A 55439-nucleotide genomic window follows, 5' to 3' on the forward strand; every position below is an offset into this window, starting at 1 on the left:
ACCTCATCGGATGCCTGAGCAGCCTTTAGTGCGGTCTGCAGGTCCATTGCCTGAGACCAACTGGAACCATCAGCCCCAACAGTACCCTGTGGGCTAACGTAAAAACGCTCAGCCTGGCTGGTTGCCGAAACTGATAAGATGGTAATAAGAAGAAGAAAATATTTCACGATTCAATCCATTTGCTAGATCCCAAAAAATGACAATGCTATACTCGGTAGCAAGTCAGTCAAATGAAAGCAGCATGGAAAGACACACAGATATTATACTCCACCAGAGGGATGGAGTGAAGGCGGAAGATCTTACAGATCCGGCCAAAAGAGTTGTAATAGAGGGGGAGTGCTTATAAAATTGTCAAACTAAAAAACAACCTTGTCATCGATTGTGGCGCTAAAATAGGTCGTAAGTCTTTGATATTGTTTGTGCAGTGCGAAAAAGAGCGATTGAATTAGGAAGCGGTAGTGAAAATAAAAGAAGCGGTTTATTATGTGAATTTCTTTAAAGCGTTGTAGATTTGTCTTGGTATTCGGATTGTGACATGGGATGACGAGGTTCAATACTCGTCTAAATAAAAGTTTATTTTTTTCGGTCCAAAAAGTGACTAACACGCCTTGTAAATGTCCAATATGCGAATGTCTATTCTCAATATCGAAAAGCTGGTTATGTATTCCACCCGCCGACATCTGGTGGTAATGGCCCTTGTGCTGTTACCCATTCTTGCGTTTGCACAAGACTTCCATTACTCTCAATTTTATAATGCTCCCCTGCATTTGAATCCGGCTTTAACGGGTATTTTTCGGGGAGATGTCCGAGCGATGGGTAACTATAAGTCGCAGTGGACTGACGTTCCGGTAGACTACAAGACCGTAACACTTGCAGTAGACAAGAAATTTCTGAAGGTGTCTAATAGTAAAGGCTTCTTCTCTGGTGGCCTGGCCTTTAATTATGACCGTGCCGGTGACAGTAAACTGACTTGGGCAAACCTGGACCTTAACCTATCCTATACTAAGGTCTTTAGCCCGAAGGTTATTGTCAGCGTTGGCGGAAAAGGAGCACTGGTCCAACGTTCGTTTGATCAAGGTAACCTGCGCTACGATAATCAATTTGACGATGCAAGAGGCGTTTTTGATCCGGGGCTTGGCTCAGGAGAGAATTTTGACACAGATGGTCAGATTTTCCCCGATTTTGGCTTAGGTATCAACCTTCGCCTGCAGGCTAAGCAGACCGATGAGCTGGTTTACCGTAATAACCGCCGGACCAAGCTTGACCTGGGTGTTGCGCTCCATCACCTGTTTGCACCAGACCAAAACTTCTACGATAACGTAAGCGTACCAATTGAGCGTCGACTTAGCCCCTACGCTATTGCTACCTTACAGGTTTTACCCATTGTTGATGTCGTTGCTGGCCTCACTTACCAAAACCAAGGCTCTTTCTACGACGAACTCGTAGGAATGCTTGGTGGTCGTGTTTGGGTAAAGAACTCTTTAAGCAACCAAATCAGTGTTATGGCTGGAATGGGCTTAAGGAGAGATAAGATTCAGGATGCCTTCTGGCCCACCTTTGAAATCTCCTACAACAACTGGAAGGTTGGGTTGAACTACGACTTCAATACCAGCCAATTTGATATCGCTACCGAAAACCGTGGTGGCATGGAACTATCTGTTCGCTACATCCTCCGTAAAGTCCGGCCACTACCGGAATTTAAGGTTTGTCCACTCATTTAATCCACCACGGAATCCCAATTACTCATGCACAGATTTACGCACATTCTTGCAATTATTGTCCTGGCCTCTGTCGGGCTAATGGCGCAAGCTCAAACTTTTGAAGGCTATATTGAAGCTGCTGATCAATCCGTTGCCCGCGGAGACCAGTATAATGCTTTTCGCTTGTATGCTATTGCCGCCGAGGAATCCTGGGCCGAAGATAACGCTTATGACGAGCGGATTGCCGAGGTTTACTATAAGGCCGGTGTCGCTGCTTACCGGGCAACTGCCTACGCAGAAGCCGAAAAGTATATGGTTAAGCTTCAAAATCAACCTGAAGTAACCAAGTACACCTTACACAAATACTACATTGCCCAATCCGCCTTTCGGCAGGGAAGGTACGATCAGGCTGCTTCCAGCTTTCAGCAGTTCCTTGATGAACAGCCTGGAGCACCTGAAGAGTACCGGTCAACGGCTTTGGCCCAAATCAATGATGCTGACTGGGCTATTGATGCAATGGCCAATGCTGCAGATATTCAGTTCCGCCATATGCCTGAAGGCATCAATACACCGGACTCTGATGTGATGTACGTGCGTGGTCCAAAAGGAACGCGTTACTTCTCTTCCAACAACTTTGAGTATAAGGCGGATTCTCTTACCCCACAGCGGAGATTAAGCCGAATTATGAAGCAGACCGGAGAGAACACTGCGGAAGCACTCCCCGAAAGCATCAATATCCCAAATAAAAATGTAGCGTTTTCTGCTTTCAACAAAGCAATGAACAGGGTCTACTACAGCGTGTGTGATTTCCGCAATTACGATGAGTTGATCTGTGATCTCTTTGTTGCAGAAGTGGGAGCTGATGGCAACTGGACCAACCCACGGAAGCTTGATATTAATCAGGCAGGGTACACAACTACTCAGCCTAATGTTGGCTTTGACGCTACTTCTGGCTCGGAGTACCTCTTCTTCTCCTCTGATCGCCCGGGCGGCCAGGGAGGTATGGATATTTACCGGGTTAAGGTGTCTTCAGACGGCACACTTGGTACAGTAGAGAATGTAGAAAAGGTTAATACCTCTGAGAACGACGTAAGTCCTTTCTGGTACGGACCACGGCAAACCTTATACTTTGCCAGTGATGGCCGCTATACTTTTGGCGGGCTTGATATCTTCAAGTCTTACCTTATTGATGGTCGTTTCCGCAATCCTATTAATCTGGGCGCACCGGTTAACTCCGCTGCCGATGATGCTTACTATACCCGGTTCGATGATCCGGACATGGCTTATGTTTCTTCTCGTAAACCAGTAGAAGAAGCTACCTACTATAGTGACAACCGGGATGTGTGTTGTTATGACATTTACGAGTTTACTCCAGATCCCCGGATTGATCTTCAAGTCCTGACTTTCAATAAGCTTAACCAGAAAGAACTGGAAGGCGTTACTGTCGCTCTTTATCAGGAAACGCCAAGTGGGCCTGAACTAGTTCAGGAAATCACTAATCTGGAAGATAACGAATTCAACTTCCTGGTGGAGCCAGGAGGAGAATACAGCCTGAAGGCTACCCGTGACGGTTTTACGGAAGACCTTGACGAATTTGACCTGGCTAGCCCGGAACTCAAGGATCTGGCGTTCATTGAACGCAGAATGTACCTCAACCCGATCATCAAGCTCGATGTGTTTACGTTCAACAACGTAGATGAATCGGAGCTTCCCGGAGCGACGGTTCAGCTATTTGAAGTAGCTGATGATGGTTCGATGACCCTGGTGAAAGAGATTACTAACCCTACGGGTAATGACGCTCACTTTGACCTGGAAATTGGCAAGCGTTACCACGTAATTGGTGCTAAAGCCGAATTTGGTAAAGCAACTACGGATGTAGACCTACGTGAGGCAAGTGCAGATCAGGGCGGAACCATTCGTCGTGATCTTTACCTCGGTCAGGAGTTGGAGATCTACGTAATCGATGGCAGAACCGATGAACCCCTCGACAACGCATCCATCCGCCTTACCAAAATTGATGGTACTGTAGTTGGTGAAGACACCAACCCTGATGGGAATGACTTCTACTATACGGTTAACCTGGATCAGGACTTCATTCTTGAAACCAGCCGTGACGGTTACTTCCCTCGAAGAGATACGCTACGTTTCACTCGCCAGGATCTGATTGATGGTGGCGGTAAGCTCGTTTATACCGTGCCGCTGTTCAGTGATGATATTGATAAGTTCCTGCCATTTGAAGTGTACTTCGATAATGATCATCCCGATCCGGATGCTTATCGTTCCACCACGAAACTTCGTTACGATGAAACTTACTTCCCTTACATCGCTAAGGAAGGCGAGTTTAAGGAAGAAGCTGTCAGAGGTATGGAGAAGGAAGAAGCCTTCCTGATTGGAGGAGACATCTCTCAGTTCTTCACCCAAGAGGTGAAAGCAGGCTGGAAGCAGCTTACAAGATTCTCCGATGCCCTCATTCAGCACATGCAGAATGGTCGCTCCTATTCAATTGCTCTTCAAGGCACCGCAAGCCCAAGGGCTCCAACGGAGTACAACCGCAGGCTTAGTGCAAGAAGAAATATGTCTTTGGATTTATTCTTCCGCCATTACAAGGGAGGTGTACTCGCAAAATACCTGGATAGCGGAAAATTAGAGTTTGTGGAATCTGCTTTAGGAGAAACGACTGCTAATCTCGACAAGATTTACTCCCGTATTGATCGTCCGCGCGAATCTGTTTACAGCCCTCGTGCTTCCATTGAACGTCGGGTATCGCTTGTAAAAGCGACTCCAACTAAGAAAAAGTAACCTCTCACTGGCTTTGTGCTTTTAAAGAACGTAATCGTGAAACTATCTATCAAAATTCGCATGTCGCGCTTTGCCTGTGGTTGGTTGTTACCACTGCTAGCATTATTTACTGTATCCACGCTGCAGGCGGAGGGAATTAAGGACGTTGCTCCAAACGCAGCTTCTGCTCCGGTAATGCTTGAAACTGCTGGCGACTTTGCCGCCTATGACGGTGACCCTAATGCTCGCCTCATTGTTGAAATGACGGGGCCGGAAGAAACGCTGTTTCTTGGTCTGTCCGCAGAATTCAGCCGGCAGGGTGAGCCTTTCACTAACCTGAATTTCTCTCGCTACAACTTCAGAATTGTACAGGTGAATGACGATGGTACTACCAATGTGGTACACGGCCCTTTCACTGTAGGAAATGACAATGCTAACCTGGACGGCTTCGCAAATGCTGAGTTCCCCCTATACCCAACCACAGATCCTATGTTCGTCTTTCAGCCAACGGTTGGAGGTACTTACGCGATCGAATTTGAAGAATTTTCTAATGACAGAGATTCTAAAGTCAACATCGCTTATTGGGATTTCGCCGTTGTACGCGGTGGTGCAGAGCAGAATGGTCGACTTTACTCTAAATCCTGGGGCTTCCGTACGCCACAAGTAACGGGTGAAACGGACGAATGTGAATTCGACCGGCAATTCAACGGCTCATTCTTTAGCTATACTGCTGAAGGGTTTGTTTCCGAGGTTGACTTTGCTGATTCCGGCTTTCAGGGCCTTTCTTTCAGCGTAGCTTTCAACTCTCGTGGCCCCAGTAATGCTGGAAGCCTGGCTCTTGATCGTCGTTCTGTTGACGGTGCGGATTCTACTCTTACCGCTGCAGAACACCTTATTTTCTTGACCGAACCTGATGAGAGCTTATTCCCTAGTGATATTCAGAATTGTGGTGTTATCGCTCAGGTTGGTGAATCCTTCCGCTGTGATCAGGCTCAGGATTTTCCCTACTGCTTAACGGTAGAAGTAACCAAGCCAGGGCAGATTGATATCCTACTGGATTTTAACGAGAATGGTATCCTTGATACTGGTGCTCTTAGCCAGGACAGGGTTATTGTAGCAGATTTTAGCGACCCGGCTCAACTTACCCAATGCATTCCCTGGAATGGTTTGAGAGGTGACGGAACACGGGCTGATTACACGGATACCGTAGGTGTAATTATCACTTACACCCAGGGTGTTCAGCATTATTCCGCTTACGATGTCGAGTTTATGAAAAACGGTTTTACCGTTCAGACGGTACGCCCTAACTGTGGAAGTGTTGGTGTACCCGTTGAGCTCTACTGGGATGACCGTGACATTGCTCTTGACCCCGGTATTGACGGCATTCCCAAAGATAACCGGACGGGTAGTCTGCGCTCAGAAACTCCCCGCGCCTGGAACAACTTCAGTCTTGGTGATCAACCTGACGGCCGTGATTGTAGCAACTTCTTTGACAGTTTCACGGAAGGCTATGGCGATAAAAGCACCTTGAACACCTGGTGGTTTGCCAGTATGGAAACCTTTACGCCCATTAGAATTCCAGTGGTATCGGCTTTCATCTCCGGCCCGCAGGTAATTTGTATGGGGGACACCTCAATGCTTGTGGCAGATGATCCTTTTGCTGTAGGCGAATTGAGCTTCGTCTGGTCTGGTCCGGGTGTCGACGGGTTAACAACCGGCACCGTTCCGGCAACTATGACCGGAGAGTACTGCGTAGATGTAACGGACTCTGAAGGCTGCTCCGGAGAAACGTGCTACTCTATTGAAGTACTGGACTTTGATAATAACCAGTTCCCGGAAGAACTCTCCATTTGCTTTGGTGATGATGTTCAACTGCCGGTAGCAGGCCGTACGGACTACTCTTACGAGTGGAGCCCTAACATTGGTATCGATGACGTTAACTCGAGCCAACCAACCTTTAATCCTGAAGTTACAACGGTATATACCGCCACGATTACTAATGAAACCGTCGACGGTCTCTCCTGTCAGTCAACAGAAACGATCACCGTTACGGTTGCGCCTGACATCGGACTGGAAGTGTTGGGAGGTGGACCAATCTGTGACGCCACTACTACACTGACCGCGACTACGCAAATACCTGCAACGGTTGTTCTGTTTGATCCAACCGGTGTTCAAATTGGCACCGGAACATCGTTCGACGTACCCGTTAGCGGAGAATCCGATTACGTACTGGTGGCTACTGATGCTGCTGGTTGTACGGACACGATCACATTTACGGTATCAGGAGGCCCGGTAGATATTTCTTTACCTGACACCGTACTGAACTGTACGAGCGAAGGTGTAAATATCGCTGTGCAAAACCTGGACGCAAATGACGTACTTACCTATGTATGGTCTCCGGCGGAGCTTTTCGATCCTGAAACAATTAACAGCGCAACTCCTACTTTCATCGGAGGGCCTGGTGATTATCTGACAAGCGTAGAGGTTACCAACCAATATAACTGTACGACTACTGAGGAAGTCAGAGTAATTCTCATCAATGACGATGGTGCACTAAGCTTTACTCCAATGGTGGATTGTGACGGCAGGACCGTTAGCTTCACCAATACCAGTACAGTACCTTTCGGCTACGTCTATGATTTCGGAGATGGTAACACCAGTAATGAGACCAGTCCTACTCATGTGTATGGTAGCGTTGGAACCTTTACGGTTACTTTGGACCTGATCTATAATCAGGACTGTGTTGCCTCCTTCACTCAGGAGGTCACCACTTCAGAGACGCTCGTTGATGCAGCCGCAGGTGTTGCACTCGGAGACTGTGATAACGGTACGGCAACGATCAATTTCACGGATAACTCCATTAATGCTACTGGTACTCCATTAACTTATGCATGGACCTTTACGGGGGCTGACCAAACGGAAAGCATGGACGCAAATCCTTCCGTGACGGTTAGTCAGTCAGGTACCGTTACGGCGAGCCTTAGCGTAACTTCTTCTGACAATTGTACGTCTACCTTTGACACCACTTTCACGGTTGACCTTTCAATTGTAAACCTTCAGGATGAGGTTACCATTTGCCCGGGGGCCACTACTGAACTAAACCCCGGTGCTGTATCTGGTCAGACCTATACCTGGTCTCCATCGCCTGATTTTGATCCCAATGAACCAAATCCGGTAACGGGTGTGGCAGGAACCTACAGCGTAACGGTTACTTCTACTGCTGCAGACCTTAACTGCTCTAATGTAGATATGATTACAGTTGTCATTGCTGACAGCATCGGTCTTGTTGTCAACGGTCCTAACGGTCCCGTAAACGACGGAAATGCTAACGGAAACGGCGGTGCGGCCGGTGATGACGGAGACGGTGACGCCAGCGACGGTGACGCCGGTGGCAACGAAGTAGTACTTCCTTCGGTAAATACCTGTGGTGGCAGTATCGATCTTGATGTTGACCTGATGACTAATGACGACGTTACGGTTACCTACACAGACCTTGACGGAAACGTGATCGGTACCGGTGGAATGATTACGTTGAGCCCTGACGGCCGGGATACGGTTGTCGTTACGGCAGTTAACTCATTTGGTTGTATTGAAAGAGATACTATCATTCTGGTCAACAACCAGGTTGATGCAGGAGTAGACGTAGGCGCTGATGGCCTTAACTTCTGCTCTGCTACTGATACTTCGGTATTGGTAGTTAATAATGACCCCAATGATGTCCTTACCTATATGTGGGAAGCAAACGATATCATTTCCGGCCCACTGGATGGCGAATCGGTTGATATCACTTCACCTGCAGAAGGTTCCGTTGACCTGATGGTCACCGTCACCAATCAGTTTGGTTGTGATACCATGATCACCGTAACGGTGACGGCAACTCCGTTCACACCCAATGAATACCCTCCGGTTATTCTGCCTTGTTACGATGATGAATTCACCATTACGGGTGGAGATCGGGTGGACGGCTACGAATATGTTTGGGAGCCATCGGAGAATCTTGACCTGACGGATCCTGCTAACCCGGTTGGAACCTTTACAGAAGATGGTTCAGTAATGGTAACCATTACCGACCCCCTAACGGGCTGTTCTTCCTCACAAACGATTCAGGTGGATGTCGCTCCGGAGATTGATTTTATGGTGTCTCCTGCTGATACTGCCGTTTGTGAACCAACAATGGTTACCGTTGGTGGCTCTTCCGTTAACGACGATGTAAACATCACCTGGTACAGCGATGCTGAACTGATGAATGAAATTGGTACGGGTGGCACCTTTACTATTGATGCCGCTGAGCCCGGACAGACGTACACGATCTACGGACAGGCCGTTGACCCCAATACGGGATGTCAGCAGACTACGCCCGTAACGGTAACGGTTTCTGATATTACTTCGAATCTACCTCTGCCAAACATCGCGGCATGTGCTGGTGAAACACCAAGCATCTTCGGTGAGGTAGAGCCTTCCGGAGACCTGACTTACAGCTACGAGCCGGCTGGCTCCGTAGACGCTTCTGATCCCAGCAATCCGGTATTCACCGGAACGGATTCTGAGGTGATTACCGTAACCATCACCGACCCCGCTACGGGTTGTACAACGATGCGTGAAGTGGACGTAACCGTTACCGACCTGGGTAACCTTACGGGATCTGCTGACCCATCTGTTATCATCCTGGGCTCCGATACGGAACTGACCGTGCAGGGTTGTGATGACTGTGGCTATGACTGGATGCCTCCTAACGGTACTATTACCGGTAACGGTAGTACCGTAACGGCAACACCCGATGAAGCTGGCGACCTGATTTACGACGTTGAAGTAAGCCAGAACGGTTGTACGGAGATCGTGATGATCGAAGTTCGCGTAGAAGATCCCCTCTGTGATACGGATAACATCTACATCCCTAATGCCTTTACACCAAACGGTGACGGCATGAACGATGAGATGCGTGTACGCTCTAACTTTGCAGATCAGCTGACGGAGTTCCGCTTCATCATCTATGATCGCTGGGGACAGGAAGTCTACTCCAGCGACGATATCTTCGAAAGCTGGGATGGTACAACGGAAGGGGATGACCTTGAGCCTGACGTCTATGGCTACTGGCTGCGCGTTCGTTGTCCTGCCGGACAGGAACTCATCCAGCAAGGTAACATTACCATCCTTCGGTAAAACGCCTTTAGCTATCAGCTAAAAAGTATATCAGCGATCAACGATCAGTTGTAAGGGGTGAAACCCGGATACTGATGGTTGATCGCTTTTTTGTTTAAAGAAGAGGAAAAGAAATAATAGTGAGGTGCAACGTTGCTCGGGAGCCGGGAGAGTTGCTTGAAGTGCTAAGCCTAAGCACCTCTTTAAAGAAGCAATCATTGAACCTGCGGCCCCTCGCCCAAAAGGCTTTAAGCTAAAACATCCGCTTCCGCCGGAAATAGTAAATGACGGCAATGCTTAGCATTATGGAGAGCGCAATGATGCCCAAAAAGGCCCAAATACCCTGGTTAGCCTGGAACGGAACCTGAACGTTCATGCCAAAGAAAGAGGCAATTACCATAGGCACCGTCAGAATGATGGTGATAAGGGTAAGTCGCTGAATAGTAATGTTCAGATTGTTGGATATAATGGATCCATAAGCATCCATCGTACCGTTGAGGATATTCGTGTAAATGTTTGCCATCTCAAGGGCCTGACCGTTATCGATGATGATGTCCTCAAAAAGATCGGCCTGTTGCTCATCGTGGCGAATGCCCAGAAAGTCAGTTCGTTTCATCTTCATCTTCAGCAGTTCGTTACCGTTGAGTGCGTTGATAAAGTAAACCAGCGATTTTTCAATGCTGAGCAATTGCTTTAGCTCCCGGTTTCGGCTACTGTCATAGAGCTCCTGCTCAATCAGATTGCGTTTCACGTTGAGGCGCTTAAGGCAGGTGAGAAAGCGATAGACCGTATGCTCAAAGATGCGAAGTACGAAATCGGTTCTTCGGGCAGTGTTCACGTTCCGGATCTTGTTCTCCACGAAGAGCTTGAGCACGGGGTGCTGATCCCAGGAACAGATCGTAATCAGGTGGTCAGTGGTCAGGATAATCCCGATGGGGACGGTAATGTAAATACCCTCATTGTCGACTTCTGAACGAGATAGTACGGGGGTATTAACGACGATCAGCCGGGCATCCTCTTCGCGCTCATAGCGAGAGCGTTCGTCGGTGTCGAGTGGGTCCGTGAGGAAGTCAAGAGGCAAGCTATACTCTTCCGCAAAGGAAGATAGCTCGTCCGCCGCAAAGGGAGGAGAGAGCTTAATCCAGCAGCGTTCTTCCCGTTCGCCCACTTCTTCCAGACGACCATTGCGAGTGGCGTAGTAGCTGACCATGGAAAGATAATTTAGTGAACGGGGACAAAGATAGACGGGATGTTGGTTCACACCCGCTATCATAAGTTTAATCTTAGGATAAAAGTTCTCTGGAATGGATCTTTTGGCGTTTCATTTCTCTCGTGATCGATGATTTGAAGATTAAAGGGGCGCTACCGCAGGATGCAATGAATGGGTAAAGGCGCAATGAAACCCCGATAGGCAGCGACTCCGGAAGAAGTAACGGCCAAATATTCGCAGCCTTACAAGGCTCCGTCTAGGCGGTAAATTAGTTTCCGGATAATATTCAGCCCGTTTTCCGGATGCGAATAAGGATGGTATATTTAGGTATTCAGCTGATCTAAACTTAACTCATGACAGAATCTACAATTAACCCGGCCATGGCCACTCGCTGGATTGAGATCCCGGTGAGTGACTTTGATCGGGGGAAGCAATTTTACGAGCAAGTTTTCCAAACAGATATCGAAGTGATAGAGTTGGGGGATTTGCGCATGGGAACTTTCAAAGACAGTAGCGTTGCCATCTGCCATCATCCGCAATTTTACTTCCCGGCTAAGGAAGGCATGATCGTTTACTTCAAGGCAGCAGAAGACATGGAAGCCATGCAAAATCGAGTAGTCGCGGCCGGAGGAGAGATACTCATTCCCTGGAGAGTAATCAGCCCGGAGCAAGGCTCAATGGCATTGTTTCTGGATAGTGAAGGGAATCGGGTGGGGGTGAGGAGCTAAGAAGTCAAATAGTCAGGGGTATGCTAAATTTGTGGGGGAACCTCAGGGCGATTTGCAGCGGGTAGTTTTACCCTTTTCAGGTCAGGAATTAGCATCTTACACGATTATAATTTAACCCTTCCCGCTATGCGACGTTTTCTTCCCTTGCTTTTATTAACCCTCCTTTGCACCTGCGACCGCGCCGGAAAAAGTCAGGGAATCAGGGAGCCAGATAATCAGGAGTTTGGAGAGTCGGAGAGCCGGGAAGAACTACCTAATGTTCTCTTTATTCTGACGGATGACCAGGGCTACGGAGATCTGTCGATGATGGGCAACGACAGCATTGAGACGCCGCATATGGATGCGCTGCTGCAATCGGGCGCTTTCTTTGACCGCTTTTACGTCAGCCCGGTATGCGCGCCCACCCGCGCCAGCTTCCTGAGTGGGCTCTATGCCCCACGCACGGGAGCGGTCTTCGTAACCCGCCGACGGGAGACGATGGACGACGGCATCCTCACGCTGCCCGAATACCTGAGGCACGCAGGCTACCGAACCGGCCTGTTCGGTAAATGGCATAATGGGGCGACTTTTCCTTACCACCCCGGCGGGCAGGGCTTCGAAGAATTTCTGGGCTTCACACTGGGGCATTTCAACGATTACTTCGAGGGAGAACTGGTAAATGAGCGCGACGAAGTGGTGCCCTTTAGCGGGGATTTGACGGAGATTCTGACGGATACCGCCAGCCACTTCATGCAGCAGGAATCCTCCCAGCCCTTCTTTTGCATGCTGACCTATCAGGCGCCGCATACTCCCGTTCAGGTGAGTGATAAGCACTGGGATCGGGTGAGCCAGCGAGGACTGACGCCTTACAATACCGGTATCTACGCGATGATTGAATCCATCGATGAGCAGATTGGACGGCTACTGGAGGAGCTGGAACAAGCTGGTAAGCTGGAGAATACCCTCATCGTTTTTGCTACGGACAATGGCCCGAACGGAGACCGGTATCGGGCAGGGCTGAAGGGGACGAAGGGGCAGGTGGATGAAGGCGGTGTACGGGTGCCTTTCGGAATCAGGTTCCCCGGAAACCACCCGGCGAACGGGCGGAAGATCAGCACTCCCGCGGCTCACATTGATTTGGTGCCGACGCTCCTGGAACTGGTGGATTTGCCGGTTCCGGAGGAGCTGGACGGGCAGAGCCTTTTGCCGCTGCTTCTACCTGAACACCCGGACACATTTACCCAGGAGCGATTTATCTATGCTTTCAAGCAGGGCTATGACTTTACGCCCTACCCGGGAAGTATGCGAGATCAGAATTTCCTATACGTACTGCGTGGTCCTAACGAACATGAATTGTATCAATTGGATAAGGATCCGGGACAGCGTACGGATATTATGCAAACTAAGCAGGACTGGCTCAAAGGGTTGCGATCGCGTGGTAGAGACATGGCAGAGGCATATGCGACTTTCGCCGCTACCGTTGCCCGCCCGGACCTGGTCGCTCCGCCCATCGATCTGGATGCGGCCCCCGGCCCGATCCGATTGCTGGCGCACGAAGGGGAACCCCGGGGAAAGACACACTTTATGGACAAATACGGCTGGGCTAACGATTTTTTCGTTGACTTAGGATCGGAGGGAGCGTACTGGCCGGTAGAAACGGATGAAGCGCGTAGCTACCGGGTGAAAGTTCGCTACCATTTGGAGGGCAATAGGGCGCGGACGCTGGTGCTGAGAACGGATAAGGGCAATGAAGTCTCGGTGGCGCTGCCTCCGGCGCGCACAACACTCATTCCCGTTGCCGACCGGGTGAAGCGCAAAGAAGTGTACCCCCGCCGTTGGGCGGAGGTAGAAGTCGCCGGTCTGTCCGTTAGCCCGGGAAGCAGGGAGCTCAGCATCGCCAGCCCCGGAGGGGAGGGCTTGTGGGTGAAAGAAATTACGCTGGAGTAGATGCCCGCCTCCAAACAGCAGAGTGCCCCCCAATAAAAACGCCCGCTCCGATTCATTCGGAACGAGCGCTTTCTCTTTGTATGATCGATTCAAATATTAGCGGTTGGAGTCATAGGTGCCAGCCACCGACTGTTGCACAAACTTGCCCCAGGTGAGATTGCTTTTGCCGGGTTCCTGTGCCTGCGCGCGTTCGATGGCGTATTTGGCGGCGTGCTCGATAACCCAGTTGAAGTTTTCTTCTCCGACACTGAACTTGTCAGCGTCAGGGGCGGGATTGCAGAAGTCGATGGCGTAGGGAATGCCGTCGCGGACGGCAAACTCAACGGTGTTGAAGTCGTAGCCCAGCCACTCGTTAATTTTGATGACATAATCGTGCATCGTCTGCATCAGCTCATCGCTTACTTCGTGGTGACAGTTGTAGCGATCGAGGAATTCGTTGCGGGGCTCATAGTGCATGATTTTTACGTACTTGCGGCCAATGCAGTAGCAACGGAAGTAACTGGTAAAACTGATGTTTTCCTGTAACATCATCACGAGCTGGCCCGTCTCGGCGTGCGCCTTCCAGAGGTCTTCTGGGGAGTTGAGTTTGTATACTGATTTCCAGCCGCCGCCATCGTGGGGCTTCGTCCAGGCAGGCCAACCAATGTAGTTAAAGATACTCTGCCAGTCCAGGGGATGAGCAAGATTCGTGAAAGATTCATCTGATGTGTCATCCGGCTTTTCAAAACTGGGTAGTAACACTGTCTTAGGGACGGGGACATCCAGGGCTCCGACACTCAGGACGTTATTGAAGAACTTCTCATCAGCGCTCCACCAGAAGGGGTTATTGATAACGGCCGTACCCGTAGCCGCAGCGTTTTTCAGCATAGCGCGGTAGAAGGGGACATCCTGACTGATCCGGTCGATGATGACAGCGTAGCCCGGATTAAGCCCCTGGCCGCACTTGTCGATTTTAACGGGCTCGGCCATGATGCCATCTACGTTCATATCATTGATACGCTGGATAACTGCCGGCGGAAAGGATCGCTCGCGGCCGTAAAGGATGCCAATTTTCTTCATGTCTGAGGGTGGTTTCTGTTGATAAGTGTCAATAATAGGGAAATGTTCTTACATGTTGGCATTATGGGAGGGGAATGGTGAGTTTTTCTAGGAGCGGAAGAAATACCGGGGCTTTCAGGCGTTTGGGTAAATGACGGGCAGACCTTTCAGGACCGCAGTTTAGAAATCTTCCCCGCCGCCACCGCCGCCGCCACTCTGACGATTACTACGCTGCGGCTTCAGTTTTTGCAGGCTGTACTGGAAGCCGACATATACAATCCGACTCTCCCGTTGGAATTCACTACGGGTAGTCAGGTTGGTGAGCTCCGTATCAAAACGGTACCGCCGCGTATTGAACAAGTCAGTAGCGCGGAGGGTGAGGGCCCCTTTGCCGTCCAGGATTTCTTTGCGGAAACCAAGATCAACACTCTGGATGGTGCCGATGCGGCCCTGTGGGCGCACGCCCGGGCTTCGGTAGAAATAAGTGAACTGTGCCTGCACGTTCCAAGGCAGCTGGTAGCTACCCTGAAGGTTGCCGCTGAAGAGGTAACCATTGGCCTCAATGTTCTCGTTGTCGGCATTGCCAATCACTTCACTGCGATAGCCGTTGGCACTGGCCGTAAGTTCGAAATTTTTACCCGCCCGGTAGGTAGTGATCAGCTCAATACCGTAGTTGCGGCCACGATCGAGATTAGCCCGTGTACTCAGGGTAACACCGCCGGGCTGGCTTTCACTGATGCGGCTGATCAGGTTGTTGAGTTGCCGGAAGTAGCCGCCAACCGTGATGGTTCCGCTTCCATAACGTTGCTGAAGGTTCAGCTCAAAACTATTGATGGTTTCCGGAAGGAGGAAAGGGTTGCCACTACGGAGATTGAAGGGGTCGCCACGATCTACAAAAGGGTTGAGCGCCCCGGCACGTGGGCGGTTAATGCGACGACTATAGCTCGCTTGCACGGTTGTATTGTCGTCGAATTCATAGCCTGCGAACACACTGGGATATACCTTGAAATAGTCGTTATTGAATACCTCAAGATTGGGTTCCAGCAGGGTACTGGTAGCAAAAACCTGCTCAATACGCAGGCCGGCACTAAAGGTGATTTTATCAATCTGGCCGCCAAAGGTGCCGTAGATGGCGTGAACGTCTTCTTTATAGTTGAAGAGGTTGCTAAGACTATCGATTTTCATCAGACTGCCGGTGGCCGCATCCTCAAAGGCTGCATCAGTAGTCATGTCGAGAAGAGTACTGCGCCACCCGGCCTCAAATTTGTAATCCCCGATCTGTTGCTCGTAGTCTGCCTGGGCCAGCCATTGCTTCCGGTCCTCCAGGGTAGGGGCCCGCTGAAGCACATTGGCCAACAGGGCACCAGCGCCGTCGGTAATGGTTTCGTCGTAGTTTTCGGTTTCCGATTCGTCGTTTTGGCTAAACTGCAGGGCGGCGGAGAACTTACGCCCTTCTTTGGCAAAGGTGGTGGAGTAATCGGCTTTGATCTCGTAGTCAGTTTCTTCGCTGGGCTCTGTCTCCATCCGGAAACTGCTGCGGTCAAGTACCCCTTCACTGTTGAAAAAGTCCGTTACGCGGTCATTATTGCTTTGCCCGTTTTCCAACTGGTAGTTCCCCTGAATACCGATAGTACCGCGTTTGCTGATAGCGTATTCTGTTCCCAGCTTAAACATCTGAGACTCCCGCACGCGGTCTCCGTCGAAGGTGAAGAAGCGACTAAAGCTACTGTCCGCAATCACGCCCGTTTGATCCCGGAACCCCTGGAAGAAGCGCTCGTCGTAGCGGCCGCTAATACCGGCAAAGGAGTTGAATTTACCTTTTTTCCAGTTAAGGTCAAGGCTGCCGTCAAATTTATTATTGGTTCCGGCATTAAGGTTTATACTGGCGTTGAAGCCATCTTCCCGCTTGTTTTTTAGTACAATGTTGATCAGGCCGGCGGTGCCTTCCGGATCGAAAGCCGCACCGGGGTTAGTGATGATCTCGATGCGCTCAATGTTAGTGGCGGAAAGGGATTTCAGATAAGTAGCCGGGTCGCTACCGACCAGTCCGCTCGGACGACCATTGATCAGGAAACGGACATTCCCGCTGCCCCGCAGGGAGATGTTGCCCTCCAGGTCGACACTTACGCTGGGAAGTTGCCGGAGCAGGTCTTCAGCGGATCCACCGGCGGCAGCAACACTTTTTTCTACGTTGAATACTTTACGGTCGAGACCCAGTTCCATCACGGCGCGGTCGGCCGTTACCACAACTTCTTCCAGGTCCTGTCCACCCGTACCCAGCACGACATCCCCCAGTGCAAAGAAGCGCTCTGATTCGTTGAGCTCTACTTCCAGGTTCTCTGTAGAGTAGCCAATGAAGCTGGCTTCAACCCGGTAATCTCCAAGTGGCAGGTTGTCGAAGTTGAAGGAGCCGTCCAGTTCCGTGGTAGTGCCGGTGATAAGACTATCGGTAATGGTGTAAACGACTACGTTGGCAAAGCCAAGAGGCTCTTTGGTTGTGCCGTCAATGAGCTTTCCACTCAGTCCTCCACCTCCGGGTGCGGAGGGAGGGCTGTCTTGAGCTTGTAAATTTGGAAAGAGTACAGAAAATAAACAGAGGGCCAAAAGGATAAGGCGCAAACGCGGGTGCATGGTCGAGGTATTAAGCAAGGGAAGCTATTTGGTTACTGGGTGATATTCCTGCAACCCGACTACGGCGAAGGTTGTTTTGCCGCCACATTACGTTAACAAGCTATTGGGAAACCATTGGGCAGACTTCAATACTACTATCTTGGGGCCATGATCAAGTTGCCTTTAATCGCCCCGTTAATTTGCTTCCTGCTGTTCTTTGGCTGCCAACCAAAAGAGGTTGTTCCTGAGACGATTACCATGACTAAAGGAGACATTGTCTTATCTGTAGAGCCCGCATCGGGAGGGCGGATCAGCAGCCTCACTTTCCGCGGGCGGGAGGTGCTGAAAACCAGTCGCGACAGCCTTGGCTTACAGTGGGGGAGCACTGCCTGGACCAGCCCGCAGTCAGACTGGAGCTGGCCCCCCATTGCTACTTTTGACAGCGAGCCCTTCACCGTCACCGAATTGCGGGAAGGTGTTATCCTGCTGGAAAGTAAAAGAGACCCCGATACTTATCTGCGTATGCGTAAGCGGATTTCCCTTGGTGAAAAATCAGATATCGGCATCACTTACTGGGTAACCAACGAAGGGCCTTCTTCCACAAAGGTTGCCCTGTGGGAAAATACCCGAATCCCCTACGGAGGCTATCTGTCTTTCCGGGCAGACTCTCTCCGCGGCAGCTTGGACTCGCTTCCGACAGAACTTGTTGATTCCACCTATCGTATCTACCTGGACGAACGGCATACCCAGCCGCAAAAGGTCTTTACTGACCTGAAAGCGGTACCCGTAAACTACCACCACAAAGGCCTCGTACTGCGAAAGTATACGAGCGTGAAAGAGTTGTATCGTACGGCGCCAGGACAGGCGCCATTGGAAATTTATCTCGACCCACCGGCAGGTTTCGCCGAATTTGAATTGCAAGGTGACTACCTCCTGCTGCCACCAGGCGAAAGCGCTAACTTGCGGGTACGGTGGGAAGTGTTTCCTGAGCTGTAAGCGAAAGTAGCGGGGCGGCCAAAGGAACAGCCCCTGAGTGACGTTTATTGAAAAATGAGCGGCAGCTTAGCGCAGTAACCTCTTCGGGGTAGCTTAAAGTTACACTTAAGCGCTTTTACCTAGCTTTAGCCATCATGGGGGTTAATGACTAACTTAAAGGCGATGAGTACAAACAAAGATTTCCAGCAATTCGAAAACATGCACGAGGAGCAATTGCCCGTGCCAAAACACAAGCTTCACGACTGGACACATTTTGCCGGATTGTATGCCGCAGAGCACGTCGCGGCAACAGAGTTTGTGATCGGAGCCACCTTCGTTGCTCTGGGGGCAAAAACCATGGATATTATCATGGGGCTCCTGATCGGTAACATCCTGGCCGTGTTGAGCTGGACCCTGATTACCTCCCCGATTGCGGTTGACACCCGGCTGAGTCTGTATACCTACCTCAATAAGATTGCGGGGGATTCTATGTCAAAGCTCTATAATTGGGCTAATGTCTTAATCTTTACGGTCATCTCGGCGGCCATGGTTACGGTCTCTTCCACGGCAGTTCGCTTTGCTTTTGACATACCGGCACAGCTGGATTGGTACCCTACCAATGTATGGTTTGTCATGATCGTTCTGGCCGTTGGTGCTTTCGTAGTCTTTGTGGCTATTTATGGCTTTAATGCCGTTTCAGAGTTTTCGGGAATATGTGCTCCCTGGCTGTTTACCATGTTTGCCAGTGGGGCTATTGTGTTACTGCCAGCCTTGTCTTTAGACGTTTTGGGCAAAACACTGCCGGGCGGATGGTCTGATTTGGTCAGCATCGGAAATCAATCTATATGGACGGGAGTCAACAGTGAGGGGCAACCGGGAATCGGGCTGGTGGAAGTTATTGGCTTCGGCTGGGCCGCTAACACGATTACGCATTTTGGCTTGATCGATATGGCATTACTCCGGTTTGCCAAAAAGAAATCCTACGGCCTGGCTACCAGTACCGGAATGCTGTTCGGGCATTATATCGCATGGATCTCGGCCGGGATTATGGGGGCCGGTGCTGCCGTAATTCTGGGTAAAACTATCGTAGAGTTAGACCCGGGAGACGTAGCCTACTACGCCCTGGGCTGGTCAGGCTTTGTCATTGTTATTGTGGCGGGCTGGACGACGGCCATCACCAATCTGTACCGGGCAGGCCTGGCAGCCCAGGCCATTTTTAGCCATTTCTCCCTCCGGAAAACAACCATGGCGGTCGGGGCAGCTATGGTCATCATTGCTTGTTTCCCTTTCGTCTTTTCTCAGATTTTACCGCTGTTGACTTATGCCGGGCTTATTGTCGTCCCCGTAGGTGCCATCGTTTTTGCGGAACATCAGCTATTTCCTAAAATCGGCTACACCCGCTACTGGTCTAAATTCCAGGACTATGCTCATAGCTCCCCGGCCGTAATTTCCTGGGGACTGGGCCTGGTCTTCGGCTTTGGTTTAAACGTACTGGACGTCATGTCTTTCTACTACCTCTTTATCCCAACCTGGATATTCACCATAATCGTTTACACTTTGCTGGCCGGTAAGTACGGTGCCAAAAAGCAGTACCCCGAAGCAGAAGCAAGAGAAAGAACCTATAACGAGAATGTTGAGTTATACCAGCAGGAATTAGCCGCCTCCGCACCACCTGCGGTGAAGGATACTTCCGCTTTTTCTAAAGTGTTGAGTTTCCTGTCCTATGCTGCTCTGGTGGTGACCTTACTGTTAGCGGGTAACGTGCTTTTTGGTAGTCAAGACGAAAGTACCTACTTCTCTAATCGGGAAACTTTCTATTTCTACGGCTTTATTTGCACGCTGCTTTACTTCGTTGCGGCCTATTGGGTGATGAAGAGAGGCAAGATTGTCAACGCTAAATAAATAACTTAATGGAGTTAACTTACTTACACGAACCAGCGCTTGATTCCTTGTCAGAGCGACTTCCCTGCCCAACGTACAGGCAGGAACCACTGAGAACGGGAATCGTCCACATCGGTGTCGGTGGATTTCATCGTTCCCACCAGGCGTATTACATCCGTGAGCTGCTACAAAAGCAGGATGCATTTGCCTGGGGTATCTCTGGGGTTGGTTTGCGGGAAGGAGACCGGAAGATTAATGAGGTCCTCCATAAACAAGACAGCCTGTATACCCTGATGGTGCAACACCCTGATGGGAAAGTAGACAGCCAGATAATTGGTGCATTACGGGAGTATTTATTGGCCATTGATCACCCTGAATCGGTAGTGGGGAAATTGGCGCACCCGGACACAAAAATTGTTTCCCTGACCATCACCGAAGGGGGGTATAACTTTAACGCCAGTACCGGCGAGTTCAACTTTGAGAATCCAGATATTCAGCATGAACTGAAGCATCGGGGTCAGCCGCGAACGGTCTTTGGCTACTTAACGGCGGCACTGAGCGCACGCCGGGCGGCCGGAGTGAAAGCTTTTACGGTTTTATCCTGTGATAATATTCAGCATAATGGCGCAATGGCTAAAAAAATGCTGCTGGCCTTTGCACGCGAGCAAGACCCTGAACTGGGTCAATGGATCGAAGAAAACGTCAGCTTTCCTAATACGATGGTTGACCGGATTACGCCCGTTACCACTTCTGCAGACATTGATTACCTAAAAGAAAAATATCAACTGGTGGACGAATGGCCGGTTGTCTGTGAACCCTTTATTCAGTGGGTAATTGAAGATGACTTCGTGAATGGCCGTCCGCCCCTCGAAAAGGTTGGTGTTCAATTCGTGCCGGACGTTAGTCCCTATGAAAAAATGAAAATCAGGCTGTTAAATGCCGGACACTCTGTGTTGGGGATTCCGGGTGCACTTCATGGTCACCCGACGATTAACGCCTGCATGGAAGACCCCGTTTTTGTTGCCTTCATGCGGCGGTTCATGGATCAGGAAGCCACCCCCGTTTTGGGGGCCGTAGAGGGGATTGACCTGGAGCAATACAAAGACAAACTGGAGGAGCGTTTTGCTAACCCTAACATCAAGGATGCAGTGAGCCGGATTTGCTCGGAAAGTGCGGCTAAGCTGCCTAAGTTTTTAATTCCTACCATCCAGGAGAACCTGTCCTCGGGCGGTAGCATCAGGTATGCCTCCCTGATTGTCGCTGCCTGGTGTTATTATAGCGATAAAGAGGTGAGCGAGAAGGGCGAACCTTTGGAAATCATAGACGCGATGCAGCCCCAATTACGGGAAGCAGCCCAAAAGACGGGTAATGACCCGCTGGCCTTTCTACGGCAAAGAGACCTTTTCGGTGATCTCGTGGAGAATGAACGATTTACTAAAAGCTACGTGGAGTATATCGACCGCATCTGTCAGGGAGCAGGTGTCCGGAAATTGATGGCTGAATTGCTGTAGGGCTAAGCGCTTGTTTGGGCGCAGCCGCAGGTGCCCTATTGGGTTGAAGGGCAAGGTTCAAGCTACAAGCCAGGCCTTTTCACCCCTTAAATCAGACTCAGAAACAGCTCAATCTCTTCCTCCGACGTGAAAAAGTTAGGACTTACCCGAATGTTCTCTCCCTGTAACGTCACCAATACTTTATGCGCTTTCAACTTTTGGTAGAGCTCTTGGGTGGTGTTCGTTGTGCCGGTAGTGAAATGAACGATGGCCGTTCTTCCTGCCCTGTTTCTGGTGGGGCTTATTATTTGATAGCCTTTTTCGTTGAGCCCGTCTATCAACAGGTCGGTGTTTTCCAATGCCTTCCTGTAAATGTGGTCTACCCCAATCTCAAGCACTAGCTCGAGCCCCGCAATCCAGGCATCGAAGAGTGCGTAAGCAAGGTTGCCCGTCTCAAACTTTCGGGCATCTTCGTGGAAGGAGAGTTTATCGTACGTTTTCTCTGCGGCATACATTCCGGCTAAGACGGGATTGATCGTTTTGACGACTCTGTTACTGACGTACAGGAACCCCGTTCCATGCATCCCCAGTAACCATTTAAATCCACAGCCAGACAATACATCGATTTGATCCCGTTCCACGTCAATGGGGATCATGCCCGCTCCCTGGGCCGCGTCGACCACGAAGAGGGCTCCTTTTTCGTGCGCCAACTTGCCGATAGCCCTAAGGTCAGGCCGGAAGCCACTGTTAAACCTAACGGAAGCAATGGCCACTACGCGTGTATTTTGATCGATCAGCGCTCCGATGGCCTCCGGGTCGATACTATTGTCCTTATTGATTTTTGCTAACCTGACCTCAACACCTCTCTCTTTCAGTTGTAACCATGGAAAGGCACTATTCCAATGCTCCCGTTCGGGGAGTACGATGTTGTCTCCAGCATTCAGCTCCAGGCCTTGTGCTACCATTCCGATGCCTACACCGGTACTGGTGGTTAGGGCATATTCATCTGGCGTACCGCCCAGAATTTTTGACAGTAGTTCCCGGACCTTGTTGCGGTCAAAGCCTTTCTTTCCTAAGGGGTTCGTCTCCGTTTGCAAAAAGGCTTGAAGCCTTTCGTGCCCCAGGGTATTCAGAGGGGCCTGAGAGGCGCAGTTCAGGTAAGTGGCCTGGCTGGTAACGGGGAAAAGCGCGCGGATTTGTTGTAAAGTCATCGTAGGCTGTGTTTTGTCTGCTCCTGTTTTATCCAGCCATAAAGTTATCACCTTCTGATGCGTTCATCTCTTTTACTGCTAACCGTTATCCTGGCAGCTACGTGGTAAGTGTCCGGTAACGAGTATGCGTTAGCCCTGAAGGGGGGAGGCGCATTTCCATAATAGTATATCTCGTGATGGATCCCACTATTTTTAGTGGGGTGCTTGTCCATTATCTTTGCACTCATCATGCGAAGTATTCTCCTGCTCTTCCCGGTCTTTATGAGTACTGGCTTAGCCAGCCAGGCCGAGCTGTATAAAGAGGTAGCCGATGATATCTGTCATTGCCTGGAAAAAGCGGATGGAAGGGGGAGCCACAACCGGGCAGCGGACTGTTTGACGGCCAGCATGGGAACTTACCGTGAAGAACTACGGCAGGCAATGGAACTGAGCGGTAGCCAGCGGATTAGTCGTCGCCAGCTGACGGAGGCATTGCTGGAGCCGTTAGTGGAAAATTGCCCGCTTTTAGAGACGATGTTTCCCATGACGGAAGAAGTGGAATATCGTTGGTCAGACAATCCCGTGGCGGCCAGCGGTGTCCGGATTGTGACGGACAAATTCCCGAAAGCGGATCCAAAAGAGACAACCACGGCCGAGGCGCCCGCTCAGTGGCGGGCCAGCGGACAACTCATCGCCCGGGCCGGAGGGGGAGTTCTCCGACTGGAAACGGACTCCGGGGAGATCTGGCAGTTTGAGCTTCCGGGCCGGGTGGCCCGGGGGAGAAAGCTGGTGGTTGGCGAGCCAGTAAGCATCCTTTACCGCCGGGAATGGCGGACAACAGATGAGGGTGGGGTAGTGGTGAAGGTTGTGACGGAGATTGTGCCGTAACTGCTCTATTACCCACCGGTATTATCAGGTAAGCAGTGATACCTTGCTTCGTTAGCGTTCCCTTGCACCTGCGTGCGCGCCGCTAAAACTTTCCTGAAAAAATATGCTTTCAGTAAAAACTGAAAGTTTGTGGGCGCGTTCTATTCCCATAACTTTGCCCCATGAGCAACCCTTCTATCCATACCGTTTTGCGGGACAGCACGCTAAGTGCAAACCTCCGTGCCATTGCCGAAAAAGTATTTGCCGGAGACCGGATCAGCCCGGAAGAAGGGCAGGTGCTGTTCGACGAGGCCCCACTGGGCTACCTCGGGGCGCTGGCCAACTTCATCCGGGAAAAACGGCATGGGGACAAGACCTATTTTAACCGGAATTTTCACGTAGAGCCAACGAATGTTTGCCTCTATACCTGCACTTTCTGTAGCTACAGCCGCCGCATTAAGAAGCGGGAGGATGGCTGGGAATACAGCCTGGATGACATCATGGATATCGTGAAGGGATACGACGATAAGCCGGTGACCGAGGTGCACATCGTGGGGGGCGTTCTGCCACAATACGACGTGCCTTTTTATACCGAACTCTTCCGCCGCATCCGGGCACATCGCCCGGACCTGCACGTGAAGGCCCTCACGCCAGTGGAGTATCATTATATCTTCAAGAAGGCTAAAATCAGCTATGAAGAAGGGATGGCCCTGATGAAAGAGGCAGGCCTGCAATCCATGCCCGGTGGTGGCGCCGAGATCTTCCATCCGGAAATCCGCGATCAAATTGCCGGTGGCAAATGCTCCGGCGAAGAGTGGCTGCGCATTCACGAAATCTGGCACGAACTGGGTATGCGCTCCAATGCCACGATGCTCTATGGCCATATTGAAGAGTATCGTCACCGGGTAGATCACCTGGAGAAACTACGGCAGCTGCAGGATAAAACCGGCGGTTTCCAAACCTTCATCCCGCTCAAGTTCCGAAATAAGAATAATGAGTTGAGTCATCTCGACGAAAGCTCCGTTATCGAAGATTTGCGCAATTACGCCATCAGCCGCATTTATCTCGATAACTTCGATCACATCAAGGCCTACTGGCCGATGATCGGGCGGGATACCGCCCAGCTCAGCCTTGCCTTCGGCGTTGATGACATCGATGGTACCATTGATGATACGACCCGTATTTATTCCATGGCCGGCGGCGAGCAGAACCCCGCTCTGAGCACCGAGCAACTCGTTAAGATGATTCGCGCCGTTGGTCGTCATCCCATCGAACGAGGAACGCTCTATGAGGTGATCGCTGACTATAAAGACACCGAGTTCGCCGATGATAAGCAGTATCGGGGATATACGTCGTTGCCGGTGGTGTAGGGGGGCAGGAGGCAGGTTTCAAGTTGCAAGTTGCAGGTTTGTTGCAAGTTGTTACCAACCGGAAACCTGTAACTCGCAACCTGCACCCTGCAACTTGAAACTCACACCCTGCAACTTGAAACCTGCACCCTGCACCCTGCAACCTGCAACCTGCACCCTGCAACTTGCACCCTGCAACCTGCAACTTGAAACATAAAACATGAAAACAGTATACATCGTCCGTCACGGCCAAACCGACTACAATCTGAAAGGAATTGTTCAGGGAAGCGGGGTGGATTCCAGCCTGAATGACCACGGACGTAAGCAGGGGCATTTCCTCTTTGAAAAGTATGGAGACCTGCCCTTTGAGGTAGTGCTTACTTCCGGGCTGAGACGTACCTGGGAGACCGTTGCTGGCTTCATTGAGAAGGGAATAATCTGGGAAAAACACCCTGAGATTAACGAGATGAGCTGGGGGACGCACGAGGGTAAAAAAGGCACCGCGGAAAGCATCGCCGAATACCAAAGCATTAAGGACGGCTGGGGGCTGGGGCAAATCGATGGCCGGATTGGCGGCGGAGAATCGGCGCGGGAGATGGGCGTACGGCTGCAAAAATTTATCGACCATTTACCGCAGCGTGACGAAGAGCTGATGCTCATCTGTAGTCACGGCCGGGCTATGTGCGGACTGGTAACGATGATGATGGGCCGTCCGATTGACCGGATGAACGAACTGCGACACAGCAACACCGGTTTGTGGCGGGCAACACTGAACGAAAAAGGATATTGGGACTTCGACCTGATGAACGACCGGACGCATTTGCCGGAGGCTTTAATTAGCGGATCATGGTAATGGAAAAAGCGATCAGTGATCAACCATCAGCGATCGGGACGGTAGCTCACCGTCATCGACTCGTAGCAGTATCCTACCTGAATACAAAGCCATTGCTTTACGGTTTGCTGCGCTCCGAGGTACAGGAAGAGTTGGAAATGGACCTTGCCATTCCCAGTGAGTGCGCCCGTAGATTAGTGAGCGGAGAGGCAGACATTGCCCTGGTGCCCGTTGCCGTTATTCCGGAGTTGCCCGAAGCACACATCATTAGTGATTACTGCATCGGGGCGGATGGTAGTGTGGCAACGGTCTGCGTATACGGAGATGTCCCGATTCACGAAATGACGGACATCTATCTCGATCATCACAGTCGTACGAGTGTGATGTTGACAAAGCTGCTACTGCAAGAGCACTGGAAGCACGAAGTGACCTTCCTTCCGGCTGAGGAGGGCTACATTGACGGTATCGGGGGAACGGTAGGCGGGCTGGTCATTGGAGACCGGACCATTGGTCTGGATCAACGATTCGACTATGTCTATGACCTGGGGGCAGAGTGGAAGGCGCACACCGGCTTACCCTTCGTTTTTGCTGCCTGGGTTTCGACCAGGTCTCTGCCGGAAGATTTCATTCAGCGCTTCAATCAAGCCTTGAGGGAAGGGATGGATCACCTGCCAGAGCTACAGCTCCTGCTTTCCTCCCCGCATCCGGATTTCAGCCTTACGGAGTACTTTACCCATCACATCGACTATGACTTCGACGAAGGGAAGCGGGCCGCATTAAAGCGGTTTTTAGCCTTTGTGGAAGGAGCGGCGGGGTAGTCAAACAGCGTTGCGCCTCTGTATCCGCTCTCTACTTATCCCTTGAGTACGAGGACTCTGCAATCGTTCAGTGGTTGGGAGGCCCGGTATTGAGTCTCCCAACCAGCTGTTTATCGTTTGATCTTGATCTGGAAGTCTTCTCCTAAAGATTTACCGTACATCTTTTCGTGAATTTCCAGGAAACGGGCGTAGGCTTCAGGACTGGCCTTTTTACCGTTAATCTTCAGGGTGCTGTTATTGACAATCAGCTTTTTGATTTCACCACTGTCTTCGATCAGGCCTTCTTTTTGCATTTGATCAATGATTACGTCAAAGCCTTTAGGGACGTCGCCAATATCGGCTGTCCGCTCAATGTAGCTTCTCCGTAGCGCGCGGGAACGATCGATAGCTTTCTCTGCTTCTTCGCTCTTTGCCCTTTCCAGATTGCGTTGCTTTTCGGCCTTGCGGCGTTCCAGCTTTTCGATCATGGTTTCCATTTCACGAATCTCCTCTTCTTCGCTGCGGGCAGCGTTTTCTTTTTCGCGGATGAGGGCGTCGAGATCATCGCCTTCATGGTCTCCATCCAAATGCCAGACGCCGCCGTTACGGCTGTCGAATTTGAAAATGTGGGCGCCGCTGCCGTTGCTCATCAGGCTATCGAGGTCGAACTCGAAGATTCCGTCTTCTTCGCCTTTGAGCTCGAACCGGAAGGTGTTTCCTTCGGTATCAAATTCAAACATGTTCTCAAAGCTGCGCCCCAGGCGTTCCCCCATTTCACCGAGGCGTTCGCCGAGGGATTCCCAGTTGTCGCCCATGGATTCAAAGTGTCTCTCAATGCGAATGCCCGATTTTTCGAGGTGTTTCTCCATGTCGTGGAGGTCCTTTTCAGAACGTTCCAGATCGCGGGGGAAGTTGTTTCCGTCGAAGAAAAAGGTTTCGTAATTGCGGTCATTATCCACACCAAGGAGCCGTTCTACCATTGGGGTGTGCTGCTCAAATTCTGAGGGGGGGACCTCCTCGCCGTTGATTTTGAGTTCCTTGATTTCTCCGTCTTGGACGATCACTTCTGTGGATTCACCGTTGCGGAAGGAGCTGACCTGATGGCGGCCCTGCGGAAGGGTGTCCGGGCTAATCGTGACGATGTTTTGGGCGCTTACCGCAGGTGCAGGGGAGGGTAGAGGAGCAGTGGTGGTACAGTCTGCTCCGGCGGCAGTGGCTTTCTCCGCCGGATGGTAAGCAGCGGTAGAAATCAGGGCAATGAGCGTAAGCAGTGGAAGTAGGAAGAGTCGACTTTTCATTTGATAAGGGATGTTTTGCTGGTGAAGGAAACGTTGAACGCGGCCGAGGAGGCCGCCGGGGGAATTAGTCAGGGCGACGGCGGTAGCCGGCGTCGTGTGCTGTTGCTCGAAGTAAAGCAGTGCTTTGGCGTAGGGCAGGCCACCGGGGCCGTGGGTTAAGACGAGGTCATCACAGCAGTGCTCCCGCTCTTCGCGGATGCGGGCGCTGATCCACCACATCACGGGGTGGTAGTAGAAAAGAACTTCTACGACGCATTGCAGGAGGTTCCACCAGTGGTCCTGGCGGGAGAGGTGGGCCAATTCGTGTAAGATGACGGCTTCGGCCTGCTCGGGGCTAAGTTGGTTGACGATGGCAAGCGGAAAGATCAGCATTGGTTTGAGGTGGCCGAGCAGGGCGGGGCCACCGATCTGCTCGCTGATACCGATGCGGAGTTTGCCGTGGTAACCGAGACGTTGGGCCAGCGCGTAGCAGCGCTGGCGGAAGTCGGCCGGCACGGCTCTTGTAGCCATTCTTTGCATCCTGCGTACGCGCCCAAATGCCAGGCCCATCCGTACGGAGCCAATGCCAAGGCCAACGAGCCAGAACACAACGACCCAAGCCATCAGACGTTCCGGGTTCCAATGGCTGATGCCTTGTTCCGGCGCAGTTAAGACGGCAAAAATTTCGACGGATGCAGTGCCGGTACTCTGGGCTGTTGCTGGCTCATAGATCCACCCGAAGGTGAAAACAGATAGTGCAAGCTGTAGCATCATCGTGCTGTAAGCTACTCCGTAGCGTAGGCGGGCATTATCACTGGAGCGGGAAACGAGCCAAAGCAAGCCCGCTAAGCCCGTCGCCTGCCAGAGGCTGTGGAGCAAGGTCCACCCGAGGGCACTAACGGCGGGGTCATTGAAGAGTAACTCAATCATTGTTGCCGTCTTTTTCCAGTTGAGTAATCAGTTTTTTTATTTCGGCCAATTCCTCCGGGCTGGTTTTACCGTCGCCCAGAGCCCGTAGGACCATCCGACTGGCAGAACCGCCAAAAGTGGTGTCCACAAAGCGGCGCAGCAATGTCTTCTGCGCCTTTTCTTCCGGTAACACCGCTGAGTAAACGTGGGTGCGACTGCTGGTATCCCGGCTAACCAAACCCTTACCCGACATGAGCTGCATCAGCTTCAGGGTGGTGGTATAGCCAATTTCCTTGCTACTGCTTTCGTTCAGCCGTTCATTGACGTCACGGACCGTACTCGGGCCAGCGGACCAGAGGACTTGTAAAATGACGAGTTCGCCTTCGGTAGGTTGCATAAGGGTAAGGGGGTAAGGGAGTAAGGGGAAAAAGGGGGGGGATGATTTAAACGGTGATTACGAATCGTTTCGTACAAAGATATACGAATTGCTTCGTAGGATGCAAGTACTGCCCGTGATTTTAACATTTGGGGCTGGTCGGTCTGTCCGCGGAAGTAAGATAATGGAGCTGTTAAGCCAAAGATATCCGGGGGAGGCGAAACAATGGCTTTCTCCTAAACAAGGAATCCCCCGGTGGAATGGCACCGAGGGACTCTTTATGATCTACAATAATCGGGTCTTGACTATATGCCAGACCACTAGTGCTAGTGCTTGATCAGCCTGGAGACTTGTGGCTTATCATCACCTTCAAGTTTGATGTAATATAAACCGGCTGGAAGCTCACTTACATTTAGTGAGGTGAGGTTATTGGCCTTCCGATGGATAACAATTCTTCCTGTTTGATCATAAACTGAGAGCGTATGGAATGCTTCTGCTCCACTGATGGTAACAACAGACGTTGCCGGGTTGGGCGTCAATTTGATTTGCTGGTCAGAAAATTCGGTAACGCTTACCGTATTTCGCTCACCTACACCGAATACTCTTAATTCTGTGAGGCTAACCCACTGGCCAGCGTATACATCCGCACCCGTTACGGTTACTCTCACAAACCTGGCTTCAACACTGTCAATGACATCAATAATTGGTGTTGCCGGAGAGCCGGGAGTTTTGTTGTTTGATCGGTCAACGATGGTTGTGTAGGGGCCTTCTTCCGTTAAAGCTCCTTCAATGATGAATTGGTATGCTCTGTTTTCATAGCAGGTAACTTCAATCTGGGTTATTCTGATATCATCATCTTCCAGATCAACCGTAGCTGATTGTGGGAAATTCTGCACGGACCATCGCGTACCCGTATTATCATCTACGAGGCTTGTTGGGACGTTTGCGCCATCGGGAGTGCCGGTGCCTTCAATTGGCTGATTCAGCGCCAGGTTGAACTTTGAGGAGGGAAATACTATCTGAATTTCTTCCGAATCAATAAATGCTCCTTCTTCAGTCGTTACGGTGATCGTTGCCACACCTTCTGCGATTCCAGTCAACAGGCCATTTTCGTCTACTGTAGCTATACTTGGGTCTTCAGAGGCGAAGACAACGTTCTGGTTGGTTGCATTTGCGGGAGATACGATGGCTTCTAACTGCAGGATGCCCCCAACGGCGGCGGCGGCAGTGGACTCAGCAAAGTTTACTCCGGTCACACTAACCTGTTCACGGATGGTAATTTCAGTGCTCAGGGATGTCCTTGACCCTCCTTCGTTGTCCGTTGCTTTAGCAGTTAAGGTATATGCGCCTTCCGCTGCTCCTGACCAGGTAAACGAATAAGGAGCTGTAGTGTCCTCTCCTAACAGGGTATTACCCTCAAAGAACTCAACCATGGTAATGCTACCGTCTGAATCAATGGCATCAACGATAATTTCGACATCATTCCCGGGCTCAATGTTTTCACCATTAGCGGGAGAAGTAATACTAACCGATGGAAAATAGTTTTGCGGGGAACCATCTCCCTCAAACAGTTCATCAAAGTGTGCAGTTGCTTCACCATTATCCTGAAGGTAAACACCTGCTTTCCAGTAACTGGGAAAAGTCCAGAAGGAGACATCCACATTCACCTTTTCCTCGCCTTCGAAATCAATGATCATATTCCCGTCAACCAGGCGGATATCACAGTTGAAATAGCCTCCGGGGTCTTCACCAAGATCGATGTGGGTTGTATTTACTCCTGCAGCATCTGTTTTGATGGCTGCCCACAAGTGATTGGTCGGCACTCTGCCATTGTGTTTGTAAATTCTTAGCAGTGGCTTATTAGGCCCTGGTCCGGCATTTGCATCATCATGTATTTGTAGAACGGTTACTTGCTGACAGGTCTGCTCGGCAATATCAAGCCTTGCATGCATAGACCGATTGCCATCAGTGGCGTCGTAATTTTCCTCGTACCGGAGCTCCGTTCGCATACTCTCACCGGATTGATTGAATCGGATCTTATCACCATTAACCACATAAAACCATTCAGGGTGGGTGTAGCCATCGAGAGCATCCTGGGCACGAAGAGTTGAGCTGTTGGGAGCTTGCAGTTTACATTCTGCTAAGAAGGGCTGGAACCTCGGAATGTCAGTTGGGGCGGTATATCCCGTTGGAGGAGTGGGCTCCGAGTGGGTTACATCCAGCGCAAAAAATGATACCTGAGCATATTCATCGGGATCTCCCGCATTATTCTGATTGTAGTTTCCTGCTTTGAAATACATCCAGTCATCAGCGAATCCACTATTTGTCATGTCTACTTCCTGCACGACATCAGGCTTACCTTCTCTCATTATTGTTACTGTCAGGGTGTTGAAAACGACTTTGATTTCGTAACTGAATTTTTCTCCCAGGGCAACTCCATCTTCGGGGTCGGGGGCGCCATCAGCCCGGCTACCGATCATGTCATACCATTGCTCCGGGCCTGTAGTAGGCTCATGTGCGAAGTATATAGAACCCTTTGTGTTTCCAGGCAGCTTGCGGTAGTAGATCCGACAGGGTTCGTCATCAGAGGCATGTATTTGCCCAACGATAACCCGGCCTATTTTACGGGTTTCGTCGGAAGTCTCAGACACGTGATCTACGGCAACTGTAGCCGTCATGACTCCATCCACTCCTCCGGCAGCTTCCTGATTTGCCATGGTGGATGAAGAGAATACCCAGTTGTTTTTATTTATTCCCTGGGTGGCAATGCTGTTGTCTCCCCTCCGAATCATCTCTCTTAGCTCATTTCTCGGGTAGGTACTTCCACCGGTTCTGCCATCATTAGGGCACCAGAATACCATGGCTCCGGTAGTGGTGTCCGTATAGAATTCACCATCTTTTACAAAGCCATTGGACAAGTTATCTTCATCTATTTCTTGCTGATTAGGCCGGGTGAGTTTCCAATAAGAAAGATCAAAATTTCCACTTGGTGGGAGACTGGGGTCTAACTCCTGCGCTGCTGCAGAATAGCTTACTGTCATCAAGGCAAAAAACAGCAGCAGGCATTGAGAGTGAAGCGGTTTGTAAAAACGACCCTTCAGGCCGAAACCTGAGTATCGATAGTTGGATAGCACTTGCATAAGAATAATTTTTAGTGATGTATGTACTACTAGAGTAAATAAGACGGACGTTCCAACTGCCAGGGGAGTACCGCCGCTAATTTCAAAGGGGGCCGCTCATGACGGGCGGCCCCCTTTGGGTTTTTAAGAAGTTCGGATTAGGAACGACTGAATAGTAAAGCGAATAATATTCTATTAATAACCCGGGTTCTGCGTCAGGCTAGGATTATTCGTGATTTCAATGGGAGGAATTGGCAGCAAGTAATCCCGGGATGGGTCAAAATTCTGCGTACCCATCTGTTCGGTCTCAAAGCCATTGGGGCCGAATACCTCAGGACCTAATTGTCTTCTGACGATATCGTACCACCGGTGATGCTCAAAGGCAAGTTCTAACCTTCTTTCCTCCATTACATCGTCGATAGTAGCCCCGCTAATGTTTGCAGGTACTGCGCTGGGCGCACCAGATCCGTTACCATTACGGGCTCTTTCTCTAACCATATTGATCCACGCATCAGCTTCGGCTGTTCTGCCAAGTTCAATGGCCGCTTCGGCAGCAATTAAAAGTACCTCCGCGTAACGCATCAACTGGTAGTTGGAATCCGAATCACGGCCGCTGGTGTTTGCAATGGGAGTATCACCCGCCATAGCCGTGTATTTAGAAATGTGTGGGCGGTTAGCATTCCGTCCATCCAGACTGGAAAAGTTATTGAAAGAAACTACGTTACCACTGTTGTCAACAGCCTCTGCGTCAAAATTGACTTCTTTTCTATAATCACCATCCGGCCAGGTATCATAAACTGCCTGAGCTGGCACCATAACGGACCATCCGCCTGTGGGGTAGTAAGTTGCTTGCCCGAAGAAACCGGTGAAAGCAGCCAGGTAATCTCTCGATTCATCACCAACATTCGTTGCCACAAAGTCGATAACAAATATGGGTTCTTTCGAAGTATTGGTATTTACGGCATGAAAGATATTGCGGTAATCCGGTTCTAATGCTAAGTCATATGTGCCTGCATTATCGATTACATCCGTAGCTTCATCGTAGGCCATTTGATATTCCCCACGAGTCAGGTATACGCTGGCAAGAAATGCACTTGCTGCTGCTTTACTAGGCAGCGCTCTGTTTGCCCGCGAATTTGGTAACACCGTTTTTGCAAATTCAAAATCCGCGATGATGCCCTGGTATACGGTTTCTGCGGGTGTTCTTGGCGCAACGGATGCATCCACCGTAGTCGTCTGCTCGTCGAGGTAGGGAATGTCTCCGAAGAGTCTGACCAGGTGGTAATAAGCATAAGCTCTGATGAATCGTGCCCGGCCAGCTATCTCATTCACTACAGCGGGGTCTTCTCCATCAAGAAGTTCTAATTCCCTAAGTGTTTCGTTGGCCCCCCGGACTATTTGGTAAAGGCGAGGCCAGAAACTTCTTTCGGGGTTAGAGAGGTTCAGAATCAATGGGTTAGTGGCCGATACCGTAAATTGATCATGCTCAATTCTTTCGGGTGCCGTGGAAGGGTTCCCGATATCAACCATGTCTGACCGTAACAAAAGCGTTAAACCCAGGCCCCGAGAAAGAAACGCTCTGGCTGACAGGTTTCCGTATGCACCATTGATGGTAGTTTCTACGGTCGCCAGATCAATATCCCGTTCATCAGGATTTAGCTGACTTATGGCATTTTCTTCTAAATCCGAACACGCGAAGACTGATGAAGCTAGTATCAGTGCGAATAAAAATTTATTGGTTTTCATTTTCTTTGTTTTAATGACTGATCTGACTTAGAATTTCAAGTTAAGACCGACCGTAACGGACCGGATGTTTGGATAGTTTCCATAATCGTGACCCTGGATAATATTATCCTCTCCACTGCTCTCACCACCGCTTCCGAAGTAACTAACTTCAGGGTCCAGTCCGGAATAGTTGGTGAAGGTTAATAGGTTTTGCGCGCTTATCGACAGTCTGGCAGAACTAATTCCGATATTCCGGATACCTCCCAATGGCAGATTATAGCCAAGAGCTACGTTCTTGAGTCTCAAATAGCTGCCATCCTCTACGAAACGAGAAGAGCGCTCTCTACCTCTGATTGCAGCACGCGGGATATCCGTATTTGTGTTCTCCGGCGTCCAGGAGTTCAATACGTCAGTCAATGCATTACTGTCGCCATTGTACAATTGAATGGCGGTCAGATTGTAGATATCTCCACCAAAAGAACCTTGCAGGAAGATGTTTAAATCAAAATTCTTGTAAGTAAAGCTGTTGCTGAATCCTAGTGTGAAATCGGGATTTGGATCACCGATAATTTGTCTGTCATTGTCATCAATTATGCCATTGAAATTGCCATCTTCATCTGCAACCTCAGAGAATAATGGCTCCCCGGGAATCGCGTTTCCGTCTCCATCAAAGGACCGGCCTTCTAAAGCTGTTCCTTCGGGAATGGCTCCTCCCTGGTACACACCCTGGTACTCTAAGCCCCAGAAAAGCCCCAGTGGATTTCCTTCTCTTAGGATGTAAGTTGAGCTACCAACAAAATACCCTGGAGCACCACTTCCCAGAATTTCAGATCCGGAAGATAGTTCCACCACCTGGTTGCGGTTAATGGAAACGTTGAAGTTGCTTTTCCAGTTAAAGTTAGGCTTGTTGATGTTAGTTGAAGTTAACGAGAACTCAAAGCCTTTGTTATTAATTGATCCTACGTTTCTAAGGACGTCCAGATCGGAAGTTCCTAAGTAAAAATTTGAGGCTCTGTCAACGGCCAGCAGGTCCTTCGTATCTATATTATAGTAATCTGCACTGATCGCGATCCGACCCTCAAAGAGACCTAAGTCCAGTCCGATATTGGTTTGGTAAGAAGTTTCCCATTTCAAATCGGGGTTGTCTTCACGAGCGAGATCTACACCAAAAGCGCCATCAACATCTGTGGGTGGTTGTACACGGTAGGTGGCAAGTGACTCGTAAGGGCCGATAGCCTGATTACCCGTTAATCCGTAACTGGCTCTTAGCTTAAGGTTAGATATCGTATTGTTGTCAACCAGAAAATTTTCCTGTGAAATCTTCCAACCCAAAGCTACAGATGGGAAGATTGCGTACTTGTTGTTGGCCGCAAAGTTGGACGCACCATCTCTACGAACTGTAGCAGTAATTAAGTACTTGTTCTGGAAGTCAAAGTTGACGCGTCCGAAAACGGACTCAATTTCAGACTCTGAGAACCGAGAATCAACCGTTCGTTGATCAATCTGACCAGCTTCCAGATTGTACCAGGAGAAGACATCAGTCAGCAGTTCCCGGGCACCAGCCTCAAGACCTTCTGTGGTGTTCTTCTGATAGGAGTGACCGGCTAATAAGGTCAAATTACCTTGTCCAACGGGTCTGGAATACGTCAGGTAGTTTTCGTTAAGAAGATTGGTTCTTTTGACAGACTCCAAAAAGGCGCCACCAGCAGAAAGCTGAAAAGTCTGTGGTTTGAAGTAGCCTTCCGTACTGTTTTGGGTTCTGTAACCCAGGGTAGTTTTGAAACTTAGCCCGTTCAGGATTTCGAAATCTGCATACAGATTGGTTCTTACATTATCCGTTTTGGTTTCGTTTCTAATTTGTGTAGCAACGGCCCACGGGTTTTCAATGTCATCTCCAACGGTATTCTGAGAAAAGAATCCAGCATCATTAAACCGTCCCACATCCGGTGAGAACCGGAAAGCCAGGGCGACAACGTCATCCCCACCTCCGTTTACAGAACCGATGGCATCACTTCCGGTAGACTGAGTCGAGACACCATTTTGCTCGCTGCGGCTGGAAACAGTATTTAACCCGATTTTTAGCCGGTCACTGACTTTCGCATCAACATTAGCCAGGAACTGAATCTTTTCAAAGTCAGAATTAATGATGATGCCCTCCTGATTAAAGTAGGTGCCAGATACGTAGTAATTAACATTGTCACCTCCTCCAGAAACTGAAACCTGGTGGTTCTGTGTATTTCCTGCTCTGTAGATCTCGTCTTGCCAGTCCGTATCAGCGGGGCCTTGGGAGTAAGGTACGTCTCCGGCATTGGTACGAATCATATTTTGGTACTGAGCAAATCCTCTCGCATCCAGTAAGTCCAGTCTGTTGGTTGTTTCCTGAAAGGAATAGTTGGAGTTAAGCTCAACAGTTGGCTTGCCGGACTTCCCTTTCTTAGTTGTAACCAGGATAACACCTCCTGATCCTCTCGAACCATAAATAGCTGTTGCAGAGGCGTCTTTCAGAATCTCTATGGATTCTATGTCATTTTGTTGAGGAAATGAAGCACCAACAAAACCGTCGACTACAACAAGTGGATCACTACTTGCATTTAAAGACGAACTGCCGCGTACGCGAATTGAGATGCCCGCTCCGGGCTCACCTCCATTCTGAGTTTGAACGGAAACACCAGCGGCACGGCCTTGCAGTGCCTGGCCGGCATTTAATACTGGAAAGGCCTGTATGTCTTCTGACTTAACCGAGGAAACACTACCCGTAATATCACTCTTTTGAACGCTTCCGTAACCAACTACCACAACTTCGTCTAATACGGTTGAACTTGTAAGTAGTGTGATGTCAAAGCGCGTTTGGTTACCAACAGGAATAGCTTGCGATTCAAATCCAGTATATGAAAATTCCAATACTGCATCAGATGGAACTTCTAAATTAAAAGTTCCATCGATATCGGTAACGGTACCCGTGGAAGTTCCCTGTACCCTTACAGTAACCCCAATTAAACTTTCGCCACTCTCATCAGAAACCTGACCGCTAACGATTCCTTGTGCATAGGCACTCGTTGTAAATAAGGATATGAATACAACAAGGAGGCCTAATACCCGATTGGTACGCCCAGCAAAAGGTTGTAAAGAGTATTTCATAGAATATTATTTAATATAGTAAAATAGCTGGATTTTTGTTGCAAAATCGCTTTAGTGAAGCAAATATCGAAAGACAAATATTAATGTCAGTCTGGTTAACCAATTTAAGGCGTTCCCGTTTCTTAGCCAAATAATTTCGATTGTTTTTCCTGTGAAAATTGAAATTTGACGTCGGTGCTACTTACGGTATTTTTGCTGCATTTTTCTGTTTACAAGGAATTCTTGCAATATAACAAATTATGGAATATGATTGAAGCGTTAAAGTGCTGTAGATCAATGACTTTTATGCTTGATTCGTTTTTTTTGGCAATTGGTACTTGAGATATTCTGCCAAAATAAATTATTGTCGCCAATTCGAAATACTGGTTCCGTGAAGCCATGAATCTATCAGTAGTTCGAATTATAAATTGCAATACGAAAATGGCAATAATCAGCGTATAAAATGAGGAGCGCCTGAACAGACGCTCCTCACTTGTGTATATGAACTTAATATTTAAAGTTTCATAACTTCCTTAGCATTAAAGCTTACTGGTCTTCACCTACTGTAACTTCAGAACAGTTAGGGTGGTATACAGAGTTGGCGTTGATGGGGTTTCCGTCAGCATCTGCAGGGTCCAGGTTGTCACCTGCAGTGTAGCCCTGGAAGTCATCGCTGAAGTATACTTCCTCTGTTCCTGAATCAGAAGAATAGATTACGATATCGTCAACCTGAAAGACTCCGTCAGAGGTAGATGAGGTGGAGTTGTATTTCCACTGGAAGTTATAAGCACCTTCCTTAGTAGCTTCTAAGTGGCCCGGTACATCACCATCACCACCATTAGTAGTACTTAGTGCATCCGTAATCACTGACTGGCCACCGATAGAAAGGCTGAATGTTGGGGGGGTTGAGCTGTCAGCAGAGGCCGCCCAACTTACTTCAACTGGTACCCATGTATCGATTACTCCTTCAGGGAAGTTTGCATTTGCAACAGCATCGTCAGATGCTCCTTCTCTGAATTCGTGAGGAACATTATCTTTCAGTCTTACCTCTACAATGGCAAAGTCACCAGTTGTTGAAGGGCCGGAAACGTTAATGAAACCGTCGGCAGCATCCTCAAAAACTCTGTACATGAAAGTTACTCTTCCTGTACGAATGGAATCCATTGCTGCAAACCGAAGCTCACCAGTATCATCATCAGCTAAGTCAGCGATAACGGCATATCTGTTCTTAGGTGCAGTAACCTCAATTGTTTCACTGGTCGTAGCCGTTACTCCATCAGATGCAGTTACCGTTAAGGTAACCGTATAGGTGCCTTCTCCGGAGAAGGTGTAGACCGGGCTGGCATCAGTAGACGTTCCGTCGCCACCAAAGTCCCAGGCAGAGTCGAAGGAGGTGTCCGTAATTCCGTTAACCACGGAGTTGTTCGTGAAAGAGTAGGTCAGTGAGTTCTCTGCATCAACCTGTGAGGAAAAGCTGGCGACCACGTTAGAGGGGTCAGGAGTCATTGGTTGCATCATTTCATCATCTTCACCACAGGACGAAATCATGGTTACTGCCAAGAAAAGGGACATCATCAGAATGATGTTTTTGCTTGCCATTGTTAAAACGTTCTTCATAATCATTACTTTTTTTAGTTAAAAATTAAGTTTACTATTTGAGTGTAGTCTGAGGCTAGATGAAAGTCAAATGCCCCGGGTTATGAACTAAATCCAGGATGCCTGTAGAAAACGCTACTGTCTGGTGCAGACACGGATTTAGAGGTTCTTTGTTAGCCATGTTGAAGGAGTACGGCGTACAGTTTCAACTAAAGCGCTGACAGTACTCCCCAGCACATGTCATAAGTTTTTAAAAGAGCTCAAAAAAGGAGGAGTATTGCAGTGATCGATCATTAAATTGGTTCGCCGAACAATTGGTTTACCAATTATTTGGTCTGCGAATTTAGCTTGAAGTACTTAAAGTGCCAAACTTTTTAATTCTTTTTTGCTCACCGGGACATTTAAAATGGATTCTCTGCCAACTCCCGCAATTTTAAACCGAAATGCGGAACCTTCTCTGTTCTGCAACTTTCCTCCTTTGCTTCTACATTGAACAGAAAGTGAAACAGTTCCCAAGCAATGTCTCCTCTGATTAATCATACACTTAACCTGACAAAGGCTGAGCAACTCGTCTTTCCACTTGAAGTGGACTATCTGGTTCATGCCTTAGTATTGGGTCGTTCGCTTCATGGTCGGGAACTGGAAGACGTCCTGGTCCTTTATCGACGCGCCTACAGCCAGCTCTCTGAGCTGGAACGACAATTGCGCGCTCCCGATCAACTGTTTATGGAGGAATGGGTAATGATTGCCTTTCGCGAAGGTTCTTTAAAGTTGCCCCCAACAGATTCGCAGCGCCTGGCCCTGCTACGTTTTGCCGCACTTGGCCTGAACGCAGAGGACATCGCCACTCTCGTGGCCGCATGGAAAGATCAGGACGCTATTGCCATTGGCCTGAACAGCTATCGGGAGGCATCTTTAGCACAACTCCGGAGCTATCTTGTCTTTCTGGAAGAGTTTGCCCCTTACCTAACGGAAGAGGTCAATCATCTGGCACGAACCCTCCTCCTGGAAGATGCTCATCTCCGTAATGAAGAGCTGGTGGCGGAGTTTATCACGCAATACAGTCCTGATTTTCTTGACCGGTTTACTGCACAAGGGTTGACCTTGTTAAACTACCATACGCTATGGAAAGTCTGGTTCTCCGTTTTTAGTGAGCACAACCTGAAAGAAGAGTCCCTTCCGGATGATTACCTGAAGACACCCTTTCGGGAAGTGATTCGAAATGTGCCCGATCGCTTATGGTTCTTAACGGCTAAAAAAACCGGAGGGGTAGATTTTACGTTCGCCATTGGGCAGCCTGGTTTCTACCAGCTTGCTGCGGGCAATAGTGCGCGTAAGTATCTGACGGAAATTGGTATGCCCCGTGGTGCCTGGCGGCAACTACTGTCGCTGCCCTACGAGACCGAGTTGTTAGAGCTTGCAGCCCCTGACCTTTACCTCTGGGCCCTGAGCCTGGGAGCTAATCAGGAATTGGCGAGGCAGCTACCCGCCTTTATGCCACGACGATACCAAACGGCCTGGGAACCTGTGTTGCAGCAATTGGCTCGCCTGACGACCATTAGCTGGGATCTGGAAGAAGGGCAGCGCCTGCTGGGCTATGTCTATCACATCGTACGGGATCAGCCCGATTTTCGTGTCGATGTTCACCGGCCAGAATTGCTGATAGCTGCCTCCAATGCACACTATGCCCGGATTGAACAGTCGATGGCGGCGGTGGTCCGGGAGCGACGGGCCGTAGTGGAAGCTGATCAGGAAGCACGGGCCCGGCAAGCTGCCGTTCAGGCGGAGCAGGAAGCTAAGCGCCGCAGAGAGTACGAAGCCTGGCTCCGTAGAACGAAATGGGCACCAATGAATCGGGTCAAACCCCTTCGTTACTCTTCCCGCCTTCGCATCCAGGAGTTGACCAACGGCTGGGAGCTTTTTCTGGAAGGGCAGGCCATGGGGCACTGCGTCGGAGATTATGTCAACCACTGCAGATTGGGACGATTCTCTATCTGGACTTTACGCGTAGAGCGCGACCGGAAGGTCCGTAGCCTGGTAACCATCCGGATCAACGTGGCTAACCGGCAAATCGTAGAAGCCCGCGCTCGTTTTAACCGGGATCCCCTGCAGGAGTACAAGGTGTTGATTAATGAGTGGGCGAGAGGGAACAGGATTAAACCCCTGTCCGCCTGGGAGTGATTACTTAAGGGTAATCGCGATTACATCTGCTAACTCCGGGCTACCGCCCCGATTGCCGCACCCACTGGCCATAATGAGCTGGCCGCCATGCTGTACGATACCCGTACCGTGGCGGCCACGGCTCAAGGGGGCTAGTGTGCGCCACTTGCCCGTAGCGGGGGAGAGTGCTTCCACTTCGTTATGGGCTACTTTGTGGGCAGTGGATTCGCCTCCAACAACGAGAATGTCATGATCAAGCACCATTGCCGCATTACCCGCCCGGTGGGTGGGCATGGTGTCGGATAGGGTAGACCAGGTTTTGGTTGCTAGGTCATAGACATCGACTTCGCCAATGGTGTTGGCAAAGGGGTTGGTGGCGGCGACCGTCGTTCGGCCAGCCAGTGCATAAAGCTTGTTGTCGTAGGCAACGGCCTGGAAGTGATCACGGCTTCGGGGCGCGTCGGGTAGCTGTACCCACTCGTCTGTCTCCGGGTTGTAAGCGTCCAGCCAGGGGACGTGCCCACCCCGGTGCCCATCCTGAATACCACAGACCATATAGATAAGGCCATTGTGCAGTACCGCTCCTGCGCCGCCGCGGCGGCGGCCTTCAGGAATGGTCGCACCCGTACGCCAGGCGTTGTCCGCCGGGCTGTAGATGTAAATCTCCGGCAGCGGGGTCTCGCCGGGGTAGCCGCCGGTCATGGCTCCCATCAGGTAAATTTCGTCTTGGTAAACGACGGGCTGAAAGTGATGAATCTCCACGGGGCTGGTGTCTCCCGCACTCCAGCTTTCACTTTCAAAATCATAGATGTCAACGGGCTTAATACCCCGGCCACCGAGGAGGTAGCCTTTATCGCCTACACGTACAAAGGCCGCTTCGTGGCGGGCGGTGGGCTGGCCCTCAGGCGTAACCTCGTGCCAGTTGGGGGCCGGGTTAGGGGTGGAGGTGTCCGTTGCTTCGGTCGGCCTAGTTTCGCAGGAAAAGAGGAGGAAGGGAAGGATGAGGAGTAGGTAGCGCATGGGGGAAGATAAGGATTGTGGTTTAGGTATACGATTAGAGTATAAGTTGCAACTTTCAGGAATAACGACTATATTTGAATAGCCTAAAAACACCTTCGTGAAATTCCCTCCTTCCTTCCTGTTAATTCTATGCTGCTTTTTTTGGTATAGTATTCCGATTACAGCTCAAGTCGTTATTGGTGCTGTTAATACCCCTCAAGTTCCGTCTTATGAAGTTCCTCCTACGGATGTATTGATGCCAGTAACGTTTTCAAATGGTATTTCAACCACTTTCTTAGCCACTACGACCTACAATAATTTTGGCAACCCTTATTTTATCCCTCTCTTTGGAAATCCGGGAATAAGTTCTGCTAAAATTTACGTTGATCTTACGACAACTCAGGATGATTATGTGGATGTTTTTAGCTCCTGCATCACTACTGCTGATATCATTGCTATTTCAACATATATATTAGCGAGTGATCCGTCCTCTTTATCTAGCTCCCAGAAAATAGCTGCAGATGTTAATCTTGATGGAAATATTTCAATTTTTGACATGGTTGAAATTCAACGAGTGGTACTTGGGTATCAGGACTTTTTTAGAAACTCAATCACTGTAAATGGTGTTACTTATAACGATGTAAGTGCTGTCTATCCGACTGTGGCGGCTGTTGATCAACTTAATAATGCATTGTTTAATATTTCATACAGTTGTGTCTATAATTATAATCCATTCCCTTCTAATTCTCTTATTGGTCAGAATTTTATGGCAATTAGGCTTGGTGACGTGAATCAAACCTGTGATTCGTTCTTTGTTCTTGACAATTTTTCTATAGAATCTTATTTATGCAATAAGGAAAGTAGTGATTTGCGCATTGTAATATAAGCAGCGAAAATATTCTAATTGCCGACTAAAATATTGTCATATGTATTCTTCTAATGAAATAGTGAGAGATTTTTTTATCTTAATTTTAATATTATCAAGTTTTCTTGCTAAGGGGCAAGAGGTGAGTGTTTTGGGGGTTTTGGTAGAGGACGGTCAAACGACCATTGAGGTTCCTGTAGCAATTACTTTTTCTGATTCAATTTTAGGGCTGCAATTTAGTGTTGTCTGGCCTGAAAGTGAACTTGCGTTAGACACTGTACTGTTTAACCAAGAGCTACTTGATCAAAATATTTCTATTCGTTATAGTAATCCACAACGAGGAAAACTAATTGTACTTATTGCACCAGAATTTGGATTCCTGGACCCAATAGTATTTGAAAAAGAATCCATTGGGCTGACTATCGTTTTTAGGCTGTTAGATCAATATTCTGGATCAACTATAATTGGATTTGATCCTGAATTCCCCAATGTTTTTGCGGACTTTAATGGTCACGTCTACCCAACCCTAACCAATGGCTCTATTTCCAACGCAGATGGAACCGTTAGTACATTAGCAACAGTTATAAATAATACGTTGAAAATTTATCCTAACCCAACTAAAGGAATGTGCTCCATAAGCGGGTTGCCTGCATCGAGTGCTAATACTGGGTTTAGAATTGTTGACGTTTTGGGGGGCATCATTCTGACGGGAAAACTAAACAATAATGGTTTTAGTTTGCCTCAATCAACGCCTTCAGGGACTTACTGGATCTTGATTGATGGGGATGAAAAAGTTTATGTTGAACCTTTAGTGGTGAATAAGTGATAGGTGGCGCCTGCTTCTTAAATGCTCACCTTCGCTAGCGCTGGATTTTGTCGGTACCTTCTTTTGCTAGAAGAGACAGGAGAGGACTCCTTGCAGTTTTATGACTACTGCCTGCGTTGCAGCCATCCTTTGCATCTGCGCACCGTCGCCCAGAGAAACAATAAGAGAAACGACACTATTAAGCATCGTCACCCTCCTGCTGGCTTCACGGCCCATGAAGTAGAGGTCATCCCCGACTAAGTTGAAATCATGAGGATGAGAGTCGCCATCGCCTGGGTTCAGGTTGGTAATCAGCTCTCGACTAAGACTTTGTGGACTCATCCGGTAAATTTCGTCGTACTGTGGAGCATTATCAGGGAAAACGTCCACTACCGACAAAACCGTCGAGCATCAAATTCCGTATCTCAATTTATCCCCACCTTTGCAACTCATGCATCAGCCCACTGCCATACTCCTCTTCAGTCGCTCGGCGGCAGCCGAGGCCCACGAGAAGGGCTTCGGGGCGAAGCATGGTGGAGAACGGATGGCGGAAGGATTGATCCGCCGGACGGAGCAGACGGTTCGTCTTAGTGGTTTACCCGTTTTCCGTAGCGATGAGACGACGCAAAAGGGTAAGACCTTCGGCCAGCGACTCGCGGCAGCGATGAACGGTGTGTTCGCTAAGGGTTTCGAGAACGTGATTGTGGTGGGAAATGACTGCCCCTCGGTCCGCCCCTCGCACCTGCGCGCCGCCGCCCGCCTGCTTGAAAACGGGGAGAACGTTCTTGGTCCTGATCGGCGGGGTGGTGTGTGGCTGCTTGGCCTGCAACGCCGGGATTTTAACGCCCGCGCACTTGCTTCCCTACGCTGGGAAAGCGGTGATTTGTACGCCGATCTGGTCGCGCAACTGCCCGCCGTGGCGGATTTTGCGCGCTTGGGTGACCTCAATTCACTGGCGGATATTCGCCGGGACTGGTGGCAATTGCGCCACATTTTTGGCCAGTTGGCTGATTTGATTAACGGTGCTTTGCGGGTGGTTTTTGCGCCCCTTGTTATGCTTCAATCTGCACGCTTGATGCGGCGGTTGGGGCGGGCGCCGCCGGTTGTACCGCCGACTTCAGTCGGCGGACGCTGATTCATGCCGACTGAAGTCGGCAGTACAAACACATCTCAAGTTTTTTTTATGCACTGCATTCGCACGTGGGCCACGCTGGTTGGTCTGCTTTTTACCGTCGTTTTATCGGCGCAAACCGTTTCGGGTATCGTAATCGATGCTGAAACACAACAACCATTAATTGGAGCCTCCATTGTTGTAGAGGGAGACCCTGGTACAGTGACTGATCTCGACGGCAAATTCTCTTTTAGAGTGCCGGAATCAACGACGCGAGTCATCGTTTCTTACGTTGGCTACGAAACATTAGCCTATGACCTGGGCGCAGACGCAGGTGCAAGGGAAGGTCTTACGATAGCATTGACGGCCGGCACCGCCCTGGGCGAAGTCGTCGTTACCGCCCTCGGCCTCGAGCGCGACAACCGCGAGCTCGGCTACGCCGTGCAGCAAATCGAGGGGGAGGCGCTGACCGACGTCCAGGCCGTCAACTTCCTTGACAACCTGAGCGGGCAGGTCGCCGGCCTGCGCGTCACCGCCGGCGCCACGGGCGTGGGCTCCTCCAGCCAGATCGTCATTCGGGGGCAAACGTCCTTCACCAACAATAACCCGCTCTTCGTCGTAGATGGTACGCCGATCAATAATAACACCATCCTGAACCTGACCAACGAAGCCGCCGCTGGCTTTCAGGAGGTTGACTTCGGCAACGGGGCAATGGAGATCAACCCGGCGGACATCGAGTCCGTCTCCGTTCTCAAAGGAGCCTCCGCCGCCGCCCTTTACGGCACCCGCGCCGCCAACGGCGTCGTGCAAATCACCACCAAATCCGGTGGCCGCAAGCCGGGGCTGGGCATCAGCTTCAACTCCAGCTTTACGGTGGATAACCCCTTTCAACTGCCGCGGGTCCAGAACGAATTCGGGCAGGGGCAAGGCGGGGAGTTTGAGTTCGTCGATGGCCTCGGAGCCGGCACGTCGGACAACATCACCTACAGCTACGGGCCGCGCCTCGATCAGGGACTCAACATCGCCCAGTTCGACAGCCCCGTCACCCTGCCCGACGGCAGGGTAGTACGCGGTGGCGACGTGGCCGTCCACGGCGGCGCGCCCATCACTCCTTCGCCCTGGGTGAGTAACCCGGACAACATCACCGGCTTCTACGAAACCGGCACCACGGCCATTAACAGTCTCTCCATCAGCGGTGGTGGTGACTTTGGTGACTTCCGCCTGTCGGCCTCCGACCTGCGTTCCGAGAGCTATATCCCCGGCGTCAACCTGAAGCGGAAGAACATCGCCGGTAAGTTCAGCTTCCGCCCAACGGAGAAGCTGCGCGTCAATGCCGTGATCAACTACATCAACAGCAACTCCGACAACCGCCCCGCCGCCGGCTATGGCTCCGAAAACATCGGCTACAGCCTCACGGCCTGGTACGGCCGGCAGACGAACACGGAGAGCCTGCGGGAGTACTGGCAGCCCGGTCTGGAAGGCGTGCAGCAATACAGCTTTAACTATACCTTCTTCGACAATCCTTTCTTCACGCTCTTTGAAAACCGCAACAGCTTTAACCGGGATCGCCTTTTCGGCAATCTCTCGGCCAGCTACGAGATTGCGCCGACACTGACGGCAACCGTTCGCTCGGGCATGGACTACAGCGACGAGAAACGGCAGTTTCGCCGCCACTTCAGCACCAACCGCTTCAGCCAGGGCGGCTACGCCGAAAACGATGTCTTTTACCGGGAGATCAACACCGACTTCCTGCTGGATTACCATCCAACCCTGAGCGGTAACTTCAGCCTCAACCTGCTCGCCGGCGGCAACCGCCTCGACCAACAAGCACAGAACACCCAGAGCCAGGCCCTGACGTTGGCGCAGCCGGGTGTTTTCCGTCTCAGCAATGCCGCCAGCCCGGTCGAGATCTTCGATCAGGTAGCCAATAAACGTATCAACAGTCTCTACGGTCTGGCCAAGATCGGCTACAAAGACTTCCTCTTTCTGGACGTGACCGGCCGCAACGACTGGTCTTCTGCCCTGGCAACCCCCACGAACGCCGAAAACACCAGTTTTTTCTACCCCAGTGTGAGCCTCAGCTTCCTGGCGGACCGGGTACTCAACCTCCCCGACAACGTCAGCTTCCTGCAACTCCGCGCCAACTGGGCGCAGGTAGGCAACGACACCGACCCCTACCGCACGAGTTCGACCTTTGTGGCGCAGACTCCCTTCGGTGGTCAGCCCACCTTCTCTGAGCAAGCCGTGCTGGCCGCTCCTGGTCTGATGCCAGAGCAAACAACCAGTGCCGAAGTTGGCTTTGACGCCCGCTTTCTGGATGACCGCATCGGGCTGGACCTTACTTATTACCAGCAGACAACGGAGAATCAGATTCTGAGTCTGCCCGTTCCGCTGTCTTCCGGCTACCGCGAACAGATCGTTAACGGCGGCAAAGTGAGTGCTAACGGACTGGAGGCCGTGCTGAGCCTGCGTCCCGTCTGGAACAATAAATTTAAGTGGACGAGCCGCTTCAACTTCAGCACCAACCGCGCTACGGTGGACGAGCTGCCCGACGGCACTGAGCGATTTACCCTGGCCTACAGCCGAGTCTACAACTCCGTGAATCAGACGGTCTTTTTCATCGTCGAAGAAGGCGGAGAAATTGGTGACATCTGGGGAACGGGCTACCTGCGCAATGAAGATGGTGAGCTGGTGCTCAACGCCGATGGCGGTTTCATTGCCGACAACAACCTCAAAAAACTGGGGAACGCTAATCCGGACTTCATCCTGGGCTTCCAGAATAACTTCCGCTTCGGGAACTTCGACTTTGGCCTGCTGCTGGACTGGCGGCAGGGTGGAGAGCTCGTCAGCCGGACACTGGCGCTGGCCGGCGTAGCCGGGCAGTTGGAGGAAACTGTTGATCGGCCCGCCGAAGGCTTCGTCATCGAAGGCGTCCAGAACACGGGCACGGACGAGAGCCCCGTCTACACCCCCAACACAACGGCCGTTTCGGCGGAGAGCTTTTACCGCAGCTTCTACAACCGGAACCATGAGGAGAACAACGTCTACGACGCCAGCTACCTCAAAATCCGGGAGGCTTCCATCACCTATCGCCTGAGCCAAAGCCAACTGGCGGATAGCTTCCTGAGCGGCTTGGGCAGCCTGAGCATCAGCCTGATCGGGCGGAACCTGCATGCCTTCACGGAAATCCCTCATTTCGACCCGGAGCAGTTTGCCATCCAGGGGCAGAACATCGTTGGGGGCGTGGAGGACATTTCTTACCCCTCAGCTCGTTCCGTTGGACTTAATCTGGGGCTGGAGTTCTAGTTTGTACCGCCGACTTCAGTCGGCGGCCACCGCAAATTCCGCCGACTGAAGTCGGCGGTACAGACAAACCCTGCATCCTGCGTTCGCGCCAAAAAAATAAAAATAATGACTAAGTCAAGTCTCCTTATATCCCTTCTTCCTTTCCTCCTTTTCTTCGCCTGTACTAATGATTTTGAGGACATCAACACCAACGAAAACGCCCCCAGCGAAGTCCAGCCCGAGCTCCTGCTGCGTCAGGTTTTGTACGGCTATGGCGACGCTATGAGCTACGAGGGTTTTGTGGCGGGCAACCTGCTGAGCCAGCATTTTTCGATGATCGATTTTAACCTCTTTGATCGCCACGCGCTGAGCTCTCCGCAGGAAGGCGGTAACCCCTGGCCGATTCTTTACACGGCCCTTCGGGATAATGAGACCATTCTGGAACTCAGCCGGGAGAATTCCGCCCGCGCCGTTTATGAAGGCCCTGCGTTGGTCATGAAGGCCTACCTGGCCATGACGCTGACGGATATGTTTGGAGATGTACCTTACTTTGAAGCCTTCCGGGGCCGCGCTACCGGTGTTGTGACGCCGAAGTATGACCGGCAGGAAGACATTTACACCGCCGCCGGTGGTATTCTTGATAATCTGGAACAGGCCGTTATCGCGCTCGATGCCTACCAGGGAGCGCAGCCTCTGAACGGGGATATCCTCTTCAATGGAAATCTGGATGGTTGGGTACGCTTTGCCAATAGCTTACGGATAAAAGCACTGATGCGCATCTCCGCCCGCCGGGACCCATCGGCTGAGCTCCGGCAGATTTTTACGGACGGCCGTATTATTACCTCCAATGAGCAAAACGCCACTTTCGACTTTGCCGCCGGGCCACCCAACAGCTTTCCCTTTGCAACGGCACGGATTGGTATTTTCAACGTCTTCCTGATGAGTGAAACGGCGGAAGGTATTTACGCCGATTCAGGAGACCCGCGGGTAGGAACTCACTTTCGCCCCAGTGCCGCAAACGGTGAATTCGCGGGCATTATTAACGGTATTGACGCTTCGAGCGCCATCACGCCCGACGACTTCGCCCGGCCCGGTACCATCTGGCGCGAGAATACGGGCGACCACGATTTCAACTTCCTTACCGCCTGGGAGACTGATTTTCTGCTGTCCGAAGCCGCTCTGAAGGGATACATCGATGGGGATGCGCAGACTTACTACGAAAGTGCTGTGTTCAAGGCTTTCGACTACTGGCTCACGGCCATTCCCGGCAATCACCTGACGCGCAGCTCCGCTGCCTGGAACGAAGACCGGGGCCTGGAGCTCATCATTACCCAAAAATGGATCGCTTCTATCGGCAACGCCTACGAAGGCTGGGCGGAGTGGCGCCGGACAGGCTTCCCCGCGCTGAAGCCCGTACAGGCTAGCTTGAATGGCGGTCTCTACCCGGTCCGCATGCCGTACCCCAGTGACGAGCAAGCACTCAACTTTGAAAACTACCAGACAGCCGCCGCCGCTACCGAAGGCAACTCGGTGAACGTGCGGGTATGGTGGGACTTGGAATAGTCTTGTAGTCCGGTAGGCTGCCGCATTTTGGAGGCATTACTGGTTTTAGTACTTATCGAAAATCAATAGTATCAATCTAACTGACTTTACATCCATCAATCTAATCCAGTGGGTACTGGTCATCGGCTCCAGCCTGTTGCTTTTTGCGGTGGCGCCTTTGGCGCGCACGGCCTCCGAGTTCTTCGGCGGAGCACGGCGTGACCGGGTGCCGTCGATGGTTGCCCTGACGAGCAGTCTCGTGATCAGTTGGTTGTTCGCCAAGTCAATCACCAATGCAGCGAACCTGGGATTGGCCTTCGGGCTGGTCGGGGGCGTAGCCTATGCTGCCTACTACCTTAGTTTTGCGGTGGCGGGTTTTGTGATTTACGATATGCGGACGCGGGGCGGCTTTCGCTCCATTCACCATTTTCTGTCGGAGCGCTTCGGCCGCAAGGCGATGATTTTGTTTTCGCTCCTGATTTGTTTCCGGCTGTTCAATGAAGTGTGGTCGAACACGATGGTGATTGGCAGTTATTTTGGTGGGGTGGGGGAGCCGGCCTACTACGCGGCGATCCTGGTCTTTACCGCACTGACGCTGGCGTACAGCCTGAAGGGCGGGATGTCGTCGAGTATTCTGACGGACGTGATTCAGATGGTGCTGTTCGGGGTTTTGATTACCATCATCTTACTGGCCCTATTGCCCAAGGTGGAATACGACCTTGCCCCGGTGCTCAGCAGCGGGGAATGGACGATGGCGGCGGGCGGCAACCTGCTGCTGGTGGCGATCCTCCAGAGTTTTAGCTATCCTTTTCACGATCCGGTAATGACGGATCGGGGCTTTCTGAGCGACCCGAAGACGACGCTGAAGGCTTTTCTGTGGGCTGCGCCGATTGGCTTCCTGTGTATCCTGCTCTTTAGCGTGGTGGGTATTTATGGCGGTATCGCTGGCGTGCAAGGGCAGGCACCCGTTGAGGTGGCCAAGCTGCTGGGCGGGCCGATTCTGCTGGTGATGAACTTCATCATGATCACCTCGGCGGCCAGTACGCTGGACTCTACGTTTACGAGTTTTTCGAAGCTGGCGGTGGTGGATTTGGGGGCGGGTAAGGGCTTGGCGCGGCCGCAGGTGCAAGGAGAGGTTAAAAAGCAATGGGCTACAAAGCCTGACGGATCCCAGATATTCTTCTCCAGCCCAAAAGAACAAGGCTTGCTCTCCGCCGGCCGCTTAGCGATGATTACTATCGTTATTCTGGGCACCATCCCCGTCTTTCTGAACCCGGCTATCCTCTCGGCGACAACGGTGTCGGGAGCCATGGTGGCGGGCCTGGCGCCGGTCTTCTGTCTGTGGCGCATCAAAGCGCCACCGCTGAGCTTCTGGCTGTCGGTAGGCTTTGGCTTGTTTTGTGGCTTTATGCTGGTTTCCGGCCTCTGGCCGGAGTGGCTGACGGTCTCCTCCGGGAAATACGCTGATCTTTTGGGCGTAACGCTTGTTGAGGTCGTGGGCTGTTTCTCGCTCTACCTTTTGGGTATGCAACTTCAACCTTCTGAACCATGAGTAAAGACCAACCACTAAGCTGGGCAGAATTCGAACGGGTAGAAATGCGCGTGGGCACTGTCGTGTCCGCCGAGCCCTTCCCGGAAGCCCGAAACCCCAGCTACCGGCTGGTGATCGACTTTGGTGAGTTAGGAGAGCGGAAAACCTCCGCGCAGATCACGGATAAATACTCTCCGGAAGAACTCGTTGGCCGGCAGGTTATTGCCGTCGTCAACTTCCCACCGAAACAGATTGCCAGCATGATGAGTGAATGCCTGGTGTTGGGTGGAATGGAAGGAAAATTGATCACTTTGTTGCGGCCCGATGAAGTGGTGGCGAATGGAACACGTGTAGGATAATGGATGAAACAAACGATAATATGCTGCAGGCTTTCTCCCCCACAGAGTTTACACTCGGCTCTCTCTCCGGCCCTCTCCTCATCTTCGGCGGGGCCTACTCTAACCTGGAGGCGCTCACGGCCCTCCGGGCCGAGGCCGAGCGTAAGGGTATCCCGCCGGAGAACGTTATCTGCTGCGGCGACACCCCCGGCTACTGCGCCGATCCCGCCGCCTGCCTCGACCTGATCGAAGACTGGGGCATCCACGCCATTGCCGGCAACGTAGAGACGAACCTCGTCAATGGAACGGACGACTGCGGTTGCGGATTCGGCGATGGCTCCCGCTGCGACATGTTTGCCAGGCTCTGGTACAAATACGCCGCCAACAACGTCACCGAACGCAACCTGGAATACATGGCCGGTTTGCCGGATCTGCTACGCTTCACTTACGCCGGCCGCGAAGTAGTGGTACTGCACGGCTCCCCGCGCAACCAGTCGGAGTTCGTCTGGCGAAGTACGGACGCGGATCAGAAAGCCCAATTTTGCGCGGTCGCAGGTGCAGAGGTGGTCATTGGGGGGCATTGTGGGTTGCCGTTTGCGGAGGAAATTACCATTACTGCCCCGCGTTCCGCCGACACATCGGATGAACTTTTGGCCGACTACGTCAGTCCCAAAGATGCATCCGATGAGCGGCTGGCCGGGCGCAGCGAACATCCTCATGCGGTAGCCCAATCAAATATCGCCAATCACCATTCGCAAATCGCATATCCTTCTCCACTCTGGCTCAATGCCGGTGTCATCGGAATGCCCGCCAATGACGGCACGCCGCGCACCTGGTTTATGACGCTTGACGACACGAACGGCTTTGATTACGAATTTCACGCCCTCGACTACAACCATCAGGGGGCTAAAGCGCGTATGTTGGATGACCGCAGGTTACCCGTCTCCTACGCCGCTACGCTAACGACCGGGATCTGGGACAACACCGAGATAATGCCATCCGCCGAGGAGGCAAGAGAAGGTGTTGCGCTCGACCCCGAAACCATTAAGGCGGAGGCTTCCGCTGCTTTCTATCAACAAACATTGCATCCTGCGGCCGCGCCCACCAAAGCCGGGTTACCGCTGAAAAATATCACCAAAATGGAAAAGTACTCCGACCCCAAAGACCTGAAGTCTTTCGGCAAAATTGTCGACTGGCAGGAGGATATGGGTAATAAATTCTTCGACTGGTACAGCGGAGTCACCGAAGGCGATTCAGCGCTGACCGAACGCGAAAAGGCACTCATTGCCCTCGCCGTCAGTCACGCGATTCAGTGTTCTTACTGTATCGACGCTTACACCACGAACTCCCTGCAGGCAGGAGCCGACGAGGAGCAAATGATGGAAGCCGTACACGTAGCTGCCGCCGTGAAGGCAGGAACAACCCTTATTTACGCCAGACAAATGCAACGACAGGTGGAGAAGGTAGTCATGTAGTCTTGTGGTCTGGTAGGCTCCGCACATTGGAGACGCTATAGGCGTAACTGATGCCGCTTCCCCAATGTAGTAGCCTACTAGACCATCGAACTACAAGACTACAAGCCTCCCTCCTCCAAAATGCGGTAGCCTACCAGACTACCGAACTACAAGACTACAACCATGGCTATTAAGCAAAAAACAAAATCCCTCTCCGTTACCGGAAACCGCCTGAACAGCACTTTCGTGCAGCTCAACGTACTGAACGGAAAGGATGTCTCTGACGCCAAATTTCCGCGCTTTGCCGGTAAGCTGGCCGATCAGGGACATGCTCCCTTTAAGCCCACCAGTATTGAGATTTTTCAGCTGAACATCGGTAAACTCTGTAACCAGACCTGTGCCCACTGCCACGTGGATGCCGGCCCGGATAAGAAGGAGGAGAACATGTCAATGGAAGACCTGCAAACCTGCGTCGACATCATTGCCGCCACACCCTCGATCAAGATCGTAGACATTACGGGCGGAGCCCCGGAAATGCACCCCGGTTTCCGCTGGTTTGTGGAGCAATGTACCGCTTTGGGAAAGCAGGTCATCGATCGCTGTAACCTGACCATCATTATGGCTAACCCTAAATACCGGGACTTACCGGAATTTCTGGCGAAGCACAAGGTGCAGGTCGTCTCCAGCCTGCCGTATTTTTCTAAAACCCGCACCGATAATCAGCGCGGAGACGGGGTCTTTGAAGACTCCATCAAAGCCCTGCAACTCCTCAACGAAGCAGGCTACGGGAAGCCCGGATCCGGACTGATTCTCGATCTGGTGTTTAACCCCTCCGGCGCTTACCTGCCCGGTAAGCAGGAAACACTCGAGGCGGAGTTTAAGCGTCAGCTCGACCGAAAGTTCGGTATTGTCTTCAACCAACTCTACGCCATAACCAATCTTCCCGTCGCCCGATTCCTGGATTACCTCCTGGAGACCGGTAACTACGAAGAGTACATGCAAAAGCTGGTGGATGCTTACAATCCGGAAACAGTGGATGGGCTGATGTGCCGGAATACAGTCTCCGTTAGCTGGGACGGGTATCTCTCCGACTGTGACTTCAATCAGATGCTCGACCTAAAAGTCGCTGCCAAAGGGCAGCACATCTCTACTTTCAACGAAGAGGAACTGCTGAACCGCAACATCGTACTCAACCAACATTGCTATGGCTGTACGGCGGGGGCGGGGAGTAGCTGTACGGGCGTGGTGGCTTAGGCGTTCGCTTTGCTCACTTTTAGACGTCGTTGCGCTTGTAGAGCTCTGATAAAGACTTGACCGAAGGCGAGGCCTGGAAGCGCGCAGCGCCTTCCGCATCTAAAAAGAAATGGAGCGAAGCGATCATTTCTACCTACAAGCCGAAGGCGTCTACAAGCGAAGCGTCTACCAGCCCTCTCACAAAGTCCCGCTCTTTCCACCAGGGATGCGGCAAGCTTATCCGTTCATCCTCATAGCGAATGTCGTCGAGGAAGATGAGGTCGAGGTCGATCGTGCGGGCACCCCAGTGAGTTTTACGCTCCCGGCCGAGGGTTTGCTCAATGGATTGGGTAATGTCCAGCAGGTGATGAAGTGTTGCCTTGATGGAGCTCGTTACGGTGCTGCCAAAATCGTGCTGGTCAAGAGAGACGACAAGGACCTGGTTCAGGAAGTCCGGCTGCTCCGTTACTCCCCAGGCTTTGGTTTCCAGAATGGTTGATTCCTGAATGATTGGGCCAATGCGCTCTTGGATCAAAGAACGAGCCTGATTCATATTATCGCTTCGGTTTCCGAGGTTGGTTCCCAGGGCAATGGTAAGGAGGTGAGCCATATTAATTTGTTGCTGCACAAGATCACTATGGTTTGTGGAGACTTGCCTACTTTATCGTAATATTGCGAACGGCACAAATTACCAAAATACCAACGAACCAAAATACCACCCTTGCTTCCCCCATTCATCGCCATCGAGGGCAACATCGGAGCCGGAAAAACGACGCTGGCCAACCGCCTGTCGGCTGACCACAACCGGCGGCTGATCCTGGAGGCTTTCAGTGACAACCCCTTTCTTCCGCCCTTCTATAAAGAGCCTGAGCGCTACGCCTTTCCCGTTGAGCTTTTCTTCATGGCCGAGCGACATAAGCAGCTGCAGCATGAGTTGACGCAATCTGACTTGTTTTCCAACGGGGTGATCGCGGATTATATCTTCGTCAAAACATTGCTATTCGCCCGCAACACCTTGCCGGCCGAGGAGTTTCGTCTTTTCAGCCGACTGTTTAAGGTGATGGACGCCGGCTTCCCAAATCCGGACCTGATTGTCTACCTGCACCGACCCGTAGAAGCCTTGCAGGCAAACATTGCTAAGCGTGGCCGCGAATACGAGCAGGAAATCAAAGATGATTATCTGACCTCCGTACAAACCGCTTACTTCAATTACTTCGGCAGCCAGAAAGAACAACCGGTGTTAGTGATGGACCTTGGCGATGCCAACTTCGAAGAAGACACGGCCATCTATGACCGGATGGTAGCACTAATGCAAGAATCTTATCTAGTGGGGATGACGACGGTGGTTTTGTAGGGGCAGGTTGCAAGTTGCAGGTTACAAGGTGCAAGGTGTGGACCTCCTCATAAAAGTGGACAGTAGCTTCTGATTAGGCTGCCGGATTAGATTTCATTTTTGCTTCATAAGCTTGACGGACGGTGAGTCCTTT

The 55439-nt window shown here is 51.0% G+C and carries 36 protein-coding genes and 1 pseudogene (1 of these 37 cut by a window edge); 24 read left to right on the forward strand and 13 right to left on the reverse strand.

Translation table 11 applies throughout. The features are described from left to right. Positions 1-167, reverse strand: partial view of a hypothetical protein gene (locus tag BM123_RS05520; RefSeq protein ID WP_090166120.1) — the beginning only. It extends 841 nt beyond the left edge of the window; 167 of the gene's 1008 nt are visible here — the first part of the coding sequence; its start codon is at positions 165-167; its stop codon lies off the left edge, out of view. Positions 168-629: 462 nt separating this feature from the next. On the opposite strand from BM123_RS05520, the gene BM123_RS05525 reads away from it, so the two are divergent. The 3 genes from BM123_RS05525 to BM123_RS05535 are packed head-to-tail and all read left to right on the forward strand — an operon-like array spanning position 630 to position 9638. After that, a complete protein-coding gene (locus BM123_RS05525; protein WP_175489261.1) occupies positions 630-1721 on the forward strand; it encodes a PorP/SprF family type IX secretion system membrane protein in 1092 nt (363 codons plus the stop codon). A 24-nt stretch (positions 1722-1745) separates the two neighbouring features. Continuing rightward, positions 1746-4499, forward strand: a complete 2754-nt coding sequence (locus tag BM123_RS05530) for a tol-pal system YbgF family protein (protein ID WP_090166124.1) — start codon at positions 1746-1748, stop codon at positions 4497-4499. A 36-nt stretch (positions 4500-4535) separates the two neighbouring features. Beyond that, positions 4536-9638, forward strand: coding sequence for a T9SS type B sorting domain-containing protein (locus BM123_RS05535; RefSeq protein WP_139211775.1), 5103 nt, complete (start codon positions 4536-4538; stop codon positions 9636-9638). 232 nt (positions 9639-9870) lie between these two features. On the opposite strand, the gene BM123_RS05540 is transcribed toward BM123_RS05535, so the two are convergent. Then, entirely contained in the window at positions 9871-10827 is a 957-nt protein-coding gene (locus BM123_RS05540) for a magnesium transporter CorA family protein (RefSeq protein ID WP_090166128.1), read from the reverse strand. Positions 10828-11180: 353 nt separating this feature from the next. Here BM123_RS05540 and BM123_RS05545 point away from each other — a divergent pair, with 353 nt between their 5' ends. Both BM123_RS05545 and BM123_RS05550 read left to right on the forward strand, forming a co-directional pair. Beyond that, positions 11181-11555 carry a VOC family protein gene (locus BM123_RS05545; protein ID WP_090166130.1) on the forward strand — a complete coding sequence of 125 codons (375 nt, stop codon included), beginning with the start codon at positions 11181-11183 and terminating at the stop codon, positions 11553-11555. 126 nt (positions 11556-11681) lie between these two features. Continuing rightward, positions 11682-13481 carry a sulfatase-like hydrolase/transferase gene (locus BM123_RS05550; protein WP_090166133.1) on the forward strand — a complete coding sequence of 600 codons (1800 nt, stop codon included), beginning with the start codon at positions 11682-11684 and terminating at the stop codon, positions 13479-13481. Between the two features lie 96 nt (positions 13482-13577). Here BM123_RS05550 and BM123_RS05555 read toward each other — a convergent pair whose 3' ends face one another. Both BM123_RS05555 and BM123_RS05560 read right to left on the reverse strand, forming a co-directional pair. Then, positions 13578-14540, reverse strand: coding sequence for an ATP-grasp domain-containing protein (locus BM123_RS05555; protein WP_090166135.1), 963 nt, complete (start codon positions 14538-14540; stop codon positions 13578-13580). 159 nt (positions 14541-14699) lie between these two features. After that, on the reverse strand, positions 14700-17150 hold the full coding sequence (locus tag BM123_RS05560; RefSeq protein WP_090166139.1) for an outer membrane beta-barrel family protein: 2451 nt from the start codon (positions 17148-17150) through the stop codon (positions 14700-14702). Positions 17151-17297: 147 nt separating this feature from the next. Here BM123_RS05560 and BM123_RS05565 point away from each other — a divergent pair, with 147 nt between their 5' ends. The 3 genes from BM123_RS05565 (at position 17298) to BM123_RS05575 (ending at position 21496) form a co-directional block, all read left to right on the forward strand. Then, entirely contained in the window at positions 17298-18125 is an 828-nt protein-coding gene (locus BM123_RS05565) for a hypothetical protein (protein WP_090166141.1), read from the forward strand. 162 nt (positions 18126-18287) lie between these two features. After that, entirely contained in the window at positions 18288-20006 is a 1719-nt protein-coding gene (locus BM123_RS05570; RefSeq protein ID WP_090166143.1) for a purine-cytosine permease family protein, read from the forward strand. An 8-nt stretch (positions 20007-20014) separates the two neighbouring features. Continuing rightward, on the forward strand, positions 20015-21496 hold the full coding sequence (locus tag BM123_RS05575) for a mannitol dehydrogenase family protein (protein ID WP_090166145.1): 1482 nt from the start codon (positions 20015-20017) through the stop codon (positions 21494-21496). 86 nt (positions 21497-21582) lie between these two features. Here BM123_RS05575 and BM123_RS05580 read toward each other — a convergent pair whose 3' ends face one another. Continuing rightward, entirely contained in the window at positions 21583-22686 is a 1104-nt protein-coding gene (locus BM123_RS05580; protein WP_090166147.1) for an aminotransferase class V-fold PLP-dependent enzyme, read from the reverse strand. A gap of 228 nt (positions 22687-22914) precedes the next feature. Here BM123_RS05580 and BM123_RS05585 point away from each other — a divergent pair, with 228 nt between their 5' ends. From BM123_RS05585 to BM123_RS05605, 4 genes are all read left to right on the forward strand, one after another. Next, positions 22915-23553 (forward strand): hypothetical protein, encoded by a 639-nt coding sequence (locus BM123_RS05585; protein ID WP_139211776.1) that lies wholly within the window; start codon positions 22915-22917, stop codon positions 23551-23553. Between the two features lie 161 nt (positions 23554-23714). After that, on the forward strand, positions 23715-24902 hold the full coding sequence (gene mqnE, locus BM123_RS05590; RefSeq protein ID WP_090166150.1) for an aminofutalosine synthase MqnE: 1188 nt from the start codon (positions 23715-23717) through the stop codon (positions 24900-24902). 199 nt (positions 24903-25101) lie between these two features. Next, positions 25102-25734 (forward strand): histidine phosphatase family protein, encoded by a 633-nt coding sequence (locus tag BM123_RS05600; RefSeq protein ID WP_090166151.1) that lies wholly within the window; start codon positions 25102-25104, stop codon positions 25732-25734. Next, on the forward strand, positions 25728-26531 hold the full coding sequence (locus BM123_RS05605; protein WP_245748438.1) for a menaquinone biosynthetic enzyme MqnA/MqnD family protein: 804 nt from the start codon (positions 25728-25730) through the stop codon (positions 26529-26531). Before BM123_RS05600 ends, BM123_RS05605 begins: the two co-directional genes overlap by 7 nt. Before the next feature lie 110 nt (positions 26532-26641). Here the strand turns inward: BM123_RS05605 and BM123_RS05610 are convergent, their stop codons facing one another. The 6 genes from BM123_RS05610 to BM123_RS05635 form a co-directional block, all read right to left on the reverse strand. Next, the gene (locus BM123_RS05610) at positions 26642-28717 is read right to left on the reverse strand and encodes a M56 family metallopeptidase (RefSeq protein WP_090166153.1); all 2076 of its coding nucleotides are present in this window, start codon (positions 28715-28717) and stop codon (positions 26642-26644) included. Next, positions 28710-29093 (reverse strand): BlaI/MecI/CopY family transcriptional regulator, encoded by a 384-nt coding sequence (locus BM123_RS05615; RefSeq protein ID WP_090166154.1) that lies wholly within the window; start codon positions 29091-29093, stop codon positions 28710-28712. Before BM123_RS05615 ends, BM123_RS05610 begins: the two co-directional genes overlap by 8 nt. Positions 29094-29398: 305 nt before the next feature. Further along, on the reverse strand, positions 29399-32212 hold the full coding sequence (locus BM123_RS05620) for a polysaccharide lyase family 7 protein (RefSeq protein WP_090166156.1): 2814 nt from the start codon (positions 32210-32212) through the stop codon (positions 29399-29401). A 174-nt stretch (positions 32213-32386) separates the two neighbouring features. Next, complete coding sequence (locus BM123_RS05625) at positions 32387-33937, reverse strand: RagB/SusD family nutrient uptake outer membrane protein (RefSeq protein ID WP_090166158.1); 1551 nt, start codon at positions 33935-33937, stop codon at positions 32387-32389. 27 nt (positions 33938-33964) lie between these two features. Then, entirely contained in the window at positions 33965-37054 is a 3090-nt protein-coding gene (locus BM123_RS05630) for a SusC/RagA family TonB-linked outer membrane protein (protein ID WP_090166160.1), read from the reverse strand. A gap of 525 nt (positions 37055-37579) precedes the next feature. Then, entirely contained in the window at positions 37580-38650 is a 1071-nt protein-coding gene (locus BM123_RS05635; protein WP_090166162.1) for a PKD domain-containing protein, read from the reverse strand. Between the two features lie 498 nt (positions 38651-39148). Here BM123_RS05635 and BM123_RS05640 point away from each other — a divergent pair, with 498 nt between their 5' ends. Continuing rightward, complete coding sequence (locus tag BM123_RS05640; protein WP_090166164.1) at positions 39149-40810, forward strand: PcfJ domain-containing protein; 1662 nt, start codon at positions 39149-39151, stop codon at positions 40808-40810. Here BM123_RS05640 and BM123_RS05645 read toward each other — a convergent pair whose 3' ends face one another. Then, positions 40811-41809, reverse strand: a complete 999-nt coding sequence (locus tag BM123_RS05645; RefSeq protein ID WP_090166166.1) for a Kelch repeat-containing protein — start codon at positions 41807-41809, stop codon at positions 40811-40813. Positions 41810-41906: 97 nt separating this feature from the next. On the opposite strand from BM123_RS05645, the gene BM123_RS23880 reads away from it, so the two are divergent. From BM123_RS23880 to arsS, 10 genes and pseudogenes are all read left to right on the forward strand, one after another. After that, complete coding sequence (locus tag BM123_RS23880) at positions 41907-42674, forward strand: dockerin type I domain-containing protein (protein WP_139211777.1); 768 nt, start codon at positions 41907-41909, stop codon at positions 42672-42674. Between the two features lie 40 nt (positions 42675-42714). Beyond that, complete coding sequence (locus tag BM123_RS05650; RefSeq protein ID WP_090166169.1) at positions 42715-43479, forward strand: T9SS type A sorting domain-containing protein; 765 nt, start codon at positions 42715-42717, stop codon at positions 43477-43479. A 430-nt stretch (positions 43480-43909) separates the two neighbouring features. Continuing rightward, entirely contained in the window at positions 43910-44593 is a 684-nt protein-coding gene (locus BM123_RS05660) for a TIGR04282 family arsenosugar biosynthesis glycosyltransferase (protein ID WP_090166173.1), read from the forward strand. A gap of 48 nt (positions 44594-44641) precedes the next feature. Further along, complete coding sequence (locus BM123_RS05665) at positions 44642-47875, forward strand: SusC/RagA family TonB-linked outer membrane protein (protein ID WP_090166175.1); 3234 nt, start codon at positions 44642-44644, stop codon at positions 47873-47875. Positions 47876-47980: 105 nt separating this feature from the next. Next, positions 47981-49417 carry a SusD/RagB family nutrient-binding outer membrane lipoprotein gene (locus tag BM123_RS05670; RefSeq protein ID WP_090166177.1) on the forward strand — a complete coding sequence of 479 codons (1437 nt, stop codon included), beginning with the start codon at positions 47981-47983 and terminating at the stop codon, positions 49415-49417. A 148-nt stretch (positions 49418-49565) separates the two neighbouring features. Next, positions 49566-50948, forward strand: a complete 1383-nt coding sequence (locus tag BM123_RS05675) for a sodium:solute symporter family transporter (protein WP_245748439.1) — start codon at positions 49566-49568, stop codon at positions 50946-50948. Beyond that, positions 50945-51286, forward strand: coding sequence for a tRNA-binding protein (locus BM123_RS05680; RefSeq protein WP_090166180.1), 342 nt, complete (start codon positions 50945-50947; stop codon positions 51284-51286). Before BM123_RS05675 ends, BM123_RS05680 begins: the two co-directional genes overlap by 4 nt. 20 nt (positions 51287-51306) lie before the next feature. Then, positions 51307-51837, forward strand: a pseudogene (locus BM123_RS24895) (metallophosphoesterase family protein); the annotation flags it as partial. A 567-nt stretch (positions 51838-52404) separates the two neighbouring features. After that, positions 52405-52740: an arsenosugar biosynthesis-associated peroxidase-like protein gene (locus BM123_RS24900; protein ID WP_406603243.1), complete on the forward strand. Its 336-nt coding sequence runs from the start codon at positions 52405-52407 to the stop codon at positions 52738-52740. A gap of 162 nt (positions 52741-52902) precedes the next feature. Then, positions 52903-53973, forward strand: a complete 1071-nt coding sequence (gene arsS, locus BM123_RS05690; protein ID WP_090166185.1) for an arsenosugar biosynthesis radical SAM (seleno)protein ArsS — start codon at positions 52903-52905, stop codon at positions 53971-53973. Positions 53974-54106: 133 nt separating this feature from the next. Here arsS and folK read toward each other — a convergent pair whose 3' ends face one another. After that, positions 54107-54562 carry a 2-amino-4-hydroxy-6-hydroxymethyldihydropteridine diphosphokinase gene (gene folK, locus BM123_RS05695; RefSeq protein WP_090166186.1) on the reverse strand — a complete coding sequence of 152 codons (456 nt, stop codon included), beginning with the start codon at positions 54560-54562 and terminating at the stop codon, positions 54107-54109. A 111-nt stretch (positions 54563-54673) separates the two neighbouring features. On the opposite strand from folK, the gene BM123_RS05700 reads away from it, so the two are divergent. Continuing rightward, positions 54674-55306: a deoxynucleoside kinase gene (locus BM123_RS05700; protein WP_245748441.1), complete on the forward strand. Its 633-nt coding sequence runs from the start codon at positions 54674-54676 to the stop codon at positions 55304-55306. The last annotated feature ends 133 nt before the right edge of the window (positions 55307-55439 follow it).

It is taken from the genome of Neolewinella agarilytica (assembly GCF_900110645.1).
Lineage (GTDB): Bacteria > Bacteroidota > Bacteroidia > Chitinophagales > Saprospiraceae > Neolewinella > Neolewinella agarilytica.

Bases quoted from the DNA above. Each gene is read 5' to 3' on its own strand.
- BM123_RS05575 (WP_090166145.1), top strand. From the start codon at position 20,015: ATGGAGTTAACTTACTTACACGAACCAGCGCTTGATTCCTTGTCAGAG.
- BM123_RS05660 (WP_090166173.1), top strand. From the start codon at position 43,910: ATGCATCAGCCCACTGCCATACTCCTCTTCAGTCGCTCGGCGGCAGCC.
- BM123_RS05615 (WP_090166154.1), bottom strand. From the start codon at position 29,093: ATGCAACCTACCGAAGGCGAACTCGTCATTTTACAAGTCCTCTGGTCC.
- BM123_RS05555 (WP_090166135.1), bottom strand. From the start codon at position 14,540: ATGAAGAAAATTGGCATCCTTTACGGCCGCGAGCGATCCTTTCCGCCG.
- BM123_RS24900 (WP_406603243.1), top strand. From the start codon at position 52,405: ATGGAAAAGTACTCCGACCCCAAAGACCTGAAGTCTTTCGGCAAAATT.
- BM123_RS05600 (WP_090166151.1), top strand. From the start codon at position 25,102: ATGAAAACAGTATACATCGTCCGTCACGGCCAAACCGACTACAATCTG.
- BM123_RS05560 (WP_090166139.1), bottom strand. From the start codon at position 17,150: ATGCACCCGCGTTTGCGCCTTATCCTTTTGGCCCTCTGTTTATTTTCT.
- BM123_RS05545 (WP_090166130.1), top strand. From the start codon at position 11,181: ATGACAGAATCTACAATTAACCCGGCCATGGCCACTCGCTGGATTGAG.
- BM123_RS05610 (WP_090166153.1), bottom strand. From the start codon at position 28,717: ATGATTGAGTTACTCTTCAATGACCCCGCCGTTAGTGCCCTCGGGTGG.
- mqnE (WP_090166150.1), top strand. From the start codon at position 23,715: ATGAGCAACCCTTCTATCCATACCGTTTTGCGGGACAGCACGCTAAGT.
- BM123_RS05640 (WP_090166164.1), top strand. From the start codon at position 39,149: ATGTCTCCTCTGATTAATCATACACTTAACCTGACAAAGGCTGAGCAA.
- BM123_RS05665 (WP_090166175.1), top strand. From the start codon at position 44,642: ATGCACTGCATTCGCACGTGGGCCACGCTGGTTGGTCTGCTTTTTACC.
- BM123_RS05635 (WP_090166162.1), bottom strand. From the start codon at position 38,650: ATGAAGAACGTTTTAACAATGGCAAGCAAAAACATCATTCTGATGATG.
- BM123_RS05630 (WP_090166160.1), bottom strand. From the start codon at position 37,054: ATGAAATACTCTTTACAACCTTTTGCTGGGCGTACCAATCGGGTATTA.
- BM123_RS05525 (WP_175489261.1), top strand. From the start codon at position 630: ATGTCTATTCTCAATATCGAAAAGCTGGTTATGTATTCCACCCGCCGA.
- BM123_RS05625 (WP_090166158.1), bottom strand. From the start codon at position 33,937: ATGAAAACCAATAAATTTTTATTCGCACTGATACTAGCTTCATCAGTC.
- BM123_RS05580 (WP_090166147.1), bottom strand. From the start codon at position 22,686: ATGACTTTACAACAAATCCGCGCGCTTTTCCCCGTTACCAGCCAGGCC.
- arsS (WP_090166185.1), top strand. From the start codon at position 52,903: ATGGCTATTAAGCAAAAAACAAAATCCCTCTCCGTTACCGGAAACCGC.
- BM123_RS05585 (WP_139211776.1), top strand. From the start codon at position 22,915: ATGCGAAGTATTCTCCTGCTCTTCCCGGTCTTTATGAGTACTGGCTTA.
- BM123_RS05565 (WP_090166141.1), top strand. From the start codon at position 17,298: ATGATCAAGTTGCCTTTAATCGCCCCGTTAATTTGCTTCCTGCTGTTC.
- BM123_RS05645 (WP_090166166.1), bottom strand. From the start codon at position 41,809: ATGCGCTACCTACTCCTCATCCTTCCCTTCCTCCTCTTTTCCTGCGAA.
- BM123_RS05620 (WP_090166156.1), bottom strand. From the start codon at position 32,212: ATGCAAGTGCTATCCAACTATCGATACTCAGGTTTCGGCCTGAAGGGT.
- BM123_RS05540 (WP_090166128.1), bottom strand. From the start codon at position 10,827: ATGGTCAGCTACTACGCCACTCGCAATGGTCGTCTGGAAGAAGTGGGC.
- BM123_RS05530 (WP_090166124.1), top strand. From the start codon at position 1,746: ATGCACAGATTTACGCACATTCTTGCAATTATTGTCCTGGCCTCTGTC.
- BM123_RS05605 (WP_245748438.1), top strand. From the start codon at position 25,728: ATGGTAATGGAAAAAGCGATCAGTGATCAACCATCAGCGATCGGGACG.
- BM123_RS05680 (WP_090166180.1), top strand. From the start codon at position 50,945: ATGAGTAAAGACCAACCACTAAGCTGGGCAGAATTCGAACGGGTAGAA.
- folK (WP_090166186.1), bottom strand. From the start codon at position 54,562: ATGGCTCACCTCCTTACCATTGCCCTGGGAACCAACCTCGGAAACCGA.
- BM123_RS05570 (WP_090166143.1), top strand. From the start codon at position 18,288: ATGAGTACAAACAAAGATTTCCAGCAATTCGAAAACATGCACGAGGAG.
- BM123_RS05650 (WP_090166169.1), top strand. From the start codon at position 42,715: ATGTATTCTTCTAATGAAATAGTGAGAGATTTTTTTATCTTAATTTTA.
- BM123_RS05550 (WP_090166133.1), top strand. From the start codon at position 11,682: ATGCGACGTTTTCTTCCCTTGCTTTTATTAACCCTCCTTTGCACCTGC.
- BM123_RS05670 (WP_090166177.1), top strand. From the start codon at position 47,981: ATGACTAAGTCAAGTCTCCTTATATCCCTTCTTCCTTTCCTCCTTTTC.